General features: G+C 72.1%; 49 protein-coding genes (1 of these 49 running past the window's edge). 32 read left to right on the forward strand and 17 right to left on the reverse strand.

The features are described 5' to 3' along the window. The 5 genes in view from IF89_RS49370 to IF89_RS0120135 are tightly spaced (at most 55 nt apart) and all read right to left on the reverse strand, a layout consistent with a single transcriptional unit that may run on beyond the window. Positions 1 to 396: the 5' portion of a group II truncated hemoglobin gene (locus IF89_RS49370; RefSeq protein WP_030769717.1), read on the reverse strand. 75 nt of this gene lie to the left of the window's left edge; only the first 396 of its 471 coding nucleotides appear in the window; its start codon is at positions 394 to 396; its stop codon lies beyond the left edge, outside the window. Next, positions 393 to 782, reverse strand: coding sequence for an antibiotic biosynthesis monooxygenase family protein (locus IF89_RS49375; RefSeq protein ID WP_324605341.1), 390 nt, complete (start codon positions 780 to 782; stop codon positions 393 to 395). Before IF89_RS49375 ends, IF89_RS49370 begins: the two co-directional genes overlap by 4 nt. A 12-nt stretch (positions 783 to 794) precedes the next feature. Continuing rightward, on the reverse strand, positions 795 to 1,304 hold the full coding sequence (locus IF89_RS0120125; RefSeq protein ID WP_030769722.1) for a hypothetical protein: 510 nt from the start codon (positions 1,302 to 1,304) through the stop codon (positions 795 to 797). A gap of 55 nt (positions 1,305 to 1,359) precedes the next feature. Further along, a complete protein-coding gene (locus tag IF89_RS0120130; protein ID WP_030769728.1) occupies positions 1,360 to 3,096 on the reverse strand; it encodes an FAD-dependent oxidoreductase in 1,737 nt (578 codons plus the stop codon). After that, on the reverse strand, positions 3,093 to 3,359 hold the full coding sequence (locus IF89_RS0120135) for a UBP-type zinc finger domain-containing protein (RefSeq protein WP_043194173.1): 267 nt from the start codon (positions 3,357 to 3,359) through the stop codon (positions 3,093 to 3,095). The genes IF89_RS0120130 and IF89_RS0120135 overlap by 4 nt, the downstream gene beginning before the upstream one ends. Before the next feature lie 272 nt (positions 3,360 to 3,631). Here IF89_RS0120135 and IF89_RS0120140 point away from each other — a divergent pair, with 272 nt between their 5' ends. From IF89_RS0120140 to IF89_RS0120265, 26 genes are all read left to right on the forward strand, one after another. Next, the gene (locus tag IF89_RS0120140) at positions 3,632 to 4,456 is read left to right on the forward strand and encodes a type 1 glutamine amidotransferase domain-containing protein (protein WP_030769733.1); all 825 of its coding nucleotides are present in this window, start codon (positions 3,632 to 3,634) and stop codon (positions 4,454 to 4,456) included. A gap of 41 nt (positions 4,457 to 4,497) precedes the next feature. Then, positions 4,498 to 6,138, forward strand: coding sequence for a thiamine pyrophosphate-binding protein (locus IF89_RS0120145; RefSeq protein ID WP_030769734.1), 1,641 nt, complete (start codon positions 4,498 to 4,500; stop codon positions 6,136 to 6,138). A 48-nt stretch (positions 6,139 to 6,186) separates the two neighbouring features. Further along, on the forward strand, positions 6,187 to 6,621 hold the full coding sequence (locus IF89_RS0120150) for a nuclear transport factor 2 family protein (RefSeq protein ID WP_030769735.1): 435 nt from the start codon (positions 6,187 to 6,189) through the stop codon (positions 6,619 to 6,621). 90 nt (positions 6,622 to 6,711) lie between these two features. Beyond that, positions 6,712 to 7,167: a nuclear transport factor 2 family protein gene (locus IF89_RS0120155; RefSeq protein ID WP_030769737.1), complete on the forward strand. Its 456-nt coding sequence runs from the start codon at positions 6,712 to 6,714 to the stop codon at positions 7,165 to 7,167. Positions 7,168 to 7,171: 4 nt separating this feature from the next. After that, positions 7,172 to 7,552: a nuclear transport factor 2 family protein gene (locus tag IF89_RS0120160; protein ID WP_030769740.1), complete on the forward strand. Its 381-nt coding sequence runs from the start codon at positions 7,172 to 7,174 to the stop codon at positions 7,550 to 7,552. A 10-nt stretch (positions 7,553 to 7,562) separates the two neighbouring features. Further along, positions 7,563 to 9,167: a GMC family oxidoreductase gene (locus IF89_RS0120165; RefSeq protein ID WP_030769742.1), complete on the forward strand. Its 1,605-nt coding sequence runs from the start codon at positions 7,563 to 7,565 to the stop codon at positions 9,165 to 9,167. Continuing rightward, positions 9,160 to 9,798: a DJ-1/PfpI family protein gene (locus IF89_RS0120170; RefSeq protein ID WP_030769744.1), complete on the forward strand. Its 639-nt coding sequence runs from the start codon at positions 9,160 to 9,162 to the stop codon at positions 9,796 to 9,798. Before IF89_RS0120165 ends, IF89_RS0120170 begins: the two co-directional genes overlap by 8 nt. Continuing rightward, a complete protein-coding gene (locus IF89_RS0120175) occupies positions 9,798 to 10,244 on the forward strand; it encodes a VOC family protein (protein ID WP_030769747.1) in 447 nt (148 codons plus the stop codon). The genes IF89_RS0120170 and IF89_RS0120175 overlap by 1 nt, the downstream gene beginning before the upstream one ends. Before the next feature lies 1 nt (position 10,245). Further along, complete coding sequence (locus IF89_RS0120180; RefSeq protein ID WP_030769749.1) at positions 10,246 to 12,069, forward strand: AGE family epimerase/isomerase; 1,824 nt, start codon at positions 10,246 to 10,248, stop codon at positions 12,067 to 12,069. Positions 12,070 to 12,106: 37 nt separating this feature from the next. Next, positions 12,107 to 12,451, forward strand: a complete 345-nt coding sequence (locus IF89_RS0120185) for an STAS domain-containing protein (protein WP_030769751.1) — start codon at positions 12,107 to 12,109, stop codon at positions 12,449 to 12,451. Then, the gene (gene glgX / locus IF89_RS0120190; protein WP_030769754.1) at positions 12,448 to 14,595 is read left to right on the forward strand and encodes a glycogen debranching protein GlgX; all 2,148 of its coding nucleotides are present in this window, start codon (positions 12,448 to 12,450) and stop codon (positions 14,593 to 14,595) included. Before IF89_RS0120185 ends, glgX begins: the two co-directional genes overlap by 4 nt. Before the next feature lie 16 nt (positions 14,596 to 14,611). Continuing rightward, positions 14,612 to 14,923, forward strand: coding sequence for an STAS domain-containing protein (locus tag IF89_RS0120195; RefSeq protein ID WP_030769757.1), 312 nt, complete (start codon positions 14,612 to 14,614; stop codon positions 14,921 to 14,923). Positions 14,924 to 14,928: 5 nt separating this feature from the next. Then, positions 14,929 to 15,393, forward strand: coding sequence for an ATP-binding protein (locus IF89_RS0120200; RefSeq protein ID WP_234327818.1), 465 nt, complete (start codon positions 14,929 to 14,931; stop codon positions 15,391 to 15,393). After that, positions 15,375 to 16,634: a PP2C family protein-serine/threonine phosphatase gene (locus IF89_RS0120205; RefSeq protein ID WP_051807307.1), complete on the forward strand. Its 1,260-nt coding sequence runs from the start codon at positions 15,375 to 15,377 to the stop codon at positions 16,632 to 16,634. The genes IF89_RS0120200 and IF89_RS0120205 overlap by 19 nt, the downstream gene beginning before the upstream one ends. After that, positions 16,635 to 17,378, forward strand: coding sequence for a MinD/ParA family ATP-binding protein (locus IF89_RS0120210; RefSeq protein ID WP_030769770.1), 744 nt, complete (start codon positions 16,635 to 16,637; stop codon positions 17,376 to 17,378). A 69-nt stretch (positions 17,379 to 17,447) separates the two neighbouring features. After that, complete coding sequence (locus IF89_RS0120215; protein ID WP_051807309.1) at positions 17,448 to 18,188, forward strand: type 1 glutamine amidotransferase domain-containing protein; 741 nt, start codon at positions 17,448 to 17,450, stop codon at positions 18,186 to 18,188. A 49-nt stretch (positions 18,189 to 18,237) separates the two neighbouring features. Beyond that, positions 18,238 to 19,722: an aldehyde dehydrogenase family protein gene (locus IF89_RS0120220; RefSeq protein ID WP_030769776.1), complete on the forward strand. Its 1,485-nt coding sequence runs from the start codon at positions 18,238 to 18,240 to the stop codon at positions 19,720 to 19,722. Positions 19,723 to 19,753: 31 nt separating this feature from the next. After that, positions 19,754 to 20,368, forward strand: a complete 615-nt coding sequence (locus tag IF89_RS0120225; protein WP_030769779.1) for an NADPH-dependent F420 reductase — start codon at positions 19,754 to 19,756, stop codon at positions 20,366 to 20,368. Then, entirely contained in the window at positions 20,365 to 20,877 is a 513-nt protein-coding gene (locus tag IF89_RS0120230) for a (2Fe-2S)-binding protein (RefSeq protein ID WP_420706946.1), read from the forward strand. The genes IF89_RS0120225 and IF89_RS0120230 overlap by 4 nt, the downstream gene beginning before the upstream one ends. A 5-nt stretch (positions 20,878 to 20,882) precedes the next feature. Further along, positions 20,883 to 23,288 carry a xanthine dehydrogenase family protein molybdopterin-binding subunit gene (locus IF89_RS0120235; protein ID WP_030769795.1) on the forward strand — a complete coding sequence of 802 codons (2,406 nt, stop codon included), beginning with the start codon at positions 20,883 to 20,885 and terminating at the stop codon, positions 23,286 to 23,288. Beyond that, positions 23,285 to 24,112: an FAD binding domain-containing protein gene (locus tag IF89_RS46045; protein ID WP_051807311.1), complete on the forward strand. Its 828-nt coding sequence runs from the start codon at positions 23,285 to 23,287 to the stop codon at positions 24,110 to 24,112. The genes IF89_RS0120235 and IF89_RS46045 overlap by 4 nt, the downstream gene beginning before the upstream one ends. Positions 24,113 to 24,169: 57 nt before the next feature. Further along, positions 24,170 to 25,429, forward strand: a complete 1,260-nt coding sequence (locus IF89_RS0120245) for an MFS transporter (RefSeq protein ID WP_158717894.1) — start codon at positions 24,170 to 24,172, stop codon at positions 25,427 to 25,429. Next, complete coding sequence (locus IF89_RS0120250) at positions 25,426 to 27,363, forward strand: ATP-binding protein (protein WP_051807313.1); 1,938 nt, start codon at positions 25,426 to 25,428, stop codon at positions 27,361 to 27,363. Before IF89_RS0120245 ends, IF89_RS0120250 begins: the two co-directional genes overlap by 4 nt. A 101-nt stretch (positions 27,364 to 27,464) precedes the next feature. After that, positions 27,465 to 28,109, forward strand: coding sequence for a TMEM175 family protein (locus IF89_RS0120255; protein ID WP_043194170.1), 645 nt, complete (start codon positions 27,465 to 27,467; stop codon positions 28,107 to 28,109). A 72-nt stretch (positions 28,110 to 28,181) separates the two neighbouring features. Next, entirely contained in the window at positions 28,182 to 29,501 is a 1,320-nt protein-coding gene (locus IF89_RS49070) for a transposase (protein WP_051807318.1), read from the forward strand. Beyond that, positions 29,501 to 30,673, forward strand: coding sequence for an XdhC family protein (locus IF89_RS0120265; protein ID WP_030769815.1), 1,173 nt, complete (start codon positions 29,501 to 29,503; stop codon positions 30,671 to 30,673). The genes IF89_RS49070 and IF89_RS0120265 overlap by 1 nt, the downstream gene beginning before the upstream one ends. Here the strand turns inward: IF89_RS0120265 and IF89_RS0120270 are convergent. Continuing rightward, the gene (locus IF89_RS0120270) at positions 30,654 to 31,019 is read right to left on the reverse strand and encodes a hypothetical protein (RefSeq protein WP_030769818.1); all 366 of its coding nucleotides are present in this window, start codon (positions 31,017 to 31,019) and stop codon (positions 30,654 to 30,656) included. The two genes, IF89_RS0120265 and IF89_RS0120270, sit on opposite strands and share 20 nt — an antisense overlap. Positions 31,020 to 31,266: 247 nt before the next feature. Between IF89_RS0120270 and IF89_RS0120275 the strand changes: the two genes are divergently transcribed. Further along, positions 31,267 to 32,730 (forward strand): GuaB1 family IMP dehydrogenase-related protein, encoded by a 1,464-nt coding sequence (locus IF89_RS0120275; protein ID WP_051807322.1) that lies wholly within the window; start codon positions 31,267 to 31,269, stop codon positions 32,728 to 32,730. A 102-nt stretch (positions 32,731 to 32,832) separates the two neighbouring features. Here the strand turns inward: IF89_RS0120275 and IF89_RS0120280 are convergent, their stop codons facing one another. The 6 genes from IF89_RS0120280 to IF89_RS0120305 form a co-directional block, all read right to left on the reverse strand. Beyond that, complete coding sequence (locus IF89_RS0120280; RefSeq protein WP_030769823.1) at positions 32,833 to 34,071, reverse strand: sensor histidine kinase; 1,239 nt, start codon at positions 34,069 to 34,071, stop codon at positions 32,833 to 32,835. Further along, on the reverse strand, positions 34,068 to 35,798 hold the full coding sequence (locus tag IF89_RS0120285; protein ID WP_030769826.1) for a cation acetate symporter: 1,731 nt from the start codon (positions 35,796 to 35,798) through the stop codon (positions 34,068 to 34,070). The genes IF89_RS0120280 and IF89_RS0120285 overlap by 4 nt, the downstream gene beginning before the upstream one ends. 97 nt (positions 35,799 to 35,895) lie before the next feature. Next, positions 35,896 to 36,171, reverse strand: a complete 276-nt coding sequence (locus IF89_RS0120290; protein WP_030769830.1) for a hypothetical protein — start codon at positions 36,169 to 36,171, stop codon at positions 35,896 to 35,898. 188 nt (positions 36,172 to 36,359) lie between these two features. After that, positions 36,360 to 37,181, reverse strand: coding sequence for a LytR/AlgR family response regulator transcription factor (locus IF89_RS0120295; RefSeq protein ID WP_030769832.1), 822 nt, complete (start codon positions 37,179 to 37,181; stop codon positions 36,360 to 36,362). A gap of 119 nt (positions 37,182 to 37,300) precedes the next feature. Next, a complete protein-coding gene (locus IF89_RS0120300) occupies positions 37,301 to 38,299 on the reverse strand; it encodes an SCO0930 family lipoprotein (RefSeq protein ID WP_030769835.1) in 999 nt (332 codons plus the stop codon). Positions 38,300 to 38,415: 116 nt separating this feature from the next. Then, a complete protein-coding gene (locus IF89_RS0120305; RefSeq protein WP_234327820.1) occupies positions 38,416 to 39,621 on the reverse strand; it encodes a GDSL-type esterase/lipase family protein in 1,206 nt (401 codons plus the stop codon). A gap of 489 nt (positions 39,622 to 40,110) precedes the next feature. On the opposite strand from IF89_RS0120305, the gene IF89_RS0120310 reads away from it, so the two are divergent. Further along, the gene (locus tag IF89_RS0120310) at positions 40,111 to 41,601 is read left to right on the forward strand and encodes an amino acid permease (RefSeq protein ID WP_030769841.1); all 1,491 of its coding nucleotides are present in this window, start codon (positions 40,111 to 40,113) and stop codon (positions 41,599 to 41,601) included. Between the two features lie 10 nt (positions 41,602 to 41,611). Next, complete coding sequence (locus tag IF89_RS0120315; RefSeq protein ID WP_030027017.1) at positions 41,612 to 42,067, forward strand: Lrp/AsnC family transcriptional regulator; 456 nt, start codon at positions 41,612 to 41,614, stop codon at positions 42,065 to 42,067. A gap of 41 nt (positions 42,068 to 42,108) precedes the next feature. Here the strand turns inward: IF89_RS0120315 and IF89_RS0120320 are convergent, their stop codons facing one another. Next, positions 42,109 to 42,300, reverse strand: coding sequence for a DUF1059 domain-containing protein (locus tag IF89_RS0120320; protein WP_030769845.1), 192 nt, complete (start codon positions 42,298 to 42,300; stop codon positions 42,109 to 42,111). Positions 42,301 to 42,716: 416 nt separating this feature from the next. Between IF89_RS0120320 and IF89_RS0120325 the strand changes: the two genes are divergently transcribed. Both IF89_RS0120325 and IF89_RS0120330 read left to right on the forward strand, forming a co-directional pair. Beyond that, on the forward strand, positions 42,717 to 43,517 hold the full coding sequence (locus tag IF89_RS0120325) for a carbon-nitrogen hydrolase family protein (RefSeq protein ID WP_030769848.1): 801 nt from the start codon (positions 42,717 to 42,719) through the stop codon (positions 43,515 to 43,517). A 75-nt stretch (positions 43,518 to 43,592) separates the two neighbouring features. Beyond that, positions 43,593 to 45,290, forward strand: a complete 1,698-nt coding sequence (locus IF89_RS0120330) for a flavin monoamine oxidase family protein (RefSeq protein WP_030769852.1) — start codon at positions 43,593 to 43,595, stop codon at positions 45,288 to 45,290. Positions 45,291 to 45,380: 90 nt separating this feature from the next. Here IF89_RS0120330 and IF89_RS0120335 read toward each other — a convergent pair whose 3' ends face one another. The 4 genes from IF89_RS0120335 to IF89_RS0120350 all read right to left on the reverse strand — a co-directional run bounded on the left by IF89_RS0120335 (position 45,381) and on the right by IF89_RS0120350 (position 49,482). Next, positions 45,381 to 45,944, reverse strand: coding sequence for a hypothetical protein (locus IF89_RS0120335; RefSeq protein ID WP_030769854.1), 564 nt, complete (start codon positions 45,942 to 45,944; stop codon positions 45,381 to 45,383). A gap of 73 nt (positions 45,945 to 46,017) precedes the next feature. Next, on the reverse strand, positions 46,018 to 46,659 hold the full coding sequence (locus IF89_RS0120340; protein WP_030769857.1) for a DUF5995 family protein: 642 nt from the start codon (positions 46,657 to 46,659) through the stop codon (positions 46,018 to 46,020). 76 nt (positions 46,660 to 46,735) lie between these two features. Then, positions 46,736 to 48,130 (reverse strand): uracil-xanthine permease family protein, encoded by a 1,395-nt coding sequence (locus IF89_RS0120345; RefSeq protein ID WP_030769860.1) that lies wholly within the window; start codon positions 48,128 to 48,130, stop codon positions 46,736 to 46,738. 113 nt (positions 48,131 to 48,243) lie between these two features. Continuing rightward, positions 48,244 to 49,482 (reverse strand): MFS transporter, encoded by a 1,239-nt coding sequence (locus tag IF89_RS0120350; protein WP_030769864.1) that lies wholly within the window; start codon positions 49,480 to 49,482, stop codon positions 48,244 to 48,246. Between the two features lie 64 nt (positions 49,483 to 49,546). Between IF89_RS0120350 and IF89_RS0120355 the strand changes: the two genes are divergently transcribed. Further along, positions 49,547 to 50,689: an ROK family transcriptional regulator gene (locus tag IF89_RS0120355; protein WP_030769869.1), complete on the forward strand. Its 1,143-nt coding sequence runs from the start codon at positions 49,547 to 49,549 to the stop codon at positions 50,687 to 50,689. Positions 50,690 to 50,715: the final 26 nt, after the last annotated feature.

Genomic DNA, 50,715 nt, shown 5'->3' on the forward strand with positions numbered 1-50,715 from the left:
GGGGTTGGGGCCCGAGTAGATCAGGGCCATGCGGGTGCCCCACTCGATGTAGTAGGCGAAGACGCCGCGGAACTCGGGGTCCGTGGGGAGGCCGACCTCGTCGGCCGTGTCCATCAGCAGGTCCACCCAGCGGCGGCGCTGCTGCTCGGTGATCGCCCGGCCCAGGTGCTTGGTGGCCATGTGCTGGTGGCCGCCGTGGTGGGCGGTGTAGTCCGCCGGGCCGCCGAAGACCTCCGAGAGCCAGACCGCGACGTGCTGCGGGTGCTCGGCGTCCATGCCCGCGAAGACGGGGGCCAGGATCTCGTCCTGCAGGGCGTGGGCGTAGAAGGCGTCGGTGAGGCGGTTCATCGCCTCCGCCCCGCCCATCCACTCGTAGATGGTGGGTGTGGTGCTCATCGCTGTGCGGCGCCCTTCCCCGTGCCCACGACGTCCGTCACGTGGTAGTGCTGCATCTCCTCGATCGCCGTCACGTAGGGGCGGATCGCGGTGAAGAAGGCCGGGAAGTGCTCCCCCTTGCGGAAGCCGCCCAGGTGGGCTTCCACCGAGGTCCAGCGGATCCGGAGGATGTAGCGCTCCTTCTCCTCCTCGCAGCGGGCCAGTTCGTAGTCGATGCACTCGGGCGCGGCGGCCAGCGACTCGGCCGCCCGGGCGTACGCGTCCTCGAAGGCCTCCTGGTCGTCCCCTGCGATCCGGTAGCGGATGTATTCGACGGTGGTCGTCACGGTGCGTACCTCTCCCTGGGTGTAGGTCCCGGCCAGCCTTACGCGATCACGCCGCTCCATGGGGCGGATTCCTCAATCGGACCCGGACTTCATGGAGTCCGCCGGACCGGAGACGTCCGGGCCCTGCGCGCGGACCCGGCCGACCCGGTCCAGGGAGTCGCGCAGGTCCGCCAGCCAGCTGTCGGTGTTGCGGCCGACGAGGCGGACGCACCAGGCCAGTGCGTCGGCCCGGCTGCGGGCCACGCCCGCGGCGACCAGGGTGTCGAGGACCTGGCGTTCGGACTGGCGCAGGCGGGTCATGACGGGGACGGCGAGGTGGGTGAAGAGGGTCGTCCCGTCACCCACCCGTACGCCCCAGGCGACCTTGCGGCGGTAGAGCTCCTCGGCTTCACGGGCGACTTCGATGCGCTGTTCGCGGGTGCGTTCGCGGAACTCCCGGACCGACTCGGTCGCCGGGATCGTACCGACGACCGTGATCTCCTCGCGGTCGACGGTGACCGGGTCGAGGGACTCGTACACGTCGACCGGCAGGCGCTCGGCGAACCACGCGCGGAGCTGTGCGCTCTGTTCTTCTGTAATCATGTAATCAACGTTGCGTCGGGTGTGCTCTTGATCACAAGACCCGGGGCGTTCGCTCTCAGCCCATCGAGCGGTAGCGGTGGATCAGGGAGACGGCCATCGCCCCCTCACCCACGCCGGACGCCACCCGCTTGACCGAGTGGGCGCGGACGTCGCCCGCCGCGAAGACACCGGGCACGCTCGTCTCCAGGGGGTAGGGCGCCCGTTCCAGGCTCCACTCGGCCGGGAGCTCGCCGCCGTTCGCGATGAGGTCCGAGCCGGTCAGGACGAAGCCGTACTCGTCCCGCTCGACGACGCCCGCGAGCCAGTCGGTGTGCGGGCGGGCCCCGATGAAGGTGAACATGAAGCGGGCGGCGACCTCGGTGTCCTTGCCGGTCCGCGCGTCGTGGAGGGTGAGGCGCTCCAGGTGCTCCGCGCCGTCCAGCCGGACCACGGTGGTGCGGACCCTGACCTCGATGTTGGGGGTGCGTCCGATCTCGTCTATCAGATAGCGGGACATGCTCGCGTCCAGGGACGAGGCGCGGACCAGGATCGTCACGCGGGCGGCGTACTTGGCGAAGTGGACGGCGGCCTGTCCCGCCGAGTTGGCCCCGCCGACGATGAACACGTGCTGGGAGATGCAGGCCGAGCTCTCCGTGGTCGCCGCGCCGTAGTAGAGCCCGGCCCCCTCGAAGCGGTCGGCGCCCGGCGCGTCGAGCCGGTTGTACGAGACTCCGGTCGCGAGCAGGACCGTCTCGGCGGAGATCTCCGTGCCGTCGGCGAGGGTCAGGATCTTCGCGGGGTCGTCCCGGGTCAGCGAGACCACCTCCACCGGGTGCAGGATCTCGGCCCCGAAGCGGGAGGCCTGGATGGTCGCCCGGCGGGTCAGGTCCCCGCCGGACAGGCCCGAGGGGAAGCCGAGGTAGTTCTCGATCAGGCTGGAGGTGCCGGCCTGGCCGCCGGGGGCCCGGGAGTCCAGCATCAGCGTCGACAGCCCCTCCGAGGCCGAGTAGACGCCGGCCGCCAGCCCTGCGGGGCCCGCTCCGACGATGACGCACTCGTAGTGCGGGCGCGAGGCGGTGGTGGCCAGGCCCAGATGCCGGGCGAGCTGCGTGTCGGTGGGCGCCGAGAGCACCGCTCCGTCGGGGAAGCGGACCAGGGGCAGGGCCGCGTCCGGCTGGGCGGCGATCAGTGTCAGCGCCTCCGGGTCCCGCTCGACGTTGAGGAAGCGGAACGGCTGGCCGTTGCGGGTGAAGAAGTCCCGTACGGCGTGGGTGCCGGGGGAGACGAGGTGCCCGGCGACGATGATGCCGTCGTAGGCGGGACGGTAGGTCGCCAGCCAGTCCGACAGCAGGTCGTCCAGGACCGGGAAGAGGCGCTCGTGCGGCGGGTCCCACGGTTTGAGCAGGTAGTAGTCCAGCCGAACCCGGTTGATCGCGGTGATCGCCGCGTCGGTCTCGGCGTACGCGGTCAGCAGCACCCGGCGGGCGTCGGGGAAGCGGCTGACGGCCTCCAGCAGGAACTCGACGCCCGTCACGTCCGGCATGCGCTGGTCCACCAGGAACAGCGCCGGATCGTGGCCCCGCTCGTCGAGGGAGTCGAGGATCTTCAGGGCGTCGGCCGCCGAGGAGGCGCCCAGGACCCGGTAGCGGTCGCCGTAGGCGCTGCGCAGGTCGCGGCGGACGGCCCGCAGCACCTGCGGGTCGTCGTCGACGGCCAGGATCACCGGCTTGCGGCTCTCCGCGCGCCCCGCGGCGGCCGGGGAGGCGGTGGGGACGGCGGCGGGCGCGGGCGAGCTCCCCGGGGCCGCGCTCATGCCGGGTCCAGCATCAGCTGGTCGGCGTAGCACCAGGCCCAGTCCTCGCCGGGCTCGTGGGAGGCCGCGATCGGGTGCTCGGTGGTCCGGTAGTGCCCGGTGGCGTGACGGTTCCTCGACGAGTCGCAGCATCCGACGTGCCCGCAGCTGAGGCACAGCCTCAGGTGCACCCAGGTGTCGCCGGCGGCGAGGCACTCCTCGCAGCCCACCGCGGTGGGCTCCACCGGGCGTATCCGATCGATGTGTGTGCACAACAGGTCCATCGTCATCGTCGCCGTCCCTCTCCTCGTACTTCGCGCGCCCGCGATTCACGGCGCGTCCAGACCTTAGGGCGGGCCCCGTGAAATGGTTCACCGATTCGGCCGAAGTCACCTAGTCCTGGCACTACTTCATGACGTTCGCGCGCGACTTCCTGACGTGCCGCAGTCAGCTGTCCCGCTACCTCACGAAGTCGCATGCCGGCGCTTTGACGCAGGCTCCGGGCCCGGCCAGTGTGGGGGACGCCAACGACAACAGGCGGCGCCTGGAGGAATACGTGAGCAGAAAGATTCTGGTCATTGTCTCCGAACACGGTTACTGGGCCGAGGAACTGATAGGCCCCGTCTCGAAGTTCGACGAGCAGGGCTATGAGGTCATATTCGCCACGCCGACCGGAAAGCGTGCGCACGCTCTCCCGCCGAGCCTCGACGCGAACTACATCGACCCCCCGCTCGGACGCTCGGTGACCACCGAGGAGAACGCCCGGCTGGGTCGGGAGTTCGAGCAGTCGAGCCGGCTGGACGCGCCGCTCGACATCGAGGCGTGGGTGCCCGAGCGTCCGTACACGAGCGACGCGGCCTACCTGCCCAAGCTGGAGCAGTACCACCGCGAGCTCGATGCACTCGACGCGGAGATCGCCGGGTACGACGCGATCCTCATCGTCGGCGGCAGCGGCCCGATCGCCGACCTCGCCAACAACGAGCGCGTGCACGCCCTGATCCTGGCCTTCCACAAGGCCGGCAAGGTCGTGGCCGCCGAGTGCTACGGGGTCGCCTGCCTGGCCTTCGCCCGGGACTGGGACGACCGCAGGAGCATCATCCGGGGCAAGCACGTGACCGGCCACTGCAAGGAGTACGACTACAAGGACGGCACCGGATTCCTCGGTACCGATTTCAACATGGGGCCGCCGCCGTATCCGCTGGAGTACATCCTGCGCGACGCGACGGGACCGCGCGGCGCCTATCACGGAAACTTCGGAAAACCGGTCTCGGTGATCGTCGACTTCCCCTTCGTCACCGGACGTTCCACCCCGGACTCCTATCTCACGGGGCAGAAGATCGTGGAGGTCCTGGAGGACGGGCTCACCCGGTACGGCTGGTAGTCCCGGAAAGCGCCGGGAAATCGAAGGTCGAGGGGGAATTCATGGAAGCCACTCCCGGACGGGAAAGGCTGATCGAGCAGTTCAAGGCCGACGGCCTGAAGGTGATGTTCGGAAATCCGGGGACGGTGGAACAGGGATTCCTCGACGCGGTGGACGCGGCGGAGGACTTCCGTTACATCCTCGCCCTCCAGGAGACCGTGGCCGCCGGGATCGCCGACGGGTACGCCCGGGCGACCGGCGGCGCGGCCCTGCTCCAGCTGCACTCGGGCGTGGGCCTGGGCAACGGCATCGGGATGCTCTACCAGTCGCTGCGCGGCCACACCCCGCTCGTCGTCGTCGCCGGCGACGCCGGGGTGCGCTACGACGCCATGGACGCGCAGATGGCAGCCGACCTGGTGGCGATGGCCAGGCCCGTGACCAAGTACGCCACCCGCGTCACCGACCCGCGGTCCGTGCTGCGCACCGTCCGGCGGGCCGTCAAGATCGCGCTGACCCCGCCGCGCGGGCCGGTGTTCGTCGCCCTGCCGATGGACGTGCTGGACGAGCCCAACTCCGAGCCCGTCCTGCCCACCGCGGTCCCGCTCACGGACGTCGCCCCCTCGCCGGCGTCGATCGGCCGGGCGGCCGAACTGCTGGCCTCCGCCGAGCGGCCGGTCGTCCTGGTCGGCGACGGGGTGGCGCTCTCCGGGGCGCAGCGCGAACTCGCGGCCGTCGCCGAGCTGCTGGGCGCCGACGTGTACGAGGTCGACTCCTCCGAGGTGAACATCGCCGCCTCGCACCCGCTGCGCCGCGGCCAGACCGGCCACATGTTCGGCCCGCGCAGCAAGGAGCTGATCGGTGACGCCGACGGCGTGCTCATCGTCGGCACCTATGTCTTCCCGGAGGTGTTCCCCGAGCTGGAGAGCCCCTTCCGGGCGGGCGCGAAGGTCGTCCACATCGACCTCGACGCCTATGAGATCGCCAAGAACCACCCGGTGGACCTGGGCCTCGCCGCCGATCCCCGGCAGGCGCTGCGGGCGCTGGCCGGCGTACTGGAGCGGCAGCTCACCCCGCAGCGCCGGGCCGCCGCGGCCGCCCGGCTCGACGTACGGACCCGGGAGCGGGCCCGGGCGGCCGGAGCGGCCGGCGAGGACGACACCACGCCGATGGGCGTCTTCCTGCGGACCCTGGCCGAGCGCACCGGCGGGGACCTGATCGTCTTCGACGAGGCGCTGACCACGTCGCCGCTGGTCACCCGGTACCTGCCGGCGGAGCGCCCCGGCGACTACCACCTCACCCGGGGCGGCTCGCTCGGCGTCGGCCTCCCCGGGGCGGTCGGCGCGAAGCTGGCCCGTCCGGACCGGCTCGTGGTGGGCTTCGCGGGCGACGGCGGCTCCATGTACACCTACCAGGCGCTGTGGACCGCGGCCCGGCACGGCATCGAGGCCAAGTTCGTCGTCTGCAACAACCGCAAGTACCGGCTGCTGGACGACAACATCACCCAGTACTGGCGGGAGCGGGACATCCCGGAGCACGACTTCCCGGGCTCCTTCGACCTCTCCCACCCCGAGATCGACTTCGCCGGGCTGGCCCGCTCGCTGGGCGCCGGCGGGATGCGGGTGGAGAAGCCCGACGAGGCGGTCGCCGCGGTGGGCCGGATGCTGTCCCACCCCGGACCGTTCCTCGTCGACGTGCAGATCTGACGGCACCGCACCGCAACCGACGCAACCGACGGAACAGGAGGAGACCGCATGCCCGCCGAGCGGCAGCTGACCGAGGACGCGATCCGCACCTTCGCCGAGAACTGGTACGCGGCGCTGGACCAGCACGCGGCCCCGGCCGATGTGCTCGCCATGATCACCGAGGACCTGGAGTTCACGGTCCCCGAGGACACCTTCCTCGGCCACGACGGCTTCGGCCGCTGGTACGAGGCCGTCACCCACCGCTTCTTCGACGAGGTCCACACGGTCACCAAGGTGGAGCCCGTCGTCGAGGGCGACCGGGCCGCCGTCCGGGTCCTCGTCAACTGGCAGGCCAAGATCTGGGACCCGCCGGCCGCCCGCAGCCAGTGGCTCGGCTTCGACGCCGACCAGACCTGGACCGTGGTCGCCGGCCCCGACGGACCGCTGATCAAGCAGTACACCGTCAACGGCCTGGCGCCGATGCCCGGTTCCGGCTCCCTGTGACCGCCGACCCGACTGCCGAACAGCGACCGCCGACCGCAGGCCGCCGAAGAGCGACCGCCGACCGCCGACCGCGGTGAAGGAGAAGCGACGATGACCGACGTGACACCGGAACGGGTCCGGGCGGCCTACGCCGCCCTCGGCTCCGGCGACCGGGCCCGGATCCTGGAGTACTACTCCGAGGACCTGCGCTGGCTGGTCCCGGGCAACCACCCCCTGGCCGGCTGGTACGAGAGCCTGGACGCCTTCCTGGAGCTGATGGGCCAGACCCACAAGCTCACCGGCGGCACCTTCCGCATGGACCTCGAAGAGGTGCTGGTCGGCGAGGACTGCTCGGCGGACCTGTGCCGCAACGTCGCCCGGCGGGCCGGCCCGGCCGGGGCGGGCGGATCCCCGTACGAGCGGATGGACTACCCGGTCTTCCACTTCATGCGGTGGCGGGACGGCCGGATCGTCGAGGGCCGCGACGGGCTCTTCGGGGACACGGCCGCCGCCTTCAGCCAGTTCTGGGCGCCGTTCGCGCCGGACGGAACCCGCAGGGACCGATAGGGGGATGAGCGCTGTGGACGCACGACAGATCCTGCAGAAGTACTACGAGTACGCCAACGCCGGGGACTGGGACCGCTGGTGCGACCTGTTCGCCGACGACCAGGTCATGGACGAGCAGCTCGCCGGCCACATCGAGGGCCTGGAAGTGCTCCGCTCGATGATGAAGGGCATGGGGACGATGTACCGCGTCTTCCGCAACGAGCCCGTGCACTTCCTCGTCGACGGCGAGAAGGCCGCCGCCGTCTCCCACCTGACCGCGGTCAGCGCCTCCGGAGAGCCCGTCGAGGCCGAGGTCATGAACTTCTTCCGGATCGTGGACGGAAAGATCGCCTACATGGCGAACTACCACGACACGGTCCCCTTCCAGGTCCTGAGCCAGGACTGAGGGGGCACAGGTGAGCGCGGAAGAGTACGACTACATCGTCGTGGGATCCGGCACCGCGGGCAGCGTCCTGGCGAACCGGCTCTCCGAGGACCCGGACGTCTCCGTCCTGGTCCTGGAGGCGGGCGGCTCCCGGATCCCGCCCGAGGTGGACGACCCGTCCTCCTGGTACAAGCTCCTCGGCGGCCCCCTGGACTGGGGCTACACCAGCACCCCGCAGCCCGGGCTCGGCGGACGCCGTACGTACGAGCCGCGCGGCAAGGCCCCCGGCGGCAGCAGCAACCTGTACATCATGATGCACATCCGCGGCCACGCCTCGGACTTCGACAACTGGGCCTACCAGGGCGCCGCCGGCTGGGCGTACGAGGACGTGCTGCCCTACTTCGCCCTGCTGGAGGGCCAGGAGGACGCCACCGCCCCCACCACCGGCACCCTCGGCCCGCAGCGGGTCACCAACGCCGGGCTGCACGGCCCCAATCCCGTCTCCCGCGCCTTCATCGACGCGGCGGTCGAGCTGGGCCACGAGGAGATCGCCGACTTCAACACCGACGGCCCCCGACGCGGCCTCTTCGGCACCGGCTGGCACCACATCGACGTGGCCGACGGCCGCCGCCAGGGCGTCCTCGCCGCCTACCTGGAGCCCGCCCTCGACCGGCCGAACCTGACACTGCGCACCCACGCCCAGAGCACCCGGCTGCTCTTCGACGGCGACACCTGCACGGGCGTCGATTACGTCCAGCTCCAGGCGCCCGTCGACCGTCCCGGCCGGACCGTCCGCGACGGCCACAGCAGTGCCGCCGAACCCGGGCTGCACACCGTACGGGCCCGGCGGGAGGTGGTCGTGGCCGCCGGGGCGATCGAGTCGCCGAAGCTGCTGCTGCTCTCCGGCCTCGGCCGGCCCGAGCAGCTGCGCGCGCACGGCATCGAGGTCACCGCGGCCCTGCCCGGGGTCGGCGAGAACTTCCACAACCACGTACTGACCGGCCTGATGGCCGAGGTGACCCAGGAGCTCCCGCCGCCCGCGCAGAACCTGTCGGAGAGCGCTCTGTTCCTGTCCTCACGACCGGGACTGCCCGCCCCCGACCTGCAGATCGCCTTCGTGCACGTCCCCTTCGACGTGATCGTCGGCAAGGACCACCCCCACACCGTGTCCATCCTGCCCGGCGTCGTCCGCCCGGTCTCGCGCGGCTGGATCAGGCTGGCGAGCGCCGATCCGCTGGCCCACCCGCTGATCAACCCGAACTACCTGGGCGACCGGTGGGACCTCGAACGCATGGTGCAGGGCGTCCGGATCGCCCGCGAGATCTTCGCGACCTCGGCGTTCTCACCCTGGTACAAGCAGGAGCTGCAGCCCGGTCCCGAATGCGCGAGCGACGAAGACCTGCGGACCTTCGTGAAGCAGAAGTCGGAGAGCTACCACCACCAGGCCGGCTCCTGCCGCATGGGCATCGACGACCTCGCCGTCGTCGACCCGGAACTGCGGGTGCACGGCGTACGCAACCTGCGCGTCGTCGACGCCAGCGTGATGCCCGCCGTGCCGTCGGGCAACTGCCACACCGCCATCGCGATGATCGCCGAGCGCGCGGCGGACTTCCTGAGGGGGACCCGCCGTGCCTGACGCCGTCCTGCGCGAGGGCGCACTGTCCGGGACCCGGATCGCGGTCCTGGTCGAGAGCGACTACTACGAGCCGGAGATCTTCTACTACCGGCACCGGTTCGCCGAGGAGGGGGCCGAGGTCCACTTCCTGACCCGGCTGTGGGGCAACGACTCCCTCACCTTCACCGGGCACGAGTACCGGGCCCCCCTCACCGTGGACCGGTCCCTGGAGGGACTGACCGACGAGGAGCTGCGCGGGTACGCGGCGCTCATCGTGCCGTCCGGCATGGTGGCCGACCGGCTGCGCTACACCGAGGACGTGGACGTCCTCGCCCCGGCCACCGAGCTGCTGCGCCGGGCCTTCGAGGAGCCGGCGGTCCTCAAGGGGATCATCTGCCACGGCATGTGGCTGGCGTCCTCGATCCCGGGGAAGGTCCGCGGCCGCAAGGTGGTCTGCCACAACAACCTGATCGGCGACGTCCGCAACATGGGCGGCGAGTACGTGGACGAGGACGTCGTGGTCGACGGGGACCTGGTCACCGGCCGCACCGGCGCCCACCACCACCTGTTCGCCCGCCGGATCATCGAGCTGACCGCCGCGGGGCGGGGCCGGGGGACCGTCCCCCGGCCACCCCTGGGGGGTGCGCCCTGATGGGCGGCGCCGGGGACCGGCCGATGGTCTGGTCGCACGTCGGCCTGAACTGCCGGGACCAGCAGGCCACCGAGGACTTCTACACCCGCCACTTCGGCTTCTCCCGGGCCCGCGTCGTCGACCTCGGGGAGTCGCAGATCGTGTTCCTGCGCAAGGGGGACGCCTACCTGGAGCTCTTCGCGGCGGACAGCGAGCCGGCCCGGCCGGCGCACGACGACGGGCCGCAGGCTCCGGGCACGATGCGGCACCTGGCGTTCGCGACCGACAGCGTGGACGCGTTCCTGGCCGACCTCGGCGACGCGGCGGAAGTGACCCTGGGCCCGCTGGACTTCGACGACTTCATCTGCGGCTGGCGGACCGTGTGGGTCCGCGACCCCGACGGGGTGATCGTCGAAGTGAGCCAGGGATACGAGGACGACAGCACTCACGACAAGGACGGTGCATGACATGGCGGACGCCGTGAGCTTCTCCTTCTCCGACACCATCGCGGGCTACGTCGTCCGCTTCGACTCCGGTGCGCGCCTGCTGCGGCTGAAGACCGCGGACGGCCGGGAGTTCGACGTCTCCCTCGCCGGCGACCCCAGCGCCGAGCTGGTCCGCAACCTGGACGAGCCGTACATCGACGCCTCCGGGCACATCGACGAGATGCTCTCGCCCGGTCGGTTCCTCTTCGTCCACGGCATCCACTACCCCGAGCACGGCGGCCGCTTCGACGCCAAGCGCCTGGTGTTCCTGGGCCGCGGGGCCGAGGACTACCGCTTCGAGGAGGGCAGCTGGTGGATCAAGCAGATCGAGTCACTGGCCGACTTCTACCGGCGCGCGCAGTTCGGCGACGGACCGGTGGACTTCACCGAGTACCGCACCGAGATCCGGCTCGGCGGGGACAAGACCGCCAGCCACGTCCAGGAGACCGACACGATCTCCCGCCTGGTCTACGGCATGGCCTCGGCCTACCTGCTCACCGGCAAGGACGAGTACCTGGAGGTCGCCGAACGCGGCACCGAGTACCTGCGCAAGCACATGCGGGTCGTCGACGGCGAGGAGGACGTGGTCTTCTGGTACCACGGCATCAGCGTCGACGGGGACAGCGAGCGCAAGCTGTTCACGTCGGAGTTCTCCGACGACTACGACGCGATCCCGATGTACGAGCAGATCTACGCGCTGGCCGGGCCCGTCCAGACCTACCGGATCACCGGCGACGTCCGGATCAAGAACGACGCGGACGCCACCATCCGGCTGTTCGACAAGTTCTTCTTCGACCCGGAGCAGGGCGGCTACTACTCCCACATCGACCCGATCCTCTTCCGCGCGGACCACGAGTCCCTGGGCGAGAACGCCGAGCGCAAGAACTGGAACTCCGTCGGCGACCACGCCCCCGCCTACCTGATCAACCTCTATCTGGCGACGGGCGAGCAGAAGTACGCCGACTTCCTGGAGTACACCTTCGACACGATCGCGGACAAGTTCCCGGACTACAAGAACAGCCCCTTCGTCCAGGAGCGCTTCTTCCGCGACTGGTCCCACGACAAGGCGCACAGCTGGCAGCAGGACCGCGCCGTCGTCGGCCACAACCTCAAGATCGCCTGGAACCTGATGCGGATGAACTCGCTGAAGGCGAAGCCCGTGTACGAGGAGCTCGCCCGGAAGATCGGCGAGATCATGCCGGCCGTCGGCAGCGACGTGCAGCGCGGCGGCTGGTACGACGTCGTGGAGCGCGTGAAGCAGGGGGACCAGGAGACGTACCGTTTCGCCTGGCACGACCGCAAGGCCTGGTGGCAGCAGGAGCAGGCGATCCTCGCCTACCTCATCCTGAACGGCACGGTCGGCGGGGAGGCGAACCTGCGCGAGGCCCGGCAGGCGCAGGCCTTCTACAACACCTTCTTCCTCGACCACGACGAGGGAGCCGTCTACTTCAACGTCCTCGCCGACGGTACGCCGTACCTGCTCGGCACCGAGCGGCTCAAGGGCAGCCACTCGATGTCCATGTACCACTCGGCGGAGCTGTGCTATCTCGCCGCCGTCTACAACAACCTGCTCATCAACGGCCGGGAGATGGACTTCCACTTCCAGCCCGACCCGACCGGCCTGCCCGACCGCGTCCTGCGCGTCTCGCCCGACCTGCTGCCCGCCGGCTCGGTGCGGATCGCGTCCGTGGAGATCGACGAGAAGCCGTACACCGACTTCGACGCCCAGGCGCTGACCGTGCGCCTGCCCGACGTGCCCAGCCGCGTCAAGGTGAAGGTGCGGTTGCGGCCGACGGCCGGAAAGTAGCGCTCAACGGGGGGCGCCCCAACCAGAGGGGAAGGCAATGACTCTCAACGTCAAGGAACGCCGGAACAAGACGGGCACCGTGCTCGTCGCCACCGGCGAGATCAACAGCGAGACGTCCGGCACGCTGCTCCAGTCCCTGCTGCCGCTGGTCCGCGAGGGCAAGCCGCTGCGGATCGACCTCACGGCGGTGACCTACGTCTCCAGCGCGGGCCTGCGCACCCTGCTCGTCGTCTACCGCGAGGCCCAGCACGCCGGCGTGGCCGTCACCCTCTACGGGGTGAGCGAGGAAGTCCGGTTCGTCATGTCGGCCACCGGCTTCCTCGACTTCTTCGAGACCGGCGAGGCCGCCGCCGCGGCCGCCAGGGCCAAGGCCGCCCGATGAGCGGGACCCGGTCCGAGCAAGTGCTGCGCGTCGACGCGTACCCGACCCACGAGGTGGGCGGGTATCGCGTCCGCGCGGGCAAACCGTTTCCCTTCGGGGCCAACGTGGTCCCCGGCGGGGTCAGCTTCTCCGTCTTCTCCGACCAGGCCACCTCCATGACCCTGGTCATCTACAAGCGCGGAGAGCCCGAACCGATGGCCGAACTGGTGTTCCCCGAGGAATTCCGCACCGGCAGCGTGTTCGCCATGACCGTCTTCGGCCTCGATCACGAGAACATCGAGTACGGGTACCGCGCGGACGGCCCCTACGACCCGGTCACCGGCCACCGCTTCGACGCCCGCCAGGTCCTCTCCGACCCCTACGCCCGGCTGATCGCCGGCCGCGACGTGTGGGGCGACGAGCCGGACTACAGCCGCGGCTACCAGTACCGCTCCCGCGTCTGCCTCCAGGACTTCGACTGGGGCGACGACACCCCGCTGGGCATCCCCGCCGAGGACCTCGTCGTGTACGAGGCCCACGTGCGCGGCTTCACCCGCCACCCCAACTCGGGCGTCACCGCCCCCGGCACGTTCGCCGGGCTGCGGGAGAAGATCCCGTACCTGAAGGAACTGGGGGTCAACTGCATCGAGCTGCTGCCCGTGTTCGAGTTCGACGAGTGCGACAACCCGCGCTCCAACCCGGAGACGGGCGAGAAGCTCTTCGACTACTGGGGCTACAACACCGTCTCCTTCTTCGCCCCCAAGGCCGGCTACGCGGCCACCGGACGCTACGGGATGCAGGGCGACGAGTTCCGCACCCTGATCAAGGACCTGCACGCGGCCGGCATCGAGGTCATCCTCGACGTCGTCTTCAACCACACCGCCGAGGGCAACGAGCAGGGGCCGACGATCTCCTTCAAGGGGCTCGACAACGCCACCTACTACATGCTCACGCCCGAGGGCTACTACTTCAACTTCAGCGGTACCGGCAACACGGTCAACTGCAACCACCCCGTCGTGCGCAACTTCGTCCTCGACTGCCTGCGCCACTGGGTCGCCGACTACCACATCGACGGGTTCCGCTTCGACCTCGCCGCCATCCTCGGCCGATCGCTGGACGGCACCCCCCTGCCCAACCCGCCGCTCCTGGAGCTGCTCGCCTACGACCCGGTCCTGCGGCACACCAAGCTCATCGCCGAGGCCTGGGACGCCGGTGGCCTCTACGAGGTGGGCAACTTCCCGGCGTACGGACGCTGGGCGGAGTGGAACGGCAAGTACCGCGACACCGTGCGCCGTTTTCTCAAGGGCGACCCCGGCGTCACCGGCGAACTGGCCACCCGCATCGCCGGCTCGCCCGACCTCTACTCCGGCCGCGGCACCGCCGCCTCGGTCAACTTCCTCACCGCGCACGACGGGTTCACCCTCGCCGACCTGGTCTCCTACAACGACAAGCACAACGAGGCCAACGGCGAGGGCAACAACGACGGCGCCAACGACAACAACAGCTGGAACTGCGGCGCCGAGGGCCCCACCGACGACCCGGCGATCAACACCCTGCGCACCCGCCAGATGAAGAACGCCCTCGCCATCCTCCTCACCAGCCAGGGCATCCCCATGCTGCTCTCCGGCGACGAGGTCGGCAGGACCCAGCAGGGCAACAACAACACCTACTGCCAGGACAACGAACTGTCCTGGTTCGACTGGGACCAGGTCGACGACAACGCCGAACTGCTCCGCTTCACCCGCCACATGATCGCCTTCCGCAAACGCCACCGCGAGCTGCGCTCCACCTCCCACCCCACCGGACAGGTCCGCGAGCACCTCGGCCTGCCCGACATCAGCTGGCACGGCGAACGGGCCTGGCAGCCCGACTGGTCGGCGGACAGCCGCCTGGTGGCGGTCGCCCGCTGCGGCGCCGGGGACGACGACGTGGTGTACGTCGCCATGAACGCCCACTGGGAGTCCCACGACCTGGAACTGCCCGCGCTGCCCGGCGGACGCAGCTGGCACCTGTTCGCCGACACCGGGGCCGAGGCACCGCACGACATCCGCACCCCGGGCACCGAGCCGGAGCTGGACAACGCCGGCAAGTACCTGATCGGCCCGCGCTCGGTGGTGGTCCTCGTGGGCCGCACCAACGACCCCGACGCATCCGACACGCCCTGACCGAAGGAGACCTGACATGCCGCTTTCCGTGTCCCTGAGCATCGTCGGCGACACCACCGTGATCGAACTGTCGGGCGAGCTGGACGCCGAGACCGCGCCGGACTTCCACCGCACCATCGAGAAGGCCGCCGGGCACGGCACCACCACCGTCGAGATCAGGATGGCCGGCGTCGGCTACATGGCCAGCGCCGGACTGCGCTCCCTCGTCTTCGCGCAGCAGAAGATCGCGGACCACGTCACCATCAAGGTGGTCGGTGCCATCGAGCCCGTCTCCCGGACCATCCGGACGGCCGGCCTCGACCGCAGCATCGTCATCTGCGACGAGTGACGACCATGAGCGACATGGTCGAGCTGGCGAGGACGCCCGTCGTACTGGAGGTGCCCGCGACGATCGGGGCACTGGGCGACATCGCCGCGTTCGTCCTGCGACTGGCCGGCCGGGCGGGGCTCGACCGACACGCCTCGTACCGGCTCCGGCTGGCCGTCGACGAACTGGCCACGAACATCGTCATGCACGGGTACCGGGGCGGCGACGGACGGATCACCGTCCGCGGCCGCTCCGGCCCCGGCGGGGTGCAGGTCACCGTCGAGGACACTGCCCCGGCCTTCGACCCCGTCGCGGGCCGACTGCCGCCCTGCCCCGGGGTCCCCCCGCAGGACCGGCGGATCGGCGGCCTCGGCATCCACCTTGCCCTGACCAGCGTGGACGAGTTCGCCTATGCCCGCAGGGACGGCCGCAACATCAGCACGCTGACCGTGAAGGCTGAGGGGACGGACCCATGCCCTCCACGACCGTGATCATCCTCGACGCGCACCCGTCTCCGCCGCCGCAACTGCTGCACGCCCTGCGGGCGATGGACGCCTCCCTCGTCACCCGCACCCTGACGGAGCTGAACGAAGGCCCGCTGGAGCTGCTGCCCGTCGCGGACGTGCTGCTCGCCCCGGCCGAGTCCGACGGGGACGCCGTACGGACGGCCGTACGCCGGCTGCGCCGCTGGGCCGGAGCACCCATCGTGGTCGTCTGGACCGTGACGGAGTTCGCCGCCCTGGAGGAACACGTCCGCATCGGGCACGACTACCTCGTACCGCCCTTCCTGCCCGCCCTCGTCGGAGCCCGGCTGCACAGCTGCTCGGAGCGCGCCGGACTCGGCCGCACCCTGCGCGAGGCCGACGCCCGCGCCGAACTCATGGGATACGAGAAGGAACTGCAGATCGGCCGGGAGATCCAGGCCGGCTTCCTGCCCGAATCACTGCCCGTCCCCGACGGCTGGGAGATCGACGTCCGCTTCCGGCCCGCCCGGCAGGTCGCCGGGGACTTCTACGACGTCTTCGAGATCTCCCGCGGCCGCCGGCTCGCCTTCGTCGTCGCCGACGTCTGCGACAAGGGGGTCGGCGCCGCGCTCTTCATGGCGCTCATCCGCTCCCTGCTGCGGCACACCGCCCAGAACAGCGGCCTCCAGCACCTGGTCGCCGCCGGCCGGGCCGGGGGCAGCCGGCGGATCCCGGTGGTCGGCGCCACCCCCCTGCTCAACGCGGTCACCGCCACCAACGGCTACCTCACCAGCAACCACCTGCGGCAGGGCTACTTCGCCACCCTGTTCTTCGGGGTGCTGGACCCGCTCACCGGCAGCCTCGTCTACATCAACGGCGGCCACAACCCGCCCCTGCTGCTGCCCGCCGACGGCCGCCCCCCGGCCGCCCTGGACATCACCGGACCGGCGGTCGGGGTCCTGCCCGACTGCGTCTACACCCTCGGCTACGCCCAGCTGGACCCGGGCGACACCCTCTTCGCGTTCACCGACGGCGTCCCCGAGGCCCGCTGCCCGAACGGCAGCTTCCTCGGCGACGAAAGGGTGCTGGAACTGCTCACCGGCCCGCCGGCGAGCGGCAAGGACGTCGTCGACCGGATGGACCTGGCGGTGCGCGAGCACACCGGCACCGCCGAACAGCACGACGACGTCACCATGCTCGCCCTGCACCGTCCGCGTACGGCGCGGGGGCCGTACGCGGACGGCGCCGGCCGGCGGGTGGTGGCCTAGGTGGCCCGCACCGTCGTGGTGCACTCGCACCGCGGGGGGACGGGCAAGTCCTCGGTCCTCGCCAACCTCGCGCTGCTCATCGCAGCCGGGGGACGCCGGGTGGGAGTGGTGGACACCGACATCCAGTCACCCACCCTGGACCTGCTCTTCCGGCTCGACCCCGGCCCCTCCCTGGCCGACTACCTGCTCGGCCGCTGCGAGATCGAGGCCGCCGCCCAGCCGGCCGGCGTGCCCGGGCTGTACGTCGTACCGGCCCGGACCGGGACGGCGGCCCTGCGCGAGCTGATGGCCGGGGGCTACGACGTGGGCCTGCTGCCGGAGGGCTTCGACCGGCTGGCCGAGCACTACGCGCTCGACGTGCTGCTGCTCGACACCCACGCCGGACTCAACAACGAGTCCGTCACCGCGATGGCGAGCGCCGACGTACTCGTCATCATGGCGCGGGCCGACCGGATCGACCTCTCCGGGGTCGAGGAGACCATCGCCCTCGCCGGGCGCCTGGCCTGCCGCCGGACGGTGGTGCTGAGCATGGCGCCCGCGGGCATCGACCGGGACGCCGCCCGCCGCCGCTCCGAGGAGGTCTACGGCGCACCCGTGGCCGGAATCCTTCCGTACTCGCCGGAAATGGCCTCCCTGTACGGAGAGCGCATATTTGCAGAAGCCCATCCCGACCATCCCCTGGTCGGTGAATTCCGCACCATCATCTCGGCGTTGGACGCACGTGACGAAGTATCGCGGGCCTGACGTCACCCCCTTACGCCCCCTGCGGGGGGCGTGTTGAATCGGCAGCGAATCCAGAACAAGGAGAGAATCATGAAGATTCTCGTCGTCATGACGGCCAAGGCGACCCTGCACCTGCTGGACGGCGAACAGCATCCCTCGGGATTCTGGGCAGAGGAATTCGTCGTTCCCTTCTCGCTCTTCAAGGCCGCCGGCCACGACGTGGACGTGGCGACGATCGCCGGCCGCGCGCCCACGGTCGACCGGACGAGCATCGACCCCCGGTTCCTCCAGTGGGTCCGGCCCCAGGGTTCACCCGACGAGGACGCGGCCAACGCCGCCGAGTACGTCCGCGTCATCGAGAACACCCCCCAGCTGAAGGCCCCCCTGGCCCTGGAGTCCCTCACCGAGAAGGACATCGCCGACTACGACGGCGTCTACGTCAGCGGCGGCCACGGCGCGATCGGAGACCTGCCCAAGTCCGACGAACTCGCCCAGATCCTGCGCTGGGTCATCGCCCAGGACAAGCCCCTCGCGACGGTCTGCCACGGCCACACCTCGCTGCTCGCACTGCGCGACGGCGAAGGCCGCTGGCCCTTCGAGGGCTACCGGATGACGGCCTTCTCGCACGACGAGGAACTGGTCACCGACATGGCCGGCCGGCTCCCGCTGATCCTCGAAGTGGAGCTCACCCGCCTCGGCGCCCGCTACGAGAAGGCCGCCGCCATCTGGGACTCGCACGTGGTCGTCGACCGCAGGCTGACGACCGGCCAGAACCCGTACTCCTCCAAGGCCCTCGCGGAGACGTTCCTGAGCCAGCTCGCGAAGGGCTGAGGGGACACCCCACCCCCGCCCGCCCCGCATCCGACACCGGAAGGCAGCCATGACCAAGCGTGAGCTGAGCGGCCCGCCCCTCGCCAACCCCGGGAAGCTCTTCATCGGCGGCAACTGGGTCCCGGCCCGCGACGGCCGTACCGAACCGGACATCAGCCCCGTGGACGGCCAGGAGATCGTGCCCGTCGCCCAGGCCGCCGCGACCGATGCGGACGCGGCCGTCACCGCCGCTCGCACGGCGTACGAGGAAGGCCCCTGGAGCAGACTGTCCGCCCAGGAGCGGGCGCTGCGGCTGAACCGGGTCGGTGAGCTCATCGAGCGCGACCTGGAGGAGATCGCGCTGCTGGAGACCGTGGACATGGGCAAGCCGTTCGCCTTCTCCAGCACCGTCGACGCCCCCATGGCCGCCCAGCTCATGCACTACTACGCCGGCGCGGTGACCCGCGTCGACGGCTCCTCGCGCGCCCCTGCCGGCGGTCAGCTCGCCTACACCCTGCGCGAACCGCTCGGCGTGGTCTGCGCGATCACCCCGTTCAACTTCCCGCTGCTGCTGTCGATGACGAAGATCGCCCCGGCCCTGGCCGCGGGCAACACGGTCGTCCACAAGCCCTCCCCGGCCACCCCGCTCACCGCCCTGAAGATCGCCGAGCTGTTCCAGGAGGCGGAGATCCCCGACGGGGTGCTGAACGTCGTCACCGGCCCCGGCGTGGAACTGGGCGAGACGCTCACCGGCCACCCCGGCATCGACAAGATCGCCTTCACCGGCTCCACCGTGGTCGGCCAGTCGATCATCCGCAAGGCGGCCGGCACCCTGAAGAAGGTCACGATGGAACTCGGCGGCAAGTCCGCCAACATCGTCTTCGCCGACGCCGACCTCGACGCCGCCGAGGAACTCGCCTTCTTCGGCATCTACTACAACAAGGGCGAGATCTGCACCGCCGGGTCCCGGCTGCTGCTCCAGCGCCCGGTCCACGACGAACTGGTGGAACGCCTCGTGCGCCGGGCCGCCGCCCTCAAGCCCGGCGATCCCCGCGACCCGGCCACCCTCTTCGGCCCCCTCGCCCACCGCGCCCAGTTCGACAAGGTCAGCTCCTACATCGAGGTCGGCGAGAAGGAGGGCGCGGTCCTGCGGACCGGCGGCACCGGCTGGACCCCGGAGGGGGCCTCCGCCGAAGGCCTCTACTTCCTGCCGACCGTCTTCACCGGCGTCGACAACGGCATGCGGATCGCCCAGGAGGAGATCTTCGGCCCGGTCCTGTCGATCATCCCCTTCGACACGGAGGAGGACGCCGTGCGCATCGCCAACGACAGCGCGTACGGCCTCGCCGCCGGCGTCCACACCAAGGACCTGCGCCGCGCCCACCGCGTCGCCTCGCAGATCAAGGCCGGCACGGTCTGGGTCAACTGCTACAACCAGTACGACCCCGCGGTGCCCTACGGCGGCTACAAGGCCTCCGGATTCGGCCGCGAATGCGGGCCCGAATCCCTCGAGAGCTACACCCAGACCAAGTCGGTCTGGATCGGCATGGACTGACAGCGTCGGATCCGCACCCCGAGGAGCGGCAATGCGTACAGGCATCATCGGCACCGGGCGGATCGGCACGGTCCTCGCGAGGATCCTGGTGGCAGCCGGCCACCCCGTCGTCCTCGCCAACGCCCGCGGCCCGCACACCCTCGGCCCGCTCGTGGCCGAGCTGGGCCCGGCGGCCTCGGCGGCGCACCCCGCCGAGGCCGCCGCCCAGGCCGAACTCCTGGTGCTGATGGTGCCCTTCGCGCGCGTCCGCGGACTGCTCCCGCCGCACGCCGTGCAGGGCAAGGTGCTGGTGGACGCGACGAACGCGTTCGGCGGCCCCGGCGCCCCCGCCGACCTCGGCGGGCGCGCCTCCAGCGACCTGGTCGCCGAGTGGTACCCGGGCGCCCAGGTCGTCAAATCACTGAACACCATGCATTTCGAAACCCTCGCCGTCGCCGGAACCGCACCCGGAGAGCGCCTGGCACATTTCACCGCGGGCGACGACGCGAAAGCGAAGGAAATCGTCGCGGGGATCATCGCGGATCTCGGATTCGCCCCCGTCGACACCGGCCCGCTGCACTCCGGAGGAATTCTCCAGCAGCCCGGCGGGCCCCTTTTCAACCGGCCGCTCACGGAAGCGCAGGCGCTGGCATGGATATCACACTGAACGTGAACGGAAGACCCGAGCAGTTCTCGGCCCGGCCGAACGAACTGCTCGTGGAACGGCTCCGCGACGGCCTCGGACTCACCGGAACCAAGGTGGGCTGCGACACCGGCCAGTGCGGCTCCTGCGTGGTCCGCCTCGACGGCCGGTCCGTCAAGAGCTGCCTGGTCCTCACCGCCTCCGCCGCCGGCGCGGAGGTCGCCACCATCGAAGGCGTCACCACCCGGGGCGGAGAACTGTCCGGCCTCCAGGAGGCCCTGCGCCAGGAGCACGGTACGCAGTGCGGCTTCTGCACCCCCGGCATGGTCATGGCCCTCGGCGAGCTCGTCGAGGCCACCGCCGACGGGCCGGCCCCCACCGAGCCCGAGATCCGCGAGTGGCTCACCGGCAACCTGTGCCGCTGCACCGGCTACCACAGCGTCGTACGGGGGGTGCAGCGCGCCTGCGCCGCCACCCGCGACGAGGTCGCCGCCGGCCCCGCCGCGACCACCGCAGCCGCACCGGAGGTGTGAGGGACATGACCACAGTGACGGGGGAGGCCCCGGCCGACCGGGGCGGCGTGCTCGGACAGCCGCTGGACAGCCGCGAGGACCCGCAGCTGCTCCGCGGCGAGGCCACGTACGTGGCGGACATCAACCTGCCGGGCACCGCGCACATGGCCATCCTGGGCAGCCCGGTCGCCCACGCGAGGATCCTGTCCATCGAGACCAAGGCGGCCGAGCAGCTGCCCGGCGTACTGAAGGTGGCCACCGCGGCCGACTTCACCGACGTCATGCCGCTGCCCTGCATCTGGATCCCCGGCGGGGTCGAGAGCCACTTCCCGCCGCACCCCTACGGACTCCCCGGCGCCCGCCCGGTCCTGACCGGCGACACCGTCCGCCACGTCGGCGACCCCGTCGCCGCGGTCGTCGCCGAGACCCCGCGGCAGGCCGCCGCCGCGCTCGCCGCCATCTGCGTCGAGTACGAGCCGCTGCCCGTCGTCACCCGCGCCGACGCCGCCCTCGCCGACGGCGCACCCCGGCTCCACGAGGCCGTCCCCGGCAACCTCAACGCGTACTGGACCTGCGGCGACAAGGACCGCACCGACGCGGCCATCGCCGCCGCCGAGGTCACCGTCGAGCTCGACCTGGTCAACCAGCGCACCATCAACAGCCCCATCGAGCCGCGCGGCGCGGTCGGCGCCTACGACCCGGCCACCGGCGAGTACACCCTCTACGCCTCCACCCAGGGCCCGCACAACCACCGCTTCCTGCTCGCCGCGCTCGTCCTCGGCATCCCCTTCAACAAGCTCCGGGTGATCGCCCCGACCGTCGGCGGCAGCTTCGGCACCAAGGGCTACCTGTACCCCGACATGCCCCTGGTCCTGCTGCTCTCCAAAGCGCTCGGCCGGCCCGTGAAGTGGGTCGACACCCGCACCGGGCTGATGAACTCCACCGTCCAGGGCCGCGACCACCGCCAGCACGTCACCCTCGCCGGCACCCGCGACGGCCGCATCACCGCCGTGCGCTGCACCAGCTACGCCAACCTCGGGGCGTACCCCTCGACGATCGGCCCCGGCGTCGCCACCGCCCTGATGGGTCGCTCCATCAGCGGCATGTACGACATCGACGCCGCCTTCTGCGAGGTGTACGCCGCCTTCACCAACACCGTCCCGCTCGGCGCCCAGCGCGGCAGTGGCCGCGCCGAGGCGGCCTTCCTCATGGAACGGCTCGTCGACCGCTACGCCGCCGAGATCGGCATGGACCCGGCGGAGGTCCGGCGCAGGAACCTGGTGCCGAAGGAGAAGTTCCCGTACGACAACGGCCTCGGCTGGACCTACGACTCGGGGGACTACCGGCTGAACTTCGACAAGGCCGTCGAGCTGGCCGGCTACGCCGACATGCCCGCCCGCAAGGCCGAGGCCCGCACCCGCGGCAAGCGCCTCGGCGTCGGCATCGCCACCTACGTCGCCATCTGCGGCGTCGGCCCCTCCACCCGGATGTCGCAGGAGGGCATGCTGGGCGGCACCTGGGAGAGCGCGAACATCCGCGTCCACCCCACCGGCGAGGTCACCGTCACCGTCGGCTCCGCCTCCACCGGCCAGAGCCACGGAACGGTCTTCGCGCAGGTCGTCGCGGACGAGCTCGGCATCGACCCCGAGGCCGTCCAGGTCCACGCGGGCGACACGCAGAAGGCACCGTACGGGCAGGGCACCTACGGCTCCCGCTCCTACAGCATGGCGGCGCCCGCCGTGGCCCTCACCGCCCGCAAACTCAAGGCCAAACTGGTGCGCGCCGGCGCCGTCTTCCTCGGCGTGCCCGAGGACGAGGTGGTCTACGCGAACGGCGTGGTCCACGAAGACGGCAACCCGGAGAACGCCAAGACCTTCGCCGAACTGGCCATGGCCCTGTGGTACGGCTGGGGGCTGCCCCCCGAGATCGAGCCCGCCCTGGACGAGACCACGCACTTCGACCCGCCGGACTTCAACTACCCCTTCGGCACGCACGTCGCCGTCGTCGAGATCGACGAACTGACCGGCGAGAGCGAAGTGGTCGCCTACACCGCCGTCGACGATGCCGGGAACATCGGCAACCCGAAGATCGTCCAGGGGCAGATCGAGGGCAGCATCGTGCACGGCCTCGGCCAGGCCCTCATGGAGGCCGCCGAATACGGCGAGGACGGCCAGCTCATCAGCGCCGACCTCGGCCACTACGCCCTGCCGCGCGCCGCCGACGTGCCGTTCTTCACGCTCGGCAGGACCGTCACACCCAGCCCGCACAACCCGCTGGGAGCCAAGGGCGCCGGCGAGATCGCCACCGTCCCGCCCGCCGCCGCCGTCGTCAACGCCGTCGTCGACGCCCTCTCCGACCTCGGCGTCCGGCACATCGACATGCCGCTCACCCCCGAGAAGGTCTGGCGCCGCCTGAGAGGGGAAGCCCAGTGATCCTCACCGAGTTCGACTACGTCCGCCCCGCCCGCCTCGACGAGGCGCTCGCCCTGCTCGCCGGGACCCCCGGCGCCCGCGTACTGGCCGGCGGCCAGAGCCTGCTGCCCGACCTGCGCGCCGGAGCCGACGCCGCCCGCCTGCTCGTGGACATCCGCCGGCTCCCGGACCTGCGCGGCACCGCCCGCACCCCGGACGGCCGGCTGCGCATCGGCGCCCTCACCCCCCTCGCCGACCTCACCGCCGACCCGCTGGTCCTCGCCGAGGCGCCGGAGCTGGCCGCCGCGGCCCGCGGCAACGGCGACCCGCAGGTCCGCAACCTCGGCACCGCCGGCGGCAATCTGGCCGCCACCGGCCGGGCCACGGACCTGCCGGTCGCCGCCATCGCCGCCGACGCCCTCGTCGAACTGGCCGGGCCCGGCGGCCGTACCACGCTTGCGGCCGAGGAGTTCGTCGCCGGCGGGGCACCCGGCGGGGAGATCGTCACCGCCCTGCTGGTCCCGGCCGCCGGCCCGGCCGCCGCCTTCGAGAAGTCCGCCGACCGCGCCACCCGCTACCCCGTCTGCGCCACCGCCGTACGGATCACCTCCGACGGGCCGCGCATCGCCGTCACCGGCGCCACCCCCCGACCGCTGCGCCTGCGCGGAGTGGAGCAACGGCTGCGCGGCGGACCGTACAGCACGCAAGCGGTACTCGCCGCCTTCCGCGCCGAACCCCGGGAGCTGTTCGTCCCCGGCCGCGGCACCTCGGCCGAGTACCTCGGCCACCTGGCGGGGGTGCTCACCGCACGAGCGCTGCAGAGGGCCGAGCGGGCCCTCGCCTGACCGACCGACCGACCACGGGCCCACCAGCGGCCCGTCACGGGGGAGTGGAGTGAAGCAGTGGCCGAACCGTCCGAATCGACCACGGGGGCAGCAACCGTGCACCCTGCCGCCCGCGCGGCCGGTGCACCCGCAGGATCCGGCTTCTGGGTGGTCGGCGCCGTCCTGGTGCTGCTGATGCTCTCCTCCTCCGTGCCCTCCGCCCTCTACGTGCTCTACCAGCAGAAGTGGGGCCTGTCCTCCGGCACGATCACGGTGGTCTTCGCCCTGTACGCCGTCACGGTGCTGGCCGGGCTCCTGCTCTTCGGCTCCCTCTCCGACACCCTGGGCCGGCGCCCGGTCCTGGGCGCCGGACTGGTCCTCGCGATCGTCTCGATGGCCCTGTTCGCCGGGGCCCAGGGGCTCGGACTGCTCCTCGCCGCGCGCGCCGTGCAGGGACTCGCCGTGGGCCTCGCCACCGGCGCGATGGGCGCGGCCCTGCTGGAACTGGGCCCCGCCGCCCGGCCCGCGCTCGGCGCCCAGGTCAACAGTGCCGGCCCCACCGTGGGCATCGGGCTCGGCGGGATCGGCGCCGGACTGCTCGTCCAGTACGCCCCCGCACCGACCGTCCTCGTCTACCTGCTGCTCATCGGTGCCTTCACGGTCGCTCTGGCGGGCGTCGTCCGCATGCGAGAGAGCGCTCCCGGAGCCGGCGGCGGGCTGCGGGTGGTCCCCCACCGGATCCATGTACCGGCCGGGGCCCGGGGCCGCTTCGCCGTCCTGGCCCTGACCATCGTGGCCGTCTGGTCCGTGGGCGGCTTCTACCTCTCGCTGGGTCCGCACCTGGCACTGTCCCTGCTGCGGTCCACCAACTACCTCGTCGGCGGTGCCACGGTCGCACTGCTCGCCGGGGCCGCCACGGCCGCCCAGCTGATGCTGGGCCGCACCGGGGCACTGCGCACCGCCGTGCTCGGCCTGCTCGGCCTGATCACCGGCCTCGCGCTGGTCCTGCTCGCGCTGGGCCTCGGCTCGGCCCCCGTGTTCCTGGTGGCCACCACCGTCCTCGGCAGCGGCTGGGGAGCCGCCTTCCTCGGCGCCTTCCGGGCGCTGAGCGCCCTCGCAGACCCGGCCCGCCGCGGTGAACTGACCGCCGCCGTCTACGTCTTCGCCTACCTCGCGATGAGCGTGCCGGCCGTACTCGCCGGGATGCTGACCAACGTCCACGGGCTGCACCGCACCTCGGTCGGATTCATGGCCGCCGTCGCCGCCGTGTGCGCGGTGGCCCTGCTGGCCACGCTGCGCCTGGCCGCCCGTGGCAGAGCAGGGGGGAGCCCCGCATGAGCGCACGGGACACGACCGCACGGGACACGGCCGCCCAGGAATCGGCTGCCCCGGAGCCGACCGCAGCGGAGCTGCGCTCCGCCCTGCGCGGGCTGGACCTCTTCGCGGGGATCACCGAGGAGCAGCTGGACTGGCTGGTCTCGGTCTCCCGGCCCCAGGTGCTCGCCGACGGAGAGGTCCTCTTCCGGGACGGCGAGCAGGCCACGTGCTTCCACGTCCTGCTCTCGGGAGGGCTCGTGGTCACCAAGGTCGTCGACGGCCGCGAGGAGGTGCTCACCCGGCACTCCACCGAGGAGGAGAGCGCCGCCGCCGACGACCACGACGGCAAACCCCCGGCCGCCCACCGGTTCACCGGGGAGCTGCCGCTGCTGACCGACGGCGCGTACGTGGCCACCGCGGCTGCCGGCGGGCCGTCCACCACCGTCGTGGCCTACCCCAAGGCGGTCTTCTTCGAGATGCTCACCCGCTGCGACGGGGTGGCCGCCGTACTGATCCCCGTCCTGGCCTGGCGCATCAAGTCCTCCGAGGTGCAGGCCCGCAAGCGGGCGACCGTCGAGGCCCTCGGAACCCTCGCGGCCGGGCTCGCGCACGAGCTGAACAACCCCGCGGCCGCCGTCGCCCGGGCCGCGCAGGAGCTGGCCCCCGCCCTGGACCGGCTCACCCGGACCGCCCAGGACTGGGGCGCGGCCGCCACCCCCGCCGAGCGCGCGGTCCTCGACCGGCTCACCGGGGAACTGGACGCGCTGCCGTCGCCGGCCACCACCGACCCGCTGGCCCAGGCCGACGCCGAGGAGGAGATCGCCGACTGGGCCGAGCAGGCCGGCGCAGCAGGGCCGGGGCTGCTCGGCTCGGGCGTCTCCGACCTCGGACTGGACCTGGACTGGCTGCGGGAGCGGACCGAAGGTGTCGGCGCGGTCTCCCTCGCCCGCGCGCTGGACCACCTGGCGGCGCTGCTGGAGATCCGCTCGCTCGCCGCCGAGCTGCGGGCCGCCGGCCCCAGGATCTCCCAACTCGTCTCCGCCACCCGGGATTACGCCAATCTCGACCGTGCGCCCGAACAGCGCTTCCCCGTGACCGAGGGACTGGAGAACACGCTGGTCGTGTTGCGTGCCAAGCTCGACGGCATCAGCATCGTCCGTGCGTACGAGCCGGATCTGCCCGAACTGACGGGCTATCCGGGCGAGTTGAACCAGGTGTGGACCAACCTGGTCGACAACGCCGTCGAGGCCATGGAGGGCTCCGGCGTGCTGACGCTGAGCGCCCGGTCCGAGGCCGTCTGCATGGTAGTGGAGATCACCGACACCGGCCGCGGCATCCCCGAGGACGTCCTGCCGCGGATCTTCGAACCCTTCTACACGACGAAGGACGTGGGCAAGGGCACGGGTCTGGGGCTGCACCTCAGCTACCGCATCGTGACCCAGCGCCACCACGGGTCGCTCACCGCCCGCTCGCGGCCCGGCGAGACCCGGATGGTCGTCCGGCTGCCCTTCGCCGGCAGCGCCCGGTCCTGCGCCCCACCTGCACAGACATCCGAAACGACCCGGGCGGGCGAAGCCGCCCCGGGTACCCGTCCGCGTGGAAACGGAGTCGACATGGCCCAGTACGACATCTCCCAGCTGCACCCGGTGTTCGTCCGACAGATGGACGCGCTGGCCGCCCTGGACATCGAGGCGGTGATGAAGAACTACACCGACGACGCCGTGCTGCTGCGCTTCGAGGGCGTCTCGGAGGGCATCGAGGCGGTGCGCGAGACGTTCACCGGCTACCTCACCCTCAGGCCCACCCTGGTGGAACTCCAGGAGTACGTCGAGACCGAGGACACCATCTTCTACCGGGCGATCATGAACCTGAACGGTGAACCGGAGCACGCGTTCGGGACACTCGTGGTCCGCGATGGCCGAATCTGGCGCCAGACCGCCGGTTTCGGCAGCTGAGTCCGGAAATCTGGGTAGCGTGTGCGGGGAGGGTGGGTGAACGCGCCTTCCCCGTATGCCCGGCCCCACGGTGGGGTTCAGGAAACGGTAAAGGGGAGGTCATGGAAAATGAAACCGGGCGGGTCGAGGCATTCAGTGACGGCGTATTCGCCATCATCATTACGATCCTCGTCCTGGAATTAAAGGTTCCGGAAGAAACCGGGTCGGCCTTCTGGCACGGAGTCCGCGAACAATGGCCGCATTACGCCGCCTATGTGGTGAGCTTCCTCATCATCGGAGTGATGTGGGTGAACCACCACACCATCTTCAGGCACCTCAAGAGGGTCGACCGTCCGCTGCTGTTCCTGAACCTCCTGGTGCTGATGGTGGTATCGGTGATCCCGTACACCACCAACGTGCTCGCCGAGCACCTCACCGCGGGCGGCTCCGCCAACCCCGCAGCCGTCCTCTACAGCCTCGTCACGGTGGCCTACGCCTTGGCGTTCCTGCTCTTCTGGTGGTACGTCACCCGGATCGGGCACCTCTTCCACGAACAGGTGGACAAGGACGGCGCACGGGCCACCAGGGTGCGCTTCGGCCTCGGTGCCATCGCCTACCCCTGCACGGTGCTCCTGGCCTTCTTCTCCGCGCCGCTCACGCTCGTCGCGCACTTCCTGATCGCGATCTACTATGCGGCGAACCAGATCCCCATCCCACTCGTGGTAGAGGAAGAGCGGCTCGAATCTGCCAGCGACCTCAGGAAGTAGCCGCAGGGGCCTACGGCCGTTCTGGGCGGTCAAGTAGGGTATTGGATCCAGCTGGTCGCGGGGGAGGCCCGGATGGCTCGCGCAGTCCTGCCGGAGGATTCCGTCGAGGAAGTCTCCGAATTGATCGACGACATGATCTCTCTTCTCTTCGAGTCCTTACCCCGGCGGGACCAGCGAAACTGGGCCCGCGTTTATCTGAACGGCCTCGTGCGGACCAACGGGAAGAAAACAATCCGTAACATCGCCGGAACCGGAGCGAGTTCCGTCGAGCAGAGCCTGCAGCAGTTCATCAGCAAGTCCCCCTGGGACTGGACGCCCGTACGTCGCTCCCTCGCCCAGCACCTCGAACGCACCGCGCAGCGCCCCCTGGCCTGGGTGCTCCAGCCCATGGTCATCGAGAAGGCGGGGGACCGCTCGGTCGGCGTCGGCCGGCAGTTCGTCCCCCAGCTCGGCCGCACCGCCAACTGCCAGCAGGCGAGCGGGATCTGGCTCGCCTCCAGCGAAGCCAGCTTCCCCGTCGAATGGACCCTCACCCTGCCCGGACCCTGGACCAGCGAACTCATGCGCCGCCGACGGGCCGGCATCCCGGACACGGCCCGCTCCCTCACCCCCGCCCAGGACGCCGTCCACGCCGTCCAGCGGATGGCCGCCACCTGGCAACTGCAGCGCCGACCCGTCGTGATGGAGGTCGCCAACGGCGACCTGCCGCAGAGCATCGACTCCTTCGCCCTCCAGGACATCCCCTTCGTCTTCAAGGTCGACGGCTCGCTGCCCGTCTCCTTCGGCGGTGCGGGCCGGCACAAGCCCGGCCCGCACACCGCCCCCGCCCGCGAACTCATCGACTCCCTGCGCTCCCAGCGCCGCGTCGTCGAATGGACCCGGCACGGCCGGGCCGAAGGAGCGGTGACCCTGCTGACCTCGGCTCCCATCGTCGCCACCCCCTGCGAGGACCGCCCGGCCACCGCCGCGCCCACCCCGCTGCTGCTCGTCGGCGCCTGGACCGAAGCGGCCCTGCTGCCCTCCGAGTTCTGGATCACCAACATCGGCGACCGGCCGCTCGCCCAGCTCTTCCTGCTCGCCAAACTCACCGACCGGGTCTCCCTGGACTTCACCGAGACCTGCGAACCCGTCGGCATCCGCGACTTCGAAGGCCGCTCCTTCCGCGGCTGGCACCACCACGCCACCCTGGCGAGCGTCGCGCACGCCGCGAAGCTCCTCGGCTCCCGCCCGCACGCCCGCGACCGCCACCCCGGCCCCGCGCGCCCCCCCCCCCTCCCCCGCCCGGCCGCCCTCGGACCCCGGCCCGCCGCAGCCCGCCCGGCCACCCCGGCCGTGCTGCCGCCCCACCCGCACGTGCCCGGACCGACTCCCCGCCGCGAATACATCCGCTGATGCTCGACATCGCCGACGAGCTCCGCGCGTGGTGCGCCGGACGCCGCGACTTCGCGCTGGCCACCGTGGTCGCCGTCACCGGCAGCGCCCCCCGCGGCCCCGGCGCCTCACTCGCCGTCGACGAGCGGGGCACCGCGCTCGGCTCCCTCTCCGGGGGCTGCGTGGAATCCGCCGCCCACGCCCTGTGCCTGGAGGCGATCTCCTCCGGCCGGGGCGGCCTGCACCGCTTCGGATACAGCGACGACGACGCCTTCGCCGTCGGCCTGACCTGCGGCGGTGTCCTCGACGTCCTCATCACCCCGGTGCGCGGCGGCGACCCGGTCCGCCCCGTCCTCGGCTCCGTCCTCGACGCCGCCGCCGCCGGGACCCGGGCCGCGCTCGCCCGCGTCGTCTCCGGCCCGCCGCGCCAGCTCGGCCGGGCCCTTGCCGTGCACGCCGACGGCTCCCACCAGGGCGGGCTCGCCGGCGGCCCCGACCTCGACCGGGCCGCCGCCGGACGGGCCCGCGCCCTGCTCCTGGCCGGACGCACCGGCACCACCGAGCTCGCCGCCGCCGACGGGCTCTGCGGAGAGCCCCTGACCCTCCTCGTCGAGTCCGCCGCCGCACCGCCCCGGCTGATCGTCTACGGTGCCATCGACTTCGCCGCCGCCCTGGCCCGGATCGGCGCCTTCCTGGGCCACCGCGTCACCGTGTGCGACGCCCGGCCCGTCTTCGCCACCCCGGCCCGCTTCCCCGACGCCGACGAGGTCGTCGTGGACTGGCCCCACCGGCACCTGGCCGCCCAGTGGGACGCGGGCAGGCTGGACACGCGTACCGCCGTCTGCGTCCTCACCCACGACGCCAAGTTCGACGTACCGCTCCTGGAGCTGGCCCTCCGGCTGCCGCTGGGCTATGTGGGCGCCATGGGCTCCCGGCGCACCCACGCCGAACGGGACAGACGCCTGCGCGCGGAAGGGGTGGCGGACTCCGCCCTGGCCCGGCTGCGCTCACCCATCGGCCTCGACCTGGGTGGCGCCACCCCCGAGGAGACCGCCCTGGCCATCGCCGCTGAGTTCACCGCCGTCCGGCACGGCGGATCGGCGCTCCCGCTCACCGGCGGCGGCGCCCCCATCCACCGCAGACCGGCGCCCGCTCCGGGCCGTACGGCCGCCCTCAGCCGGCTCCGCCCCTGACGTGCTCCACGACGCGGTGGAATTCGGCGGTCGGGGAGAAGTCGACGTACTCCGTGTCGGCGAGCGCCACGGGCACGTGCCCCGGACCCCAGTAGAAGGCCTGCCCCGCCTCGTACACCTGCTCCCCCTCCCCGGTCCGCATCAGCAGCCGGCCCTTGAGGAGATAGCCCCAGTGCGGGCACGGGCACATGTCCCCGGGCAGCCCCTTGAGCGCCTCCGTGAAGTCGGTGCCCTGCGGGAGCCGGAAGAAGCCGACGCTGAGGTCGCCGCCGATCTCCTGCACCCGCACCTCCAGCCCGTCACCCGCCACCGCGACGGGTGCCTCGTCGCGCGTCGTCGCCGCCATGGCTCCTCCACCCTGCTCGGCCCGGACACGCCGGGGCCCGTCCGTACCCTTCCACTGTGGCCCCGGCCGGTGCATCCTGCCCGTGCGGGGGCAACGGCCCGCCGCACCCCGCGGGACTTCGGTCCCGTAGGAAACCACCACACGGCAGGCAGTGCCTTGGACGTTCGGCCCGGGCGGCATGAAGGCCGGGTCGTGGGAGAATGAAGTACGTGCGTTTCCTCGGCTGCACCCTGTCGAGGCACCTCCGATTGACTGGGATGTTCAGCACGTGCGTTTCCTCAATGACCTGAAGCCGCCGTACGACCTGACGTACGACGATGTGTTCATGGTGCCGAGCCGCTCCGCGGTCGGTTCCCGCCAGGCCGTCGACCTCTCCTCGCCCGACGGCACCGGTACCACCATTCCCCTGGTCGTGGCGAACATGACCGCGATCGCCGGCCGCCGGATGGCCGAGACCGTCGCCCGCCGCGGCGGCCTCGTCGTCATCCCCCAGGACATTCCCATCGAGGTCGTCACCGACGTCATCTCCTGGGTGAAGACCCGCCACCTCGTGCTCGACACCCCGATCACCCTGGCGCCCACCCAGACCGTCGCCGACGCACTGTCCCTGCTGCCCAAGCGGGCCCACGGCGCCGGCGTCGTCGTCGACGGCGAGGGCCGCCCGGTCGGCGTCGTCACCGAGCACGACCTGACCGGCGTCGACCGCTTCACCCAGCTCTCCGAGGTCATGTCGAAGGAGCTGCTGCTCATCGACGCCGACATCGACCCCCGCGAGGCCTTCACCACCCTCGACGCAGGCCACCGCAAGCTGGCCCCCGCCGTCGACAAGGACGGGAAGCTCGTCGGCATCCTCACCCGCAAGGGTGCCCTGCGCGCGACCCTGTACACCCCCGCCACCGACGCGAACGGCAAGCTGCGCATCGCGGCCGCCATCGGCATCAACGGCGACTTCGTGGGCAAGGCCAAGCAGCTGCTCGACGCGGGCGTCGACACGCTCGTCATCGACACGGCGCACGGCCACCAGGAGTCAATGATCAACGCGATCAAGGCCGTCCGCGCCCTGGACCCGCAGGTCCCCATCGTCGCCGGCAACATCGTCGCCGCGGAGGGCGTCAAGGACCTCATCGACGCCGGAGCCGACATCATCAAGGTCGGCGTGGGCCCCGGCGCCATGTGCACCACCCGCATGATGACCGGTGTGGGCCGCCCGCAGTTCTCCGCCGTCCTGGAGTGCGCGGCCGAGGCCAAGAAGTACGGCAAGCACGTCTGGGCCGACGGCGGCGTGCGCCACCCGCGCGACGTGGCGATGGCCCTGGCCGCCGGCGCCTCCAACGTCATGATCGGCTCCTGGTTCGCCGGCACGTACGAGTCCCCGGGCGACCTGCAGCAGTCCGCCGAGGGCCGCCTCTACAAGGAGTCCTTCGGCATGGCCTCCGCCCGCGCGGTCCAGAACCGCACGAGCGAGGAGTCGGCCTACGACCGCGCCCGCAAGGGCCTGTTCGAGGAGGGCATCTCCACCTCGCGCATGTTCCTCGACCCGTCCCGCCCGGGCGTCGAGGACCTGATCGACTCGATCATCGCGGGTGTCCGCTCCTCCTGCACCTACGCCGGAGCCGGCTCCCTCGCCGAGTTCGAGGAGAAGGCCGTGGTCGGCATCCAGTCCGCCGCCGGCTACGCCGAGGGCAAGCCGCTGCACGCCAGCTGGAACTAGTCCCCGGCGCGGCCGGAACCAGTCCCGGCCCGCACGCGCGTCCCCGTGGCCCCCGGGCCCCGTCCACCACCACGGACGGGACCCCCAGGGGGCCACGGGCGTTCACGGCCCGGCCGGCGGCACCGGTCCCGCCGGGGAACTGTGCACGCCCGCACGGTACTTGGGGATCCGCACGGTCACCTTCATGCCGACACCGATCCCCGTCTCCATCACCGGACCGTACGCGTCCCCGTACACCTGCCGGATCCGCTCGTCGACGTTCGGCAGCCCCACCCCCGACGCGGAGACCCCGCCCTCACCGGCCAGGATCCGCCGCAGCAGCGCCGGATCCATCCCGACCCCGTTGTCCTCCACGGTGATCACCGCGTCGGGGCCCGCGTCCTGCGCCGTGATCGTGATCCGGCACTCCCGGGTGGAGTCCTCCAGCCCGTGCTTCACCGCGTTCTCCACCAGCGGCTGCAGACACAAAAACGGCAGCGCCACCGGCAGCACCTCCGGCGCCACCTGCAACGTCACCTTCAACCGGTCACCGAACCGGGCCCCCGCCAGCGCCAGGTACTGCTGGATGGACCGCAACTCCTCCGCCAGCGTCGTGAAGTCCCCGTGCCGCCGGAAGGAGTACCGCGTGAAGTCCGCGAACTCCAGCAGTAGTTCACGCGCCCGCTCCGGATCCGTCCGCACGAACGAGGCGATCGCCGCGAGCGAGTTGAAGATGAAGTGCGGGGAGATCTGCGCCCGCAGCGCCTTGATCTCCGCCTCCATCAGCCGCGTCCTCGAACGGTCCAGCTCCGACAGCTCCAGCTGCACCGACACCCACCGCGCCACCTCCGTCGCCGCCCGCACCAGCACCGCCGACTCCCGCGACCCGTACGCCACCAGCGCGCCCAGCACCCCGTCCTCCCCGGTCAGCGGCGCGAACACGGCCCACTTCAGCGGACAGTCCGGCCGCTGGCACTCCGTCCGCACGCTCTGGCTGCGCTCCGACTCCAGCATCATCCGCACCCGGGCCATCGCCCGCCGCTCATGGTGGTCGGCGCCCGGCCCGTCCCACGCCAGCACCGCCTCCCGGTCCGTCAGGCACAGCGCCTCCGTCCCCAGCAGCGACCGCAGCCGCCGGGCCGCCTTGCGGGCCGCGTCCTGCGTCAACCCGGCCCGCAGCGGAGGAGCCGCCAACGAAGCCGTGTGCAGCGTGTGGAAGGTGGCCCGCTCCACCGGAGTCCCCAGGTCCAGACCCGCCAGGCGCTCCCCGCGGCGCGCGTGCCAGCGGCCCGCCACCCAGCCGGCACCGAGCATCACCGCGGCCGCCGCCACCGCGAGCAGGACCTGGTACGCCCCGGTCACCGCCGGCCCCCCGCCCGCTCCCCGGCCACGACCTCCGGCAGGTGCAGCCGCGCCAGCGTGGCCGCCGTCCCGGCCGGGATCCGGGACCGGGTCGCCAGCGACACCACCACCATCGTCAGGAACCCGAGCGGCACCGACCACACCGCCGGCCACGCCAGCACCGTGTGCGCCCACCCCGACGGCGCCAGCCCGGCCCGCGTCGCCAGCACCGCGCTCAACGCCGCCCCGCCGCCGACGACCAGACCGGCGACCGCACCCGGCGGAGTCAACCCCCGCCACCAGATGCCCAGCACCAGCAGCGGGCAGAACGACGACGCCGACACGGCGAACGCCAGCCCCACCGCATCCGCCACCGGCACCTCCGTCGCGGCCACGCTCCCGGCCAGCGGCACCAGGATCGCCACCAGCGCCGCCGACCGGAAACTGCGCACCCCGCGCGCCGGCAGCACGTCCTGGTGCAGCACCCCGGCCACCGCCATGGTCAGCCCCGACGCCGTCGACAGGAACGCCGCGAAAGCACCCCCCGCCAGCAGCGCCCCCAGCAACTCGCCCAACAGCCCGCCCAGCATCCGCTCGGGCAGCACCAGCACCGCCGCGTCCGCGTCGCCCGTCAGCGCCAGCTCCGGCGCGTAGATCCGGCCCAGCGCGCCGTAGACCGGCGGCAGCAGGTAGAAGACCCCGACCAGCCCGAGCACCACCAGCGTCGTCCGACGCGCCGCCCGCCCGTGCGGACTGGTGTAGAACCGCACCGCCACGTGCGGCAGCCCCATCGTCCCGAGGAACGTCGCCAGGATCAGCCCGTACGTGGCGTACAGCCGGTACTCCCGCAGCTCCCCGGACGGCGGCTCCGACCACGTGCCCACCCCCGCCCCCGGCTCCTCCCGGGCGTCCGGCACCGGCGTGTCCGGGGCGAACTCCAGCCGTGCGCGGGCCCGTACGACGTGCTCGCCCGGTGACAGCACCAGCGGCACCGCCACATGGCTGCGCCCGTCCACCTGCCCGGTCACCGTCACCGCGAGCGGCTCCTTCACCGACAGCCGCACGTCCTGCGCGAGCGTCACCGACGTACGCTCCCGGAAGACCGCAGGCGCGTCGAAGGTCGCCCGCGGCGCTCCGTCCCCGGCCCACGCCGCGACCAGGAAGAACGCCGGGACCAGGAGCGCGGTCAGCTTGAGCCAGTACTGGAAGGCCTGGACGAAGGTGACGCTGCGCATCCCCCCGGAGGCCACCGCCACACTCACCGCACAGGCGACCACCAGCCCGCCCGCCCAGTGCGGCGCCCCGGTGAGGATCTCCAGCGTCAGCCCGGCCCCCTGCAGCTGCGGCAGCAGGTACAGCCAGCCCACCCCGACCACGAACAGCACCGCGATGCGCCGCACCCCCCGGGACTCCAGCCGCGCCTCCGCGAAGTCGGGCAGTGTGTACGCGCCCGAGCGCCGCAGCGGGGCCGCCACCAGCACCAGCAGCACCACGTACCCCGCCGTGTAGCCCACCGGGTACCACAGCATCCCCGGCCCCTGCAGCAGCACCAGCCCCGCCACTCCGAGGAACGACGCCGCCGAGAGGTACTCCCCGCTGATGGCCGCCGCGTTCAGCCGCGGCCCCACCGTGCGCGACGCCACATAGAAGTCGGACGTGGTCCTGGACATCCGCAGGCCCAGGGCGCCCAGCAGCAGCGTGACCAGGACGACGACGGCGACCGCGGTCAGCGCGTACGTCTGGTTCACCGGGGCGGTCCTTCGGCCGGAGGGCGGGCTGACCGGAGTCTACGCACGCCCCCGACCGGGCGACAGGCGCGATTCGGACCGTGCGGGCCCGACGCCCTCACACGGCCGGGTCACGGTGGTCGGCGCAGTCGCGCAGGGCAATCTCCAGCTCCACGTACGACTCCTCCGCACGCCGGAACGCCAGCGTCAGCGCCGCCTCCGCACGCGGCGGCACCTGGTCGCGGACGCCCTCCCCGGCCTCGTACAGGATGTCCGCCCAGCGGGCGGCCGCGCTGCGCAGCAGGGCGAGCAGGGCCTCGGCCTCGGCGGGCCCCGCCGGCTGCCTCCGCGGCAGCCCGCTCAGGGTGTCGACCAGCGCCTGGACCTCCGACATCGCGCTCCTCCCGCACCGGGAAGATCCACAATACGCAGCGGTGACGGCGCCGGCGGGCCGTTCCCCCCGCCGGTGCGGCAGGCGGCTCCCGCGGGTCGCCGTACGTCCTGCCCGCTGCGGTGAACGGCACCCGCCCGCGCCCGACGGTCACCGGCCGGGGCCCTGAGGCGGGCCGCGCCGACCGGTTCTCAGCCGGTCGCGTGCCGCATCAGCAGGTCGCGCACCTCCCGTGCGTGCCGGCGGCTCACCTGGAGTTCCGCCGTCCCCACCCGGACCGTGGTGGCGCCCGAATCCAGCTGCAGCTCGTCGATCCGGGCCAGCGCCACGAGGTGACGGCGGTGGATCCGCACGAACCCGCGCGCCGCCCACCGCTCCTCCAGCGTGGACAGCGGGATCCGCACCAGGTGGCTGCCCTCGTCGGTGTGCAGCCGCGCGTAGTCGCCCTGCGCCTCGACGTAGGCGATGTCGGCGATGGCCACGAAGCGGGTGACCCCGCCCAGTTCGACGGCGATCTGCTCCGGGCCGCGGTCCGCCGCGGCCTGCGGGTAGGGCCGGGGCGGGGCGGTCGCGGGCGGCGGGCCGGAGGTCGCCGCGGCGGCCGCCGGGAGCTCCTCGGCCCGGCCCAGCTGGGCGCAGGCCCGCCGCACGGCCTCGGCCAGCCGCTCCGGACGCACCGGTTTGAGCACGTAGTCCACGGCCTTGAGGTCGAAGGCCTGAACGGCGAAACCCTCGTGGGCGGTGACGAACACGATCAGCGGCGGCCGCGCGAACCCGGCCAGCAGCCGGGCGATGTCCAGCCCGGTCAGACCGGCCATGTGGATGTCGAGGAACACCACGTCGATGCCGTCGGGTCCGTCCGGGCCGGACTCCAGCGCCCGCGTGACACGGCGCAGGGCCCCGGTGGCGTCCGAGGCGCCCTCCGCGCTGAGGACCCGGGGGTCCGAGCGCAGCAGGTAGAGGAGTTCCTCCAGGAGCGGCTTCTCGTCGTCGACAGCGAGCACGCGCAGCATGGCGCCGAGTCTATGGCGTGTCCGCGCGGCCCGGGGGACGGCAAAGGGGCGCGGCCCCTGCCCGGGGGGAGGTGGGGCAGGGGCCGCGCGACCGTGGTGGGGGGCCGGGGTGGGGCGGGTTACTGGACGGTGATCAGCTTGCCGTCGGGGGAGACGGCGTACCAGGTGCCGCCCACGCCCTGTCCGTTGGTGTCGCCGGGCTTCTGGTCGCCCGCGAAGGTGTAGACGGGCCAGCAGTCGACGGTCTGCTGCTTCTGGCCGTCCGGGCGGTCCAGGACGAGGTAGTTCTTCTCCGTGATGCCCTTGGCGTTCGCCTTGTCCACCGGGGGCACCACCGGCCACTTGGCCAGGCAGTCGCCGACGCAGTTCGAGACCATCGGCCAGGCGGAGTCCTTCTTGAAGCGGTACACGGTCATGCCCTTGCCGTCGACGATGTGCTCGCCCAGCTTGGGGTTCTTCGCCACGGAGAGGCCGGGCGCCGGGGTGGCGGGGGCCGCCTGGGAGGGCGCCGCGGGGGAGGGCGCCGCTTGCGCCGGGGGCGCCGTCTCGGCCGGAGCGGCGGAGGCGGCGGGGGCCGGATCGGCCTCGGCCGGGGCGCCCTTCGCCGCCTTCTTGCCGTCCGGGCCGAACGCGAACCACACCCCGCCGACACCCTGCCCCTTGACGTCGCCGGGCTTGGCGTCCTTGTTGAAGCGGTACACGGGCCAGCCCGCCACCGTCAGCTGCTTCGTGCCGTCGCCGCGCACCACCTCGCCGAGCAGCGCCGGGTCCATGCCCGCGGCGGCGGTCACGTCACCGGCCGCAACCACCGGCCAGGTCTTCGCGCAGTCCCCCTCGCAGTTCGACTTCGGGGGCTTCGCGGTGTCCTTGTCGAAGCGGTAGAGGGTCAGGCCCGCGCTGTCGGTGAGGACGGGGCCGAGCTGCTCGGTGGTGGACGCCGCCAACTGGCCGCCGGGCTGGTTGCCCGGGCCGGCGGCCGCCGGAGCGGCGGCGTCCGCGGCGGCTCCGGCGGGCTGCGCCGTGTCCGAGGCGTTGTAGTCCGACGGGCCGCAGGCGCCCGTCGCCAGGACGACGGCTGCGGCGGCCGCGGCGAAGGTGGATGCGCGCTTCATGCCCATGGTGATCTCTCCCACATCGTGTCTGTCGTGCCGTCGCCCCCAGCGGCGGCAACTGTGCACAGGACACGCCCCGTTGGACGGGATCTGTTCACCGCGTGCGGTGTGGGCTGTTTCACTCAGCCCGCGCCGAACCCGGCGCGCCGCAGGGCCGTGGCCACAGCGAGGCCGAGCACCTGGTGTCCGGCGTCGTTGGGGTGCAGCCCGTCCGCGAGGTGCTCGGGTCCGAGCAGGTCACGGCCCGGGAGGACGGCGAGCCGGTCGTCCCCGGCGGCGATCCGGTCGCGGGTGGCCCGCTCCATGGCGTCGCGCAGGGCACCGAGGGTGGCGCCGAGCCGGTTCGGGGTCCGTTCGGCGTCGGGCCGCAGGACGGGGGAGACCAGCAGCAGGGGGGTCCGCGGATGCCCCTGGCGGACCAGTTCGAGGAACGCGCGCGTGGTCTCGTACAGCAGGGGCGCCGTAAACGGCACGCGGGACCAGCAGTTGGTGCCGAAGGCGAGGGTGAGGGCGTCCGCGGGCAGGCCCGCGAGCTGTTCCGCGGTGGCCAGCTCACCGCGCGCGGCACCCGCGTAGCCGAGGTTGACGGTGTCCCAGCCGAGGGCCCGGCCGGCGACGGCGGGCCAGCCGTGGGCGGGCCGGGTGGACCACCAGCCCTCGGTGATGGAGTCGCCGTGCACCACCCAGCGCGGCGCGGGCGGTGCGGGGGAGAGGGCGCCGCCGATCCCGCGCAGGCCGAGGACCACCGGGGACTGGTTCTCGGGCGGGTGGAGGGTGAAGGGGCCGTGGAACGGGCCGGGGCCGAGATCGATGCGTACGACGGCCTCCGCGGCCGGGTCGGTGAACACCTCGGTGACCATCCCGTGCCGGTCCCACAGGGCGAAGCCGTGCGCGAGGTCGCGCAGGGCGTCCGTGGGCCCGGGCACCGTGGCCCGGTAGCGGATCTCCACGGCCCGCGCGGTCTCCGTGGTGAACTCCAGCCGGACCCCGATGGGCAGGGTGGCCCGCTCACCGGTGTCCCAGGGCAGCCGCATCGTGTCCGCCGGGTCGGCACGCACCGGCCGGCCCCTGTCCAGCCAGGCGACCCCGCGCAGGAAGGGCTGCGGATCCTGCCAGGGGCCGGGCCCGGCGTCCTGCCGAGCACCGGGCCCGGCGTCCCGCGACGCCCCGTCCCCGGCCTCCCGCCGGGGGGCGGCCCCGGCTTCCCGGCGCACCGCGGGGAGCCCGTCCCGCCCCGCGTGCCGCCCCGCGCCCCGCGACGGGCCCGGCCACCCCTCCGTCTCCTGCCCGGCTCCGGGTCTGTCCTCGTCATGCACCGGTGCGCTCATCGTTTCGTCTCCGATCGTCGGATTCGGGAACACCTCGCCGACCCCGATCCCCCCGGGCGTCTGCCCCGCCACCCCCGTGCCACCGCGTTCAGCAGTACCCCGCGCGGAGCCGTTTTCCACCGCCGTCCGACGCCGGTGTCGCGGCGCCGCGGCGGTCCGGACCCGGGGCGGCACAGTGCGGCACATCTGACGAGGTGTCAATAAAGGCCGCTTCGGAGGTCTGCGCAGCGATCGATCATCCCTACGCAACAAACGACTGTCAGTGACGGATCCGCGCAATGATCGTGCGCCAATGTGCAAGGATGGTCCATTACGGGCGGTATCGCTCAGCTCGTAGGCTCACTCGCTGTACGTGGAGTGGCGCGGATCGCCTGCTCGGCGGTCCCCCGTGTCAGGCCCTTCCCCCTTCGGGCCCTGTCCTGCTCCGGACCGCCGCGGTCGACGCCTCATCCCCGACCTCTCCGATCCGCAGTGACAAGGAGTCCCCTCGTGCTCGACCACGGCCAGGCGCCACCGCTCGCTCCCGAGTCCCGCAGGCCCGCCCATCCGCTGCTCCGCCGCAAGCCGGTCGAGCAGCTGGTCGCCGAGGGCGGCCAGGGCGAGGGCGGCGCGCTCAAGCGTTCGCTCACCATGTGGCAGCTGACCATGATCAGCATCGGGGCGACCCTGGGGACCGGCATCTTCGTCGTCCTCGGCGAAGCCACCCCGATCGCCGGCCCCGCCGTCTTCATCGCCTTCATCGTCGCGGGCCTGACGGCGCTGTTCTCGGCGCTCTCCTACGCCGAGCTCGCGGGCTCCATCCCCGTCTCCGGATCCTCGTACTCCTACGCCTACGCCACCATGGGCGAGCTCATAGCCTGGGTCTGCGGCTGGTGCCTGGTGCTGGAGTACGGCGTCTCGGTCGCGGCCGTCGCCGTCGGCTGGGGCCAGTACCTCAACGAGCTGCTCGACGGCACCCTCGGCTTCACCATCCCCGAGGGCTTCTCCGCCCCCCTGGGCGAGGGCGGCTACATCAACCTGCCCGCCCTCGTCGTCGTGCTGCTGTGCATGGTCTTCCTGCTCCGCGGGGCCAAGGAGAGCGCCCGGATCAACACGATCATGGTCGCCGTCAAGATCGTGACGCTGGCCCTGTTCATCGTCATCGGCTTCATGGGCATCAAGGCGGGCAACTACACCCCGCTGGCGCCGCTCGGCGTCACCGCCATCAGCACCGCCGCCTCCATGCTGTTCTTCTCGTACATCGGCTTCGACGCGGCCTCCACCGCCGGTGAGGAAGCCAAGAACCCGAAGAAGGACCTGCCCCGCGCGATCATGCTGTCGCTGCTGATCGTCACCGTGATCTACTGCCTCGTCGCCCTGGTCGCCGTCGGTGCCATGCCGTGGCAGGAGTTCGAGGGCAGCGAGGCCGCCCTGGCCCAGATCATGCAGGACGTCACCGGCCACTCCTTCTGGAGCGTCATCCTGGCCGCCGGCGCGGTCGTCGCCATCGCCAGCGTCGTCTTCGCGGTCCTCTACGGCCAGACCCGCATCCTCTTCGCCATGTCCCGCGACGGCCTGATGCCCAAGGCCTTCGCCAAGGTCGACGAGAAGACCGGCACCCCGAAGATCAACACGATCATCGTCTGCCTCTTCTGCGGACTGCTCGCCGCGTTCATCCCGCTGGGTGAACTGGCCAACGCCACCAGCATCGGCACGCTCTTCGCCTTCGGCCTGGTCAACGTGGCCGTCCTCATCCTGCGCCGCACCCGCCCCGACATGCCCCGCACCTTCAAGGTCGCCCTCTTCCCGGTCACCCCGATCCTGGGCTTCCTCTTCTGCGCCTACCTCATGATCGAGCTGCCGATGGCCACGTGGCTGTGCTTCGGTGGCTGGATGGCGGTCGGGCTCGTGATCTACTTCTTCTACGGCATGCGCCGCTCCAGCCTGGCCACTGTGGCCGACGTGGCCGCTCCGGCCGCGGAGGTCGCTGAACAGAAGTGATTCACCCCCCGTGCGACTGAACGATCTCGACGAACGCATCGTGCACGCCCTCGCCGAGGACGCCCGACGCTCCTACGCGGACATCGGCTCCGAGGTCGGGCTCTCCGCCCCCGCCGTCAAGCGGCGCGTGGACCGGCTGCGCGCCGAAGGCGCCATCACCGGATTCACCGTCCGCGTCGACCCTGCCGCCATGGGCTGGGAGACCGAGGGCTTCATCGAGATCTACTGTCGCCACAACACCTCGCCGGACGACATCCGGCGAGGCCTGGAGCGGTACCCCGAGGTGGTGTCCGCGTCGACCGTCACCGGTGACGCGGACGCCCTCGTCCAGATCTTCGCCTCCGACATGCGGCACTTCGAGCGGGTCCTGGAACGCATCGCGGGCGAGCCCTTCGTGGAGCGCACGAAGTCCGTCCTGGTCCTCTCCCCGCTCCTGCGCCGCTTCACCTCGGGCGCCCCGGCGTAGGCGGTCCCCGCAGCGGGCGGCCTCCGCCGCACGGGTGGGCCTCAGGCGTGCTGCGGGGCCTCGTCCTTCAGCATGCCGCGCAGCGAAGTCCGGAACTCCGCCGTGTCCTCGTGTCCGTGCACGGACGCGGCGTGCTGGGCCGCCGCCGCCACGACCTCTTCCTCCTCGCCCGAGATCGCGAGGGTGCAGTTCGTCTCACTGGGGTAGTCCCTGCAGTCCATGACCTTGCGCATGACGAGCCTCCCGGGACGGGTGTCCGCCGGCGCCGACGCCGGACGGTGCACCACCCACGATCCTCTTCCCGCAGGCGTGACGAAACCCCGGCGGCCCCGTGCGCCCTCCCCGACCTGCCCGACCTCGTCGACCAGGTCACAGCGGCCGGCCGTACCGCGGTGTACGGTCACCTCGGCACCCGCGAGGAACCGACCGCGGACGCCGTGCCACCTGGGGTTTCACCGCCCTCCCTGCTGTGCAGGACCGCCGAGTGAGCGGCCCCGGGCGGCGCACCGCGCAACGAATCGCCGCTACGGGCCCTCAACGCGCAACGAATCGCACACCAGCGCGCAACATCGGCGTCTTGTTGCGCCTGGACAGCGAAACGTACCGTTCATAGGACCGCACCCACCCCTCCTGCCACAGAGGTACGCCCATGCCCCCGCTGCGCACCGCCCTCCTCCAGAGCTCCGGAGTCCTCGGCGACGTCGCCGCGAACCTCAAGGCTCTCGACGAGGCCGCCGAGCGCGCCGCCCAGGCGGGGTCCGGGCTGCTGGTCACCTCCGAGATGTTCCTCACCGGCTACGCGCTCGACCTCGACGCCGTACCCGGCCTCGCCGAGACCCGCGACGGCGACAGCGCCCGCACCGTCGGCGAGATCGCCCGCCGCCACGGAGTCGCGGTCCTCTACGGCTACCCCGAGCGCGACGGCGAGACGGTCTACAACTCCGCCCAGCTCATCGGCCCCGACGGCGCCCGTCTCGCGAACTACCGCAAGACCCACCTCTTCGGCTGCTTCGAGCAGGACGCCTTCACCCCCGGCGACACCCCCGTCGTCCAGGCCGACCTCGGCGGCATCCGCATCGGCATCATGATCTGCTACGACGTGGAGTTCCCCGAGAACGTCCGCGCCCACGCACTCGCCGGCACCGACCTCCTCCTCGTGCCGACCGCCCAGATGCACCCCTTCCAGTTCGTCGCCGAGCACCTCGTCCCCGTCCGGGCCTTCGAGAACCAGATGTACATCGCGTACGTCAACCGCACCGGCCCCGAGGGCGAGTTCGAGTTCGTCGGCCTCAGCTGCCTGGCGAGCCCCGACGGCACCACCCGCACCCGCGCCGGCCGCGGCGAGGAGATGGTGCTCGGCGAGGTCGACCCCGAGCTGCTCAGCGCCTCGCGCGAGAACAACCCCTACCTGCGCGACCGCCGGCCCGGGCTGTACGCCTCGCTCGTCTGACCCCCACCAGCACCCCGCCGCACCCCGCCCCCACCGCTCCACCCCCCGAGCCCTGCCCGCAAGGAGTCGCACCCCATGACGTCCACGGTGCCCACCACCGCCGTCCCGCACAGCGACGGTCAGCCGCCGATCACCATGTTCGGTCCGGACTTCCCGTACGCCTACGACGACTTCCTCGCCCACCCGGCAGGCCTCGGCCAGATACCCGCGACCGAGTTCGGCACCGAGGTCGCCGTCATCGGCGGCGGACTCTCCGGCATCATCTCGGCCTACGAGCTCATGAAGATGGGCCTCAAGCCCGTCGTCTACGAGGCCGACCAGATCGGCGGCCGACTGCGCACCGTCGGCTTCGAGGGCGCCGAGACCGAGGGCCTCACCGCCGAGATGGGCGCCATGCGCTTCCCGCCCTCCTCCACGGCCCTCCAGCACTACATCGACCTCGTCGGCCTCGTCACGGAGCCCTTCCCGAACCCGCTCGCCGAGGCCACCCCCTCCACGGTCGTGGACCTCAAGGGCGAGACGCACTACGCCGAGACCATCGCAGACCTCCCGCAGGTCTACCGCGACGTCGCCGAGGCCTGGAACGCCTGCCTCGAAGAGGGCGCCGACTTCTCCGACATGAACACCGCGATGCGCGAGCGGGACGTCCCGCGCATCCGCGAGATCTGGGCCAAGCTCGTCGAGAAGCTCGACGACGAGACCTTCTACGGCTTCCTCTGCAAGTCCGAGGCGTTCAAGTCCTTCCGCAAGCGCGAGATCTTCGGCCAGGTCGGCTTCGGCACCGGCGGCTGGGACACCGACTTCCCGAACTCCATCCTGGAGATCCTGCGCGTCGTCTACACCGAGGCCGACGACCACCACCGCGGCATCGTCGGCGGCTCCCAGCAGCTCCCGCTGCGCCTGTGGGAGCGCGAGCCCGAGAAGATCGTCCACTGGGCCCCGGGCACCTCCCTGTCCTCCCTCCACGGCGGCACCCCCCGCCCCGCCGTGACCCGGCTGCACCGCACCGCCGGCAACCGCATCACCGTCACCGACTCCTCCGGCGACATCCGCACCTACCGCGCCGCGATCTTCACCGCGCAGTCCTGGATGCTCCTGTCGAAGATCGAGTGCGACGACACGCTGTTCCCGATCGACCACTGGACGGCGATCGAGCGCACCCACTACATGGAGTCGTCCAAGCTGTTCGTCCCCGTCGACCGGCCGTTCTGGCTGGACAAGGACGAGGAGACCGGCCGCGACGTCATGTCGATGACGCTCACCGACCGCATGACCCGCGGCACGTACCTCCTCGACAACGGCCCGGACAAGCCCGCCGTCATCTGCCTCTCGTACACCTGGTGCGACGACAGCCTCAAGTGGCTGCCGCTGTCCGCGAACGAGCGGATGGAGGTCATGCTGAAGTCCCTCGGCGAGATCTACCCCAAGGTCGACATCCGCCGCCACATCATCGGCAACCCGGTCACCGTCTCCTGGGAGGACGAGCCCTACTTCATGGGCGCGTTCAAGGCCAACCTCCCCGGCCACTACCGCTACCAGCGCCGCCTCTACACCCACTTCATGCAGGACCGCCTCCCCGAGGACAAGCGCGGCATCTTCCTCGCGGGCGACGACATCTCCTGGACGGCCGGCTGGGCCGAGGGCGCGGTCCAGACCGCCCTGAACGCCGTCTGGGGCGTCATGCACCACCTGGGCGGTTCCACCGACTCCACCAACCCAGGCCCCGGCGACGTCTACGACGAGATCGCCCCGGTCGAACTGCCGGAGGACTGACCCCCGGCCCCCGATCACGGGCCGCCGCCCCGCGCCGTCAGCACGCGGGCCGGCGGCCCGTTCTCATGTGCGGGGTCCGGCCGCGGTCGCTCAGCACTGCCACAGCAGCGCCGCGCGGCCACACCCCCCGCACACGTGGGCGTAGGCCCGCCCCGCGCCGAAGTTCATGGCGGTGACCGGGTCCGGGCCCTCCTCCAGGCCCGCCACGAAGCCCATCGGCCGTGCGCACGCGGGGCAGTCGGGGGTCTCGTCGTACTGGAGCCAGTCCGGTTTTCCGCCGAGCGAGCCCAGCACCGCCCGCCCGTCGGCCGCGGCCCCCGCGGGCACGGCCGCCCGTACGGCGCCCAACCCCAGAACCTCCGGATCCGCACCGCGCGGCACCGGTACGGGCACCAGCCCCCCGGCGGGCAGCAGCAGGGCCAGGTTCCCGCCCGCGGACGGGCTCCACTGCTCGCACTCGCCGGGCCGGTTCGCGCACATGAACAAGGCGAGCACACCCGCGTCGAGCACGATCCGGGCGAGGAACTGCAGCGGGCGCGCACACGGGCGGCACACGGGCCAGACCATCGCGGCGGGACCCAGCGGCACGCCGCCGGTCCGGCTGACCGGGGCGTCCTGGGCAACCGGCCCGCCGTCGAGGAGAAGTGTCGTCATGGCCGGAACGTATCGGCCGGGGCCCTGACAGCGGCCGCACCGGCCCGGGCCCGCAGGGAGTCCGCGCCCCGGGTCAGCCCCGCGGGGTCAGCAGGCAGCGGCCGACCAGGCCCACGCCCGCGTCCAGGGAGTCGGTGAACTCCTCGGCCAGGTCCGGCGCCCGGCGCAGCGTCCACAGCAGCCGGGCCGCCGACCAGGCCCCGGCGCGGGCGCGCTCCAGGCTCCACGAGCCCACCAGGTGGGTCAGCGGGTCGGCGATCTCCAGCAGGTCCGGGCCGGGCATCAGGTCCTCCCGGATGTGCTCCTCCAACGAGACCAGCGTGTCGCCGACCCGGTCGAAGTCCGCCTCCAGAGCCCGCGGTTCGCAGTCCAGCTCCCCGCACGTGGCCACCACGGCGAGCGCCAGGTCGTGGCCGATGTGCGCGTTGATCCCGGCCAGCGCGTGCTGGAGCGGCCGGATCCCGGGGTGGCGCCGGTACTGCAGCAGCGGGCGCCAGCAGGCCGGGGCCCGTTCCGCCTCCACCGCCGTCAGGTACCGTTCCGCGAACCGCACGCTCAGGGTCGCCGCCCGCCGCGGCGCCGGGAACCCGCCGCGCTCGATGCGATGGTGCAGGGTCTCCGTCACCGCCAGGTAGACCCGGTTGAAGACGGCGACACCGTCCTGCGGCGGGAGCCGCTCCTCCAGGGCGCGCATCCGCGCCAGCACCGCTTCCATGGGAGGCAGAGTCGCAGGCGGCGACGCGGATCCGGGGAACTTGGCCGTACGCTTCCCCGGTTCGGGCGAAACCCCGTCAACGGGGCTTGTCCTGCTCATCCCCGTCGTCGTACCCCGAGGTCCCCGCATCCAGCAGCGGCTGCTGTGCCGTGAGGTGCGCGGGAGCGAGGGCGCGCAGCGCATGGTAGCCGCCGATCACCACGATGGTGCCCAGTGCGATGCCGCCCAGCTCGAAGCTGTCGGTGATCTGCAGCTTCACGCCGCCCACGCCGATGATGATGCCCGCGGCGGCGGGCACCAGGTTCAGAGGGTTGCGCAGGTCCACCCGGCCGTTGATCCAGATCTGGGCGCCGAGCAGGCCGATCATGCCGTACAGGATCACGGTGATGCCGCCCAGGACGCCGCCCGGGATCGCGGCGACGACCGCACCGAACTTCGGGCACAGGCCGAAGAGCAGCGCGAAGCCCGCCGCCGCCCAGTAGGCCGCCGTGGAGTAGACCCGGGTGGCCGCCATGACACCGATGTTCTCGGAGTACGTGGTGTTGGGCGGGCCGCCGACGGCCGTGGACAGCATCGACGCGGCGCCGTCCGCGGCGATGGCCGTCCCCAGCTTGTCGTCCAGGGGGTCGCCGGTCATCTCGCCCACCGCCTTGATGTGACCGGCGTTCTCGGCGATCAGCGCGATCACCACGGGCAGCGCGACCAGGATCGCCGACCACTCGAAGGACGGCCCGTGGAAGGACGGCAGCCCGATCCAGTCGGCCTTCGCGACCGCGGAGAGGTCCAGCCGCCAGTGGTCCACCGCGGCCTCCCCGCCCACCGTCGAGTGGATCTTCCCGAAGAGCAGGTCGGAGAGCCAGGAGAGCGCGTACCCGAAGACCAGGCCCAGGAAGATCGCGATGCGCGACCAGAAACCGCGCAGACAGACCACGGCGAACCCGGTGAACGCCATGGTCAGCAGCGCCGTCCACTGGTCCTGCGGCCAGTACGTCGACGCCGTCACCGGCGCCAGGTTGAAGCCGATCAGCATCACCACCGCGCCCGTCACGACCGGCGGCATTGCCGTGTGGATGATGCGGGCGCCGAACCGCTGCACCGCCAGACCGGCCAGGAACAGGGCCACGCCGACGACGAACACGGCACCCGTGACGACCGCGCTGTCCCCTCCGCCGGCCCGGATCGCCGCCGCCACACCCACGAAAGACAGCGAACAGCCCAGGTACGAGGGCACCCGGCCGCGCGTCGCGAGCAGGAAGACCACCGTCGCGATGCCCGACATCATGATCGCCAGGTTCGGATCCAGGCCCATCAGGACCGGCGCGACGAAACTCGCACCGAACATCGCCACGACGTGCTGGGCACCCAGCCCGGCGGTCCGCGGCCACGACAGCCGCTCCTGCGGCCGGACCACCGCGCCGGGGGCGGGGGTCCGCCCGTCACCGTGCAGGGTCCAGCCCACGCCGAGGCCCATGTTCCACTCCACTTCCCGGTCCTACCGGTCACCGTCGTCCGGACGAGCACGGCAGCGGCCGCGCACACATCGAAGCCGCAGCGCACGGGGTGCCGCTGCGGCCCGTCGACATATTACGGCCGGGTATCGGCAGGTTCGTGCCGATCGGCCGGACCGGCCTTCCCGGCGGACGAGCCCCCGGACGGCGCCGCCGGCGGCTTCGGACGCAGTACCGAAGCACCCACCACCAGCGCGAACGCCAGCACGGTCACCAGCCCGAACGACACCACCAGCGAGGTCGCGTCCGCCACCGCGCCGATCGCCGACGGCGCGATCAGCCCCGAGGTGTACGTGATCGTCGCGACGCCCGCGATCGCCTGCGCCGGATTCGGGCCGCTGCGCCCCGCCGCGGCGAAGGCCAGCGGCACCACCACCGCGATACCCAGACCGAGCAGCCCGAAGCCCGCCAGCGCCCCCGCCGGATGCCGGACCCCGACCACGAGCAGACCGCCGAGCGTGGCCAGCACGCCGCCCGCGCGGACCGTGCGCACCGGTCCGAAACGGTCCACCACCCGGTCGCCGACGAGCCGGGCCACGGCCATGGTCAGCGCGAAGGCGGTGGTGGAGGCCGCCGCGAGGCCCGCGTCCGCGTCCAGGACGTCCCGGAGGTAGACCGCCGACCAGTCCAGGCTCGCCCCCTCGGCGAACACCGCACAGAAACCGATCGCACCGATCAGCAGCGCGGACCGGGGCGGCAGCGCGAAGTGCGGCGGCGCCGGCGCCTCCGCGTCGCCGCGCAGGTCCAGCACGCCCCGTACGGCGACCAGCCCGCCCGCGGTCAGCACCAGCGCGGCGACCACGTGGTGCAGCCGGGCATCGGTCCCGGCGTGCGCGGCGACCGTACCGGCGGCCGACCCCAGCAGCGCGCCCACGCTCCACATGCCGTGCAGGGAGGACATGATCGAACGGCCCAGCCGGTTCTCCGTCTCCACGCCCAGCGCGTTCATCGCCACGTCCGACATGCCCGCCGTCGCCCCGTAGACGAAGAGCGCCGCGCACAGGACGGGCAGGTTCGGGGCGAGGCTCGGAAGGATGAGCGAAAGGGTCCACATCGTTAGCAAACCGCGCAGCGCCGTACGGGCTCCGAAACGGTGGTTGATCCGCCCGGCCAGCGGCATCGCCAGCGCTGCGCCCAGGGCGGGGAAGGCGAGCGCCAGCCCGAGGGTGCCCGCGCCGAGCCCGGCGTGGTCCTGGATCCAGGGGATGCGCGTGGCGAAGGAGCCCGTGACGGCTCCGTGGGCGCAGAAGACGGCGGCGATGGCGAAGCGGGCATGGCGCAGGCGCGCCGGGCTGAGGTCGGTGTCCCCGGTCATGGCGCATAAACTATCAGGGACCCTGCCTGATAGATACTGGCCCCGACTCCCTAGGATGGGCGCCGTGACTGAAGCGACCGCCCCGGTACCGTCCCCCGCCTCACCCAGCACGGCCCGGGCCATCAACGACCGCCTCGCCCTGCACCTCCTCCAGGACGCCGGACCGCTGACGGCCACCCAGCTCAAGACCAGGACCGGCCTCTCCCGCCCCTCCGTCGCCGACCTCGTCGACCGGCTCACCGAAGCCGGCCTCATCGAGGTCGTCGGCGAATCCGGCGAACAGCGCCGCGGCCCCAACGCCAAGCTCTACGGCATCGTCGCCCGCCGCGCCCACCTCGCCGCCCTCGACGTCCGCACCGACCGCGTCACCGCCGTCGTCACCGACCTGCTCGGCCACCCCCTCGCCGAAGCCGCCCTCCCCGTCGGAGCCCCCGAGGACGCGGTCGCAGCACTCCTGCGCACCGCCCACGAGGCGGGCGCCGCCCCACTGCACACCGTCGTCGTCGGCGCCCCGGGCCTGGTCACCCCCGCCACCGGCGAACTCCGCGACACCATCGGCCTGCCCGCCTGGCACCGCGACCTGGTGACCGGCCTGCAGCGCACCCTGCCCGCCACCGTCGCCGTCGAGAACGAGACCAACCTGGCCGCCCTCGCCGAACAGCGTCTCGGCGCCGCCCGTGACCTGGACTCCTTCGTCCTGCTGTGGCTCGGCGCCGGAGTGGGCGCCGCCGTGGTGCTGGACGGCCGGCTGCGTCGCGGCGCCTCCGGCGGCGCCGGCGAGATCGGCTTCCTCCCCGTGCCCGGCACCGGCGGCCTGCCCTCGGCCGCCGACTGCGCGGGCGGCTTCCACGCCCTGGTCGGCCGGGACGCCGTCACCGCGCTGGCACACGAACACGGCTTCCAGGGCACCGCCGAACAGGCCGTCGCCGGAGCCGCGGGCGAGACCTTCCTCGAAGCCCTGGCCGAACGCCTCGCCCTGGGCGCGGCCGCAGCCGCCGCCCTGCTCGACCCGGGATGCGTCGTCCTGGCCGGAGAACTCGGCCGCGCGGGCGGCCCCGCCCTGGCCGCCCGCGTCGCCGACCGCCTGGCGAAGCTGACCCCGGTTCCCACGGAGATCCGCGCCACCACCCTCGGCGACCCGGCCGTCCTGGCGGGCGCCCGCCTGGCGGCCCGCGAAGCGGCCCAGGCGGTGCTGTTCGGGGGATAGAGGGGGCGGGGGCCGGGGGCTTGGCG

It is taken from the genome of Streptomyces sp. NRRL F-2664, from assembly GCF_000719345.1.
GTDB lineage: Bacteria > Actinomycetota > Actinomycetes > Streptomycetales > Streptomycetaceae > Streptomyces.

Coding starts and splice junctions, on each gene's coding strand:
- IF89_RS49375 (WP_324605341.1), bottom strand. CDS start 782: ATGGAGCGGCGTGATCGCGTAAGGCTGGCCGGGACCTACACCCAGGGA.
- IF89_RS0120125 (WP_030769722.1), bottom strand. CDS start 1,304: ATGATTACAGAAGAACAGAGCGCACAGCTCCGCGCGTGGTTCGCCGAG.
- IF89_RS0120130 (WP_030769728.1), bottom strand. CDS start 3,096: ATGAGCGCGGCCCCGGGGAGCTCGCCCGCGCCCGCCGCCGTCCCCACC.
- IF89_RS0120135 (WP_043194173.1), bottom strand. CDS start 3,359: ATGGACCTGTTGTGCACACACATCGATCGGATACGCCCGGTGGAGCCC.
- IF89_RS0120145 (WP_030769734.1), top strand. CDS start 4,498: ATGGAAGCCACTCCCGGACGGGAAAGGCTGATCGAGCAGTTCAAGGCC.
- IF89_RS0120150 (WP_030769735.1), top strand. CDS start 6,187: ATGCCCGCCGAGCGGCAGCTGACCGAGGACGCGATCCGCACCTTCGCC.
- IF89_RS0120155 (WP_030769737.1), top strand. CDS start 6,712: ATGACCGACGTGACACCGGAACGGGTCCGGGCGGCCTACGCCGCCCTC.
- IF89_RS0120160 (WP_030769740.1), top strand. CDS start 7,172: ATGAGCGCTGTGGACGCACGACAGATCCTGCAGAAGTACTACGAGTAC.
- IF89_RS0120175 (WP_030769747.1), top strand. CDS start 9,798: ATGGGCGGCGCCGGGGACCGGCCGATGGTCTGGTCGCACGTCGGCCTG.
- IF89_RS0120180 (WP_030769749.1), top strand. CDS start 10,246: ATGGCGGACGCCGTGAGCTTCTCCTTCTCCGACACCATCGCGGGCTAC.
- IF89_RS0120185 (WP_030769751.1), top strand. CDS start 12,107: ATGACTCTCAACGTCAAGGAACGCCGGAACAAGACGGGCACCGTGCTC.
- glgX (WP_030769754.1), top strand. CDS start 12,448: ATGAGCGGGACCCGGTCCGAGCAAGTGCTGCGCGTCGACGCGTACCCG.
- IF89_RS0120195 (WP_030769757.1), top strand. CDS start 14,612: ATGCCGCTTTCCGTGTCCCTGAGCATCGTCGGCGACACCACCGTGATC.
- IF89_RS0120200 (WP_234327818.1), top strand. CDS start 14,929: ATGAGCGACATGGTCGAGCTGGCGAGGACGCCCGTCGTACTGGAGGTG.
- IF89_RS0120205 (WP_051807307.1), top strand. CDS start 15,375: ATGCCCTCCACGACCGTGATCATCCTCGACGCGCACCCGTCTCCGCCG.
- IF89_RS0120215 (WP_051807309.1), top strand. CDS start 17,448: ATGAAGATTCTCGTCGTCATGACGGCCAAGGCGACCCTGCACCTGCTG.
- IF89_RS0120220 (WP_030769776.1), top strand. CDS start 18,238: ATGACCAAGCGTGAGCTGAGCGGCCCGCCCCTCGCCAACCCCGGGAAG.
- IF89_RS0120225 (WP_030769779.1), top strand. CDS start 19,754: ATGCGTACAGGCATCATCGGCACCGGGCGGATCGGCACGGTCCTCGCG.
- IF89_RS0120235 (WP_030769795.1), top strand. CDS start 20,883: ATGACCACAGTGACGGGGGAGGCCCCGGCCGACCGGGGCGGCGTGCTC.
- IF89_RS0120250 (WP_051807313.1), top strand. CDS start 25,426: ATGAGCGCACGGGACACGACCGCACGGGACACGGCCGCCCAGGAATCG.
- IF89_RS0120255 (WP_043194170.1), top strand. CDS start 27,465: ATGGAAAATGAAACCGGGCGGGTCGAGGCATTCAGTGACGGCGTATTC.
- IF89_RS49070 (WP_051807318.1), top strand. CDS start 28,182: ATGGCTCGCGCAGTCCTGCCGGAGGATTCCGTCGAGGAAGTCTCCGAA.
- IF89_RS0120265 (WP_030769815.1), top strand. CDS start 29,501: ATGCTCGACATCGCCGACGAGCTCCGCGCGTGGTGCGCCGGACGCCGC.
- IF89_RS0120270 (WP_030769818.1), bottom strand. CDS start 31,019: ATGGCGGCGACGACGCGCGACGAGGCACCCGTCGCGGTGGCGGGTGAC.
- IF89_RS0120290 (WP_030769830.1), bottom strand. CDS start 36,171: ATGTCGGAGGTCCAGGCGCTGGTCGACACCCTGAGCGGGCTGCCGCGG.
- IF89_RS0120295 (WP_030769832.1), bottom strand. CDS start 37,181: ATGCTGCGCGTGCTCGCTGTCGACGACGAGAAGCCGCTCCTGGAGGAA.
- IF89_RS0120300 (WP_030769835.1), bottom strand. CDS start 38,299: ATGGGCATGAAGCGCGCATCCACCTTCGCCGCGGCCGCCGCAGCCGTC.
- IF89_RS0120305 (WP_234327820.1), bottom strand. CDS start 39,621: ATGAGCGCACCGGTGCATGACGAGGACAGACCCGGAGCCGGGCAGGAG.
- IF89_RS0120320 (WP_030769845.1), bottom strand. CDS start 42,300: ATGCGCAAGGTCATGGACTGCAGGGACTACCCCAGTGAGACGAACTGC.
- IF89_RS0120325 (WP_030769848.1), top strand. CDS start 42,717: ATGCCCCCGCTGCGCACCGCCCTCCTCCAGAGCTCCGGAGTCCTCGGC.
- IF89_RS0120330 (WP_030769852.1), top strand. CDS start 43,593: ATGACGTCCACGGTGCCCACCACCGCCGTCCCGCACAGCGACGGTCAG.
- IF89_RS0120335 (WP_030769854.1), bottom strand. CDS start 45,944: ATGACGACACTTCTCCTCGACGGCGGGCCGGTTGCCCAGGACGCCCCG.
- IF89_RS0120340 (WP_030769857.1), bottom strand. CDS start 46,659: ATGGAAGCGGTGCTGGCGCGGATGCGCGCCCTGGAGGAGCGGCTCCCG.
- IF89_RS0120345 (WP_030769860.1), bottom strand. CDS start 48,130: ATGGGCCTCGGCGTGGGCTGGACCCTGCACGGTGACGGGCGGACCCCC.
- IF89_RS0120350 (WP_030769864.1), bottom strand. CDS start 49,482: ATGACCGGGGACACCGACCTCAGCCCGGCGCGCCTGCGCCATGCCCGC.